At 74.7% G+C, this 40,968-nt stretch carries 33 protein-coding genes; 13 read left to right on the top strand and 20 right to left on the bottom strand.

Annotation, left to right across the window (positions count from 1 at the left end; translation table 11 throughout):
- Together BCD48_RS32995 and BCD48_RS32990 are read left to right on the top strand one after the other, a co-directional pair.
- The coding region (locus tag BCD48_RS32995) for a substrate-binding domain-containing protein (protein ID WP_083419568.1) at nucleotides 1-1,709 on the top strand (1,709 nt) is incomplete at its 5' end.
- A 20-nt stretch (nucleotides 1,710-1,729) separates the two neighbouring features.
- Nucleotides 1,730-2,221: a DUF5990 family protein gene (locus BCD48_RS32990; RefSeq protein WP_071052301.1), complete on the top strand. Its 492-nt coding sequence runs from the start codon at nucleotides 1,730-1,732 to the stop codon at nucleotides 2,219-2,221.
- Nucleotides 2,222-2,347: 126 nt separating this feature from the next.
- Here BCD48_RS32990 and BCD48_RS32985 read toward each other — a convergent pair whose 3' ends face one another.
- The 6 genes from BCD48_RS32985 to BCD48_RS32960 form a co-directional block, all read right to left on the bottom strand.
- Nucleotides 2,348-3,208 (bottom strand): class I SAM-dependent methyltransferase, encoded by an 861-nt coding sequence (locus BCD48_RS32985; RefSeq protein ID WP_071052300.1) that lies wholly within the window; start codon nucleotides 3,206-3,208, stop codon nucleotides 2,348-2,350.
- Nucleotides 3,209-3,447: 239 nt separating this feature from the next.
- Complete coding sequence (gene meaB / locus BCD48_RS32980) at nucleotides 3,448-4,488, bottom strand: methylmalonyl Co-A mutase-associated GTPase MeaB (protein ID WP_071052309.1); 1,041 nt, start codon at nucleotides 4,486-4,488, stop codon at nucleotides 3,448-3,450.
- Between the two features lie 25 nt (nucleotides 4,489-4,513).
- The gene (scpA, locus tag BCD48_RS32975; protein WP_071052299.1) at nucleotides 4,514-6,826 is read right to left on the bottom strand and encodes a methylmalonyl-CoA mutase; all 2,313 of its coding nucleotides are present in this window, start codon (nucleotides 6,824-6,826) and stop codon (nucleotides 4,514-4,516) included.
- Entirely contained in the window at nucleotides 6,826-8,760 is a 1,935-nt protein-coding gene (locus tag BCD48_RS32970; protein WP_071052298.1) for a methylmalonyl-CoA mutase subunit beta, read from the bottom strand. Before BCD48_RS32970 ends, scpA begins: the two co-directional genes overlap by 1 nt.
- Before the next feature lie 97 nt (nucleotides 8,761-8,857).
- Nucleotides 8,858-9,631 carry a class I SAM-dependent DNA methyltransferase gene (locus BCD48_RS32965; protein WP_071052308.1) on the bottom strand — a complete coding sequence of 258 codons (774 nt, stop codon included), beginning with the start codon at nucleotides 9,629-9,631 and terminating at the stop codon, nucleotides 8,858-8,860.
- 92 nt (nucleotides 9,632-9,723) lie between these two features.
- Nucleotides 9,724-11,247, bottom strand: a complete 1,524-nt coding sequence (locus tag BCD48_RS32960; protein ID WP_241842180.1) for a phytoene desaturase family protein — start codon at nucleotides 11,245-11,247, stop codon at nucleotides 9,724-9,726.
- Nucleotides 11,248-11,436: 189 nt separating this feature from the next.
- Here BCD48_RS32960 and BCD48_RS32955 point away from each other — a divergent pair, with 189 nt between their 5' ends.
- Both BCD48_RS32955 and BCD48_RS32950 read left to right on the top strand, forming a co-directional pair.
- Complete coding sequence (locus tag BCD48_RS32955; protein WP_071052297.1) at nucleotides 11,437-12,126, top strand: response regulator transcription factor; 690 nt, start codon at nucleotides 11,437-11,439, stop codon at nucleotides 12,124-12,126.
- Between the two features lie 111 nt (nucleotides 12,127-12,237).
- A complete protein-coding gene (locus BCD48_RS32950; protein ID WP_071052296.1) occupies nucleotides 12,238-12,660 on the top strand; it encodes a response regulator in 423 nt (140 codons plus the stop codon).
- A gap of 11 nt (nucleotides 12,661-12,671) precedes the next feature.
- Here BCD48_RS32950 and BCD48_RS51655 read toward each other — a convergent pair whose 3' ends face one another.
- From BCD48_RS51655 to BCD48_RS32925, 5 genes are all read right to left on the bottom strand, one after another.
- Nucleotides 12,672-14,942: a sensor histidine kinase gene (locus tag BCD48_RS51655; protein WP_071052295.1), complete on the bottom strand. Its 2,271-nt coding sequence runs from the start codon at nucleotides 14,940-14,942 to the stop codon at nucleotides 12,672-12,674.
- Nucleotides 14,943-14,949: 7 nt separating this feature from the next.
- Nucleotides 14,950-17,424 carry an ABC transporter permease gene (locus BCD48_RS32940; RefSeq protein ID WP_071052294.1) on the bottom strand — a complete coding sequence of 825 codons (2,475 nt, stop codon included), beginning with the start codon at nucleotides 17,422-17,424 and terminating at the stop codon, nucleotides 14,950-14,952.
- Nucleotides 17,425-17,430: 6 nt separating this feature from the next.
- On the bottom strand, nucleotides 17,431-19,935 hold the full coding sequence (locus BCD48_RS32935; protein WP_071052293.1) for an ABC transporter permease: 2,505 nt from the start codon (nucleotides 19,933-19,935) through the stop codon (nucleotides 17,431-17,433).
- A 7-nt stretch (nucleotides 19,936-19,942) separates the two neighbouring features.
- Entirely contained in the window at nucleotides 19,943-20,707 is a 765-nt protein-coding gene (locus BCD48_RS32930) for an ABC transporter ATP-binding protein (protein WP_083419565.1), read from the bottom strand.
- Between the two features lie 144 nt (nucleotides 20,708-20,851).
- Nucleotides 20,852-22,393: an adenylate/guanylate cyclase domain-containing protein gene (locus BCD48_RS32925; protein ID WP_241842179.1), complete on the bottom strand. Its 1,542-nt coding sequence runs from the start codon at nucleotides 22,391-22,393 to the stop codon at nucleotides 20,852-20,854.
- A gap of 337 nt (nucleotides 22,394-22,730) precedes the next feature.
- Here BCD48_RS32925 and BCD48_RS32920 point away from each other — a divergent pair, with 337 nt between their 5' ends.
- Together BCD48_RS32920 and BCD48_RS32915 are read left to right on the top strand one after the other, a co-directional pair.
- On the top strand, nucleotides 22,731-23,819 hold the full coding sequence (locus BCD48_RS32920) for a cyclic nucleotide-binding domain-containing protein (protein ID WP_071052291.1): 1,089 nt from the start codon (nucleotides 22,731-22,733) through the stop codon (nucleotides 23,817-23,819).
- Nucleotides 23,816-24,682, top strand: a complete 867-nt coding sequence (locus tag BCD48_RS32915; protein WP_071052290.1) for an MBL fold metallo-hydrolase — start codon at nucleotides 23,816-23,818, stop codon at nucleotides 24,680-24,682. Before BCD48_RS32920 ends, BCD48_RS32915 begins: the two co-directional genes overlap by 4 nt.
- A gap of 45 nt (nucleotides 24,683-24,727) precedes the next feature.
- On the opposite strand, the gene BCD48_RS32910 is transcribed toward BCD48_RS32915, so the two are convergent.
- The 5 genes from BCD48_RS32910 to BCD48_RS32890 form a co-directional block, all read right to left on the bottom strand.
- The gene (locus tag BCD48_RS32910; RefSeq protein ID WP_071052289.1) at nucleotides 24,728-25,399 is read right to left on the bottom strand and encodes an O-methyltransferase; all 672 of its coding nucleotides are present in this window, start codon (nucleotides 25,397-25,399) and stop codon (nucleotides 24,728-24,730) included.
- Between the two features lie 139 nt (nucleotides 25,400-25,538).
- On the bottom strand, nucleotides 25,539-25,742 hold the full coding sequence (locus BCD48_RS32905) for a hypothetical protein (RefSeq protein WP_071052288.1): 204 nt from the start codon (nucleotides 25,740-25,742) through the stop codon (nucleotides 25,539-25,541).
- Nucleotides 25,743-25,924: 182 nt separating this feature from the next.
- Nucleotides 25,925-26,686: a ferredoxin reductase gene (locus BCD48_RS32900; RefSeq protein ID WP_491677189.1), complete on the bottom strand. Its 762-nt coding sequence runs from the start codon at nucleotides 26,684-26,686 to the stop codon at nucleotides 25,925-25,927.
- Between the two features lie 12 nt (nucleotides 26,687-26,698).
- Nucleotides 26,699-27,295, bottom strand: coding sequence for a sulfite oxidase-like oxidoreductase (locus tag BCD48_RS32895; RefSeq protein WP_071052287.1), 597 nt, complete (start codon nucleotides 27,293-27,295; stop codon nucleotides 26,699-26,701).
- Between the two features lie 156 nt (nucleotides 27,296-27,451).
- Nucleotides 27,452-28,762, bottom strand: a complete 1,311-nt coding sequence (locus BCD48_RS32890; protein ID WP_071052286.1) for a sigma-54-dependent transcriptional regulator family protein — start codon at nucleotides 28,760-28,762, stop codon at nucleotides 27,452-27,454.
- Nucleotides 28,763-28,954: 192 nt separating this feature from the next.
- Here BCD48_RS32890 and adh point away from each other — a divergent pair, with 192 nt between their 5' ends.
- Together adh and BCD48_RS32880 are read left to right on the top strand one after the other, a co-directional pair.
- Nucleotides 28,955-30,478, top strand: coding sequence for an aldehyde dehydrogenase (gene adh / locus BCD48_RS32885; protein ID WP_071052285.1), 1,524 nt, complete (start codon nucleotides 28,955-28,957; stop codon nucleotides 30,476-30,478).
- Nucleotides 30,479-30,601: 123 nt separating this feature from the next.
- Nucleotides 30,602-31,117 carry a DUF779 domain-containing protein gene (locus BCD48_RS32880; RefSeq protein WP_071052284.1) on the top strand — a complete coding sequence of 172 codons (516 nt, stop codon included), beginning with the start codon at nucleotides 30,602-30,604 and terminating at the stop codon, nucleotides 31,115-31,117.
- Between the two features lie 24 nt (nucleotides 31,118-31,141).
- Here BCD48_RS32880 and BCD48_RS32875 read toward each other — a convergent pair whose 3' ends face one another.
- The 4 genes from BCD48_RS32875 to BCD48_RS52610 all read right to left on the bottom strand — a co-directional run bounded on the left by BCD48_RS32875 (nucleotide 31,142) and on the right by BCD48_RS52610 (nucleotide 35,470).
- Complete coding sequence (locus tag BCD48_RS32875; protein ID WP_071052283.1) at nucleotides 31,142-32,089, bottom strand: sulfite exporter TauE/SafE family protein; 948 nt, start codon at nucleotides 32,087-32,089, stop codon at nucleotides 31,142-31,144.
- Nucleotides 32,090-32,156: 67 nt separating this feature from the next.
- Nucleotides 32,157-33,326, bottom strand: a complete 1,170-nt coding sequence (locus tag BCD48_RS32870) for a lysylphosphatidylglycerol synthase transmembrane domain-containing protein (protein ID WP_083419563.1) — start codon at nucleotides 33,324-33,326, stop codon at nucleotides 32,157-32,159.
- Nucleotides 33,323-34,558: a glycosyltransferase family 4 protein gene (locus tag BCD48_RS32865; protein ID WP_071052304.1), complete on the bottom strand. Its 1,236-nt coding sequence runs from the start codon at nucleotides 34,556-34,558 to the stop codon at nucleotides 33,323-33,325. The genes BCD48_RS32870 and BCD48_RS32865 overlap by 4 nt, the downstream gene beginning before the upstream one ends.
- A gap of 270 nt (nucleotides 34,559-34,828) precedes the next feature.
- Nucleotides 34,829-35,470 carry a GntR family transcriptional regulator gene (locus tag BCD48_RS52610; protein WP_071052281.1) on the bottom strand — a complete coding sequence of 214 codons (642 nt, stop codon included), beginning with the start codon at nucleotides 35,468-35,470 and terminating at the stop codon, nucleotides 34,829-34,831.
- A gap of 583 nt (nucleotides 35,471-36,053) precedes the next feature.
- Here BCD48_RS52610 and BCD48_RS32855 point away from each other — a divergent pair.
- The 5 genes from BCD48_RS32855 to BCD48_RS32835 all read left to right on the top strand — a co-directional run.
- The gene (locus BCD48_RS32855) at nucleotides 36,054-38,405 is read left to right on the top strand and encodes a xanthine dehydrogenase family protein molybdopterin-binding subunit (RefSeq protein WP_071052280.1); all 2,352 of its coding nucleotides are present in this window, start codon (nucleotides 36,054-36,056) and stop codon (nucleotides 38,403-38,405) included.
- A 1-nt stretch (nucleotide 38,406) separates the two neighbouring features.
- On the top strand, nucleotides 38,407-39,210 hold the full coding sequence (locus tag BCD48_RS32850; protein WP_071052279.1) for an FAD binding domain-containing protein: 804 nt from the start codon (nucleotides 38,407-38,409) through the stop codon (nucleotides 39,208-39,210).
- Nucleotides 39,203-39,781 (top strand): (2Fe-2S)-binding protein, encoded by a 579-nt coding sequence (locus tag BCD48_RS32845; protein WP_157910594.1) that lies wholly within the window; start codon nucleotides 39,203-39,205, stop codon nucleotides 39,779-39,781. Before BCD48_RS32850 ends, BCD48_RS32845 begins: the two co-directional genes overlap by 8 nt.
- Nucleotides 39,782-39,940: 159 nt before the next feature.
- Nucleotides 39,941-40,423, top strand: a complete 483-nt coding sequence (locus BCD48_RS32840) for a VOC family protein (protein WP_312622716.1) — start codon at nucleotides 39,941-39,943, stop codon at nucleotides 40,421-40,423.
- A partial coding sequence (locus tag BCD48_RS32835; protein WP_198543490.1) for a gamma-glutamyltransferase occupies nucleotides 40,420-40,968 on the top strand: 549 nt, incomplete at its 3' end. The genes BCD48_RS32840 and BCD48_RS32835, both read left to right, overlap by 4 nt.

The raw sequence follows: 40,968 nt of genomic DNA, 5'->3' as shown, positions 1-40,968 counted from the left end.
TGCGGGCGCTGGTCCGCACGGTGCGCTCGGTGCCGGCGTCCGCCGAGTCGCTGTCGGCGGTGCTGCTCTACGGCGGCGTGGCGCGGATGCCGCTGGTCGACCGGCTGGTGCGGGCCGCGCTGCCCGGCGCGAGGCGCTTCGAGCACCGGCCGGCCGAGGACCTCGCGGTCGGGGCCGCGTTGCTGGCCGCCGGGCTCGCGGAGCAGGCGGAGCCGGTCGCCGGCGGCGCGACGGCGCTGATCGGCCCGTCGACGATGGAGCCGCCGGAGCTGTCGTCCTTCCCCGGGCTGTCGATGCCGCCGGCCGGCACGACCTACGTTGCGCCTGGGGCCGCCGCGGCGGCCGCCGGCGCCGGGTGGGACCCGGACTCGACGGCGCGCCTCACCGCCGCCTACGACGCCTACCCGGCGACCACCGCGAGCACCGCGAGCACCGCCACCGCCACCGCCGCGGGTGCGGGCGCGGGCGCGGCCGGCGCGGCGGCCTCCGGCGCCAGCCAGCAGGACCAGCAGGGCCTCGTCTCCTGGGGCACCGGGCCGGGCTCGGGGGCGCGCACTGTCGTGCACGGCGGGGCCAGCGGCGTAGGCGGGGCCGGTCGGCCCCCGGGCGGGCACGCCTCGCAACGGCCGGGGGGCCGGTCGCCACGCCGCTCGGGCGTGCTGGCCTCGCTGCGCACCAAGGGCGGAATCGCGGCCATCATCGCGGCGGTGCTGTTCATCGCCGGTGGTACCGCGCTCGGGCTCACGCTGACCAGCTCGGACAGCTCCGGCCCGACCATCACCGCGCAGCCGTCCAGCCAGCCGTCGTCGCAGCCGGCCACGGCGGCCGCGTCGACACCGCCGGTCGTGACCCGCAACCTGGTCCGGGTGGCCGACTCGAACGAGGTCGCGCCGATCAGTGAGCGCGCGTTCCAGGAGTTCCGCCAGACCGAGTCCAAGGTGACGGTCGCCTTCGACCCGCAGGTCACCGACACGACCCAGGCGTTCACCAAGCTGTGCAACGGCCAGGTCGCCATCGCCGGCACGTCCTACGAGCTGGACCCGAAGTTCGCGCCGAATCCAAGCTGTAAGGACGAGGTGGTCGGGTTCGAGATCGCGCACCACACCCTGCCGATCGTGGTGAACCCGGCCAACACCTGGCTGGGCTGCATGAACCTCGACCAGCTCAAGCAGATCTGGGGAGCCGGCTCGACCGTCACCCGCTGGAACCAGATCGACAAGTCGTACCCGGACGAGCCGATCAACTTCGTCGGCCCGAAGCCCGACAGTGTGCAGGCCCAGGTGTTCAACGCCAGCATCAGCGGCGAGAGCTCCAAGTCCCGGCCCTACACGACGACCGACCTGGCCGGCGTCGCGCAGGCCGTGCAGAACGACCGGGACGCCATCGGCTACCTCGACTTCCCGACGTACAACCAGCTGGGCTCCAAGCTGCGCGGTGTGCTCGTCAACGGCGGGGAGGGCTGCCAGCCGCCGAACGCCATCACCGCGGGCAGCGGCGCCTACGTGCCGCTGTGCAAGCCGCTGTTCGTCTACGCCCGCGTCGACGCGCTGAAGGACCCGGCCACCGTCGCCTACCTGCGCTACTACCTGGAGCACGCGCAGACCATCACGACCGAGACCGGCTACGTCGGGCGCTCCAACGCCACCACCAAGTCCAACATCGAACGCCTGGGCCAGCTATCCCAGGGAGTAGGCCCGGTAACCGCCTGAGGCGGGGGAAGGACGCGCCGGTGCTGATCCGCGTCGAGGGGTCGGACCTGCCGGGCCGGGCGTGCGCGGGCGCGCCCGGTTTCCCGGGGTACGCGGACATCCACGTCGCCGTCCAGCGGCGGGGCCGGCCCGCCGAGCTGCTCGGCCTCGTCCCGGGCGACGCCGCGGCGGCGGTGTGGACGCTCGAGTGCACCGCCACCGCCACCGCCACCGCCACCGCCACCGCCACGCCCGGCGGGATCGATCTCCGGGGGCAGCACATCCAGGGCCGGCCCGGCGAGCGCTTCATCTACCTGAGCTGGGGTGTGGTCGACCCGGCCGAGGGTGGCTTCACGATGTTCCGGCGGGCCAAGCTGTGGCTGAACGCGGTGCCCACCGAGATCCTCGCCGAGGCCGTCGCCTGGGGCCTGCTCGTCGGCCGCCTCGGCCTCACCGATCCGAAGGGGCATCCCCTCTGCGCCTCCGTGCGCCCACCGGTCATCACCTGGACGGCCGAGGCCCACGGGGGCTGACCGCGGCCGGTCGGCGGCGGTCATGCCGCCTCGGGGGCCGGGCGCGAACCTCGGCCGACCCCGCTGGACATCAACATCAACGTGCCCGGCCAGCCGGCCGTATGCGGAGCCCAGGCGCCCGGAGCGTCAGCGGCGGGGATCGGTGGCGACGATGACGGCCATGGACGGGGCCCACCAGTAGGTGCAGTCCGCGGGCGGGGTGAGGCCGTCGACGACGCGGACGCCGAACGCGCCGAAGTGGCGCAGCAGCGCGCGCTGGTGGCTGCGGGACACCGAGTCGATCTCGTTCGAGTAGTAGGTGAACGCGCCATCGTCGGCGAGGTGCTCGGCGGCGGCCGCGAAGAAGTGCTCGGCGAACGTCGCGCCGCGCAGGTAGTACTCGTCGACCTCGGCCTCGGTCAACGGGTACGTGTCGAACAGGATCCCGTCGTAGTGGCCGAGGCCGCCGATGACGTCCTGCCAGCGGCCCTCGACGATCTCCACACCGGGCCGCCCGGCGGCCCAGCTCCTGGCCGCGTCCGCGACCTGGGGGTTCGCCTCGATGATGGTGTGCCGCGCCGCGCCGGCGTCCCGCACATAGCCGGCGGAGATCGCCATGCCGAAGCCCACCTCCAGCACCGAGCCGCCCGGCCGGGCGACCGCGCGGGCGAGCGCTCGCATCAGCGGGCGCTCCCAGGCCTGCATCACCTCCTGGCCGGAGACGACCAGCTCGTCGTCGGTCAGCCGGGGCACGGCCACGTCGACGGCCGCGTCGATGAGTGGCCGGGCGCTGCCCGCGACCATGGCGCCCGACGTGGCGTCGAGCGCGGCGACGTCGGCGACGAACTCGTCGAGCGCGCGACGCAGCAACAGCTCCCGCGGCTCCGCCGACATCGACCCGAGTAGCCCGTCGGAGGCGGCGAAGGTGACGTCGAACTTGTCGGCATGCCGGCGGAGCAACAAGGACCTCCCGGGCAGTCGGAGCAAGGGCCGCGGGAACGCCCACATGGTCGCACGCTGTCAACCCCCGCGGGCGGATCGTAGGACCAGCCTAGGCCTCGGTCACCGATTTCAACCGAAAGGTCCGACCTGCCGGGCCGAAAGGCCCTTGGCTGGCAGTCAGTCGACATCGGCGACGGTCCGCACCGGGACCCAGCCCTCATGGCCGGACGCGTCACGGCACCACAGCCAGCCGCTTTCCAGGTCCTCGGCGAGGACGTCGGCGGCGCGGGCCTGTCCGCCGCGCCTCAGGCGACCGGGTCGGCGTCTGCCTCGGGACCAGCGGGACCGGCGGTGGGCTGGGCGTAGGCGGCGAGGATCGCGTCGGCGGCGAGGCTGGGCGTGAGCGTGCCGTCGCGGACGCGGCGTTCCAGGTCGGGCCCGAGCGCGCGGACGGCCGGGTGGGCGTGCAGGTCGGCGAGCAGCCGATCATGCACCATCGCCCACGTCCAGTCAACCTGCTGGCGGCGGCGTTTCGCCGCCAGCAGCCCGCCGGCGTCGAGCAGGTCCTGGTGGGCGACGACCTGGTCCCACACCTCGTCCAGGCCCTTGTTCTCGATCGCGGAACAGGTCAGGACCGGGGCGCGCCAGCCGTCGTCGGGGGCGCGCAGCATCCGCAGCGCGCCGGCGAGCTCGCGGGCCGCCCGCTGGGCGTCGATCTCGTGCGGCCCGTCGGCCTTGTTCACGGCGATGACGTCGGCGATCTCGAGGACGCCCTTCTTGATGCCCTGCAGCTGGTCGCCGGTGCGGGCGAGCGTCAGGAACAGGAAGGTGTCGACCATGTCGGCGACGGTCGTCTCCGACTGGCCGACGCCGACCGTCTCGACGAGCACGACGTCGTAGCCGGCGGCCTCCATGATGACGATCGCCTCGCGGGTGGCCTTCGCGACGCCGCCGAGCGTGCCCGCCGTCGGCGACGGCCGGATGAACGCGTTCGGGTCGGCGGACAGCGTCGCCATCCGCGTCTTGTCGCCGAGAATGCTGCCGCCGGTGCGGGTCGACGACGGGTCGACGGCGAGCACCGCGACCCGGTGGCCGGCGCCGGTCAGCGTCGTGCCGAGCGTGTCGATGAACGTCGACTTGCCCACGCCCGGCACGCCCGTGATCCCGACCCGGCGGGCCTTGCCCGTGTGCGGAAGCAGCTTCACCAGCAGCCGCTGCGCCGCCTCCCGGTGGTCGGCCCGGCTCGACTCGACCAGGGTGATCGCCCGCGCGACCATCGTCCGGTTGTTCGCGAGCACCCCGTCGGCGTAGGCGTCGACCTCGATGGGTGGGCGGGACGAGGGCACGCGGGCGAGGACCTCCGTCACCGCGTCAGGCCGCGCCGGCGGTGGGCTCGGCGCCGTCGGTGCCGTCGTTGGGGGCGCCGAGGTCGTGGCCGAGCTGGGCGGCGAGGATGCCGAGGACCTCGACGGCGGACTCGGCGACGCTCGTGCCCGGTGGGAAGATCGCCGCGGCGCCGGCGGCGCGCAGCGCGTCGTAGTCCTGCGGCGGGATGACGCCGCCGAAGGTCACCAGGATGTCGGCCCGGTCGAGCTTGGCCAGCTCCGCGCGCAGCTCCGGCGCCAGCGTCAGGTGGCCGGCGGCCAGCGACGACACGCCGACGATCTGCACGTCCGCCTCGACGGCCTGGCGGGCGACCTCGGCCGGCGTCTGGAACAGCGGGCCCACGTCCACGTCGAAGCCGAGGTCGGCGTAGCCGGAGGCGACGACCTTCTGGCCGCGGTCGTGGCCGTCCTGGCCCATCTTGGCGATCAGGATGCGGGGGCGGCGGCCCTCGGCCTGCTCGAACGCGGTGGCCAGCGCGCGCGCCCGGCTGATCTCGGGCGAAGGCCCGGCCTCGTCGCGGTACACGCCGGAAATCGTACGGATCTGCGCGGCGTGCCGCCCGTAGACCTTCTCCAACGCGTCGGAGATCTCCCCGACGGTCGCCTTCGCGCGGGCGGCGTCGACGCCGAGCTTGAGCAGGTTGCCGTCGAGGCCCACGGCCCGGGTGCCCGCCTGGGCCTCCTCGGCGGCGCGGGTGAGGGCGGCGAGGGCGGCCTCGACGGCGTGCGGGTCGCGGTCTGCCCGCAGCTGGCGCAGCTTGGCGAGCTGCTCGGTGCGCACCGCCGAGTTGTCGACCTTGAGGACCTCGATGTCCTCCCCGCCGGTGAGGCGGTACTTGTTGACGCCGACGAGCGGCTGGCGGCCGGAGTCGATGCGGGCCTGGGTGCGAGCCGCGACCTCCTCGATCCGCAGCTTCGGGATGCCGGCGTCGATCGCCGCCGCCATGCCGCCGCGCTCCTCGACCTCGGTGATGTGGCCCCAGGCCTTGCGGGCGAGGTCGTAGGTGAGCCGCTCGACGTAGTAGCTCCCGCCCCAGGGGTCGATGACCTGGGTGGTGCCGGACTCCTGCTGCAGGAACAGCTGGGTGTTGCGGGCGATCCGGGCGGAGAAGTCGGTCGGCAGCGCCAGCGCCTCGTCGAGGGCGTTGGTGTGCAGCGACTGGGTGTGGCCCTGGGTGGCGGCCATCGCCTCGATGCAGGTGCGGGCGACGTTGTTGAAGACGTCCTGGGCGGTCAGCGACCAGCCGGAGGTCTGCGAGTGCGTCCGCAGCGACAGCGACTTGGTGCTCTTCGGGCCGAACTCCTTCACCAGCCGCGCCCAGATCAGCCGCGCGGCCCGCATCTTGGCGACCTCCATGAAGAAGTTCATGCCGATCGCCCAGAAGAATGACAGCCGCGGCGCGAACGCGTCGATGTCGAGGCCCGCGGCAAGGCCCGCGCGGATGTACTCGACGCCGTCGGCGAGCGTGTAGGCGAGCTCCAGGTCCGCGCTAGCGCCCGCCTCCTGCATGTGGTAACCCGAGATGGAGATCGAGTTGAACTTCGGCATCTTCTGCGAGGAGTACGCAAAGATGTCCGAGATGATCTGCATCGACGGCTTCGGCGGGTAGATGTAGGTGTTGCGGACCATGAACTCCTTGAGGATGTCGTTCTGGATGGTCCCGGCCAGCTGCTCCGGGGCGACACCCTGCTCCTCGGCCGCGACGATGTAGAGCGACAGGATCGGCAGCACGGCGCCGTTCATCGTCATCGACACGCTCATCTTGTCCAGCGGGATGCCGTCGAACAGCTGGCGCATGTCGTAGATCGAGTCGATCGCCACGCCCGCCATGCCGACGTCGCCGGTCACCCGCGGGTGGTCGGAGTCGTAGCCCCGGTGGGTCGGCAGGTCGAAGGCGACCGAGAGGCCCTTCTGGCCCGCGGCCAGGTTGCGGCGGTAGAAGGCGTTCGAATCGGCGGCCGTCGAGAAGCCGGCGTACTGGCGGATCGTCCACGGCTGGGTGACGTACATCGGCGCGTACGGCCCGCGCAGGAACGGCGCGATCCCCGGGTAGGTGTCGAGGAAGTCGAGACCCGCCGTGTCAGCGGCGGTGTAGAGCGGCTTGACCTCGATGCCCTCCGGGGTGTCCCAGGCCAGCGCGTCGATGTTCTTGCCGGTCGCCGCCTCGACGGCGGCGCGCCACTGGCCTTCCTGATGCGCGAGAGCGGCGCTGTCCGGACCAGCCGCCGACGCCGCCGACGCGGCGGCGAGGCCGAGCTCGACGCCGGCGAAGTCGGGAATCAGGTCCTTGCTGTTCATCAGGCGACCTCGGCCTTCGCTAGAGCGGAGCGCAGGACGTCGACCGCGTCGCAGCCGGTGAAGACGTAGCCGCCGATCCCGGCCGCCTCATCCGACGCTGCCCGCTCCCCCGCCTTGCCTGCGAGCCAGATGTGGGTGGCGCCCGCGGCCTTGAGCGCGGCGGCGACGGGCGCGGCGCTGGCCGCGTACACCTTGTCCGACGCGCACAGGCAGGCGATCTTCGCGCCGGACGCGGTGAACGCCGCGGCGATCGCCACCGGGTCGTCGCCGGGGCCCGCGTTCGGGGTGTCGAACCCGCCGGCCTGGAACAGGTTCGCGGCGAACGTCGCGCGCGGGGTGAAGGCCGCGAGCGACCCGATCGTGGCGAGGAACGCCACCGGCCGGGCACCGCTCGCCGCCAGCTCGGCGTCCGCGCGGGCGCGCAGGTCCTCGTAGTCCTCATCGTAGTGCCGGACCGGCAGCCCGCCGGTCAGCGTCCGCACCGGTGCCGGGGCGCGCGCCGGCAACGTCTCGGCGACGTTCGGGAACTCGCTGACGCCCGTCAGCGGCGCGCGGCGCAGCGCGAGGTCCTCCCGGCGGCGCGCCCAGGTGGCGTCGATCCGCTCGCCGACGAGGCCGACGGCGAGCGCCGCCGCCATCCCGCCGGCCCGCTCGATCTCGGTGAAGAACGCCCAGGCCGCCTCGGCGAGCTCGGCCGTCAGCGTCTCGACGTACCAGGAACCGCCCGCCGGGTCGATCACCCGGGTCAGGCTCGACTCCTCCTGCAGCAGCACCTGGATGTTGCGGGCCAGCCGGCGGGACATGTCGTCCGGGAGGCCCAGGCGCCCGTCGAACGGCAGCACGGTGATCGCGTCGGCGCCGCCGACGCCGGCGGCGAACGCGGCGATCGTCGTGCGCAGCAGGTTCACGTACGGGTCGCGCCGGCTCATCATCGCCGACGACGTGACGGCGTGCTGGCGCTGCCCCCGGTCGGCCTCGGCGGCGCCGCAGACCTCGGCGACGCGGGCCCACAGCAGCCGGGCCGCGCGCAGCTTCGCGATCGTCGAGAACTGGCCCGCGGTCGCGGCATAGCGGAACTCCAGCTGGCCGAGCGCGCCGGCGACGTCGAAGCCGGCCGCTGCGCCGCTAGTGGCCAAGTGCGGGCCAGTGAGAGCCCGCAGGTAGGCAACCCCGGTGGCCAGCGACGCGCCGAGCTCCTGCGCGTCACTGCCGCCCGCGTCGTGGTACGGCGTCGCGTCGACGACGAACGTCCGGATCCCCGGATAGCTCGCGGCGACCCGCTCGGCGAGCCGCGACGCCTCGTCCAGGTGGGCTGTCACCGCCTCGCCGGCGAGGCCGGTGCGGGCCGCGTAGCCGAGCGGGTCGGCGCCGAGAGTCCCCGCCAGCACCGACGGCGCGACCCCACGGGCAGCCGCGAGCGCGAGCAGCACGTCGGCCGCGGCGGTCGTCGTCACTGCGTCGCCGCCGGTGTCGAGCACGACCGGCGCGAGGTCGAGGTAGACGTCGCGCAGCACGTCCGGCAGGGCCTCGACGGCGATGCCACCGGCCGGTGCGAGCCGCAGCCACAGCGACGTGACACCGCCCTCCAGGTCGGCGAGCACGGCCTCCGCGGTCGTCTTCGCGTCCGGGTGGGTGTGCGCGGCACGCACGTCCCAGCCCTCGACCGCGCCCTCGGCGCGTCGCCCGCGGACGAACGGAGCGAGGCCGGGCACGCCGACATCGACGGGCGCGCCGTCACCCGCTGTATAAAGCGGCTTGATCGCGAAACCGTCGTAGGTGGCGGTCGCGAGCAGCGACTCCGCGTCGGCCGGGACGGCCTGCTCACCGGCTATTCCCGACTTGCGCAGAACCGCGAGCACCAGCTTCTGCCAGGCTTCTCGCGACGCTTCCGGGAACAGCGCGGCGAGCTCCAACTCGGCCGTGGGAACGCTCATGACCGGATCGTAGAGTCCCTCGCCCCAGGGAGCCTGGAATGTACTCTCAGTCACACCCGCTTGCGAGAAACGACCTTCCCCGATCAGCGCCGCGGCGTCAGGCCGGCTTGTGCCAGACCGAGACGTGGGCGGTGCTGGCGTTGGTGAAGGGGGCCGCGGACCAGTCGGCGTGGCGGGACGTGAGGGTCAGTCCCGCCAGGGCGGCCATCAGGTCGAGCTCGGCGGGCCACGCATAGCGGAGGTTGACCGGGTACGTCTCGACACCCCGCCGGCTGATGACGATGTGGTTGCCACGGACCGTCTGGGAGTTGCGGTCGTGCACGGCGGCGACCAGTTTGGACTCGTCACCAACGATCGCCTCGACGTTGAACCGCGAGCCGTTCGTGTAGAGACCCTGGTCGGGGACGAAGGCGCGGATGACGAAGGCGCCGCCGGGCGCGAGGGCGCCGGCGACCGCGGCGAAGCACCTGACCTGCTCCGCCTGCGAGGGCAGCGCGAAGAACGTGTTGAAGACGACGTAAATGACCCGGAAACCGCCGAAGGGAACGGCGGCCTCCGCCAGGACCGCGGCGTCGCCGAAGTCGCCGATCGTGACCGGGATGTCCGCGCCGCCCGGTTTCGACCACAGGCGGGCCACCATCCGCTCGGACGCGTCGATGCCGGCCACCTTCACTCCGGCGGCGGCCAGCGGAAGGGCCGCACGTCCTGTGCCGATGCCCAGCTCCAGCGCCGGGCCGTCCCCGGCCAGCTCGGCGAGCATCCCGACAGCCGCGGGCATCGCCGGCTCCATGCTGTCGTACCAGTCGTCGTAGACGTCCGCGACCCGGTCCCCGTACTCGGCGGGATCCCATCCATCGGGCGATTCGACCATGCCGGGAAGCCTGCCAGCGGCCCCGGCCGCCCGCACCCCATTTTCTCCGGGGCCAGGGCCGCTTCTCCCGGATCAGGACCGCTTCTCCCGAGTCAGGACCGGGCCGCGGCGCGGCGCAGGGCGAGGCGGGCGGCGTGGTAGCCGGACATGCCGTGGGTGCCGGCGCCGGGCGGGGTGGACGCGGAACAGAGGTAGACGCCCGGCAGCGGGGTGGCCCAGGGGTGGCGGGACAGGACGGGGCGAGCGAACAGCTGGCGCAGGTCGGCGGTGCCGCCGCCGATGTCGCCGCCGATCTCGTTGGCGTTGTGCGCCTCCAGCGCCGCGGGGCCCATGACGTGCCGGGCAAGAATCCGATCGCGGAAGCCCGGGGCGAAGCGCTCGACCTGGGCCTCGATCGCGGCGGTCATGTCGACGGTCGAGCCGAGCGGGACGTGGCAGTACGCCCAGCCGGTGTGCCTGCCTGCCGGCGCCCGGGTCGGGTCGGCGACCGTGGCCTGGACGAACAGGACGAACGGGCGCTCCGGGTGCCGGCCGCGGGCGACGGCGCGCTCGGCGGCGGCGACCTCGGCGAGCGTGCCGCCCAGGTGCACCGTCCCGGCGCCTGCAAGGTCCCTGTCCCGCCACGGCACCGGCCCGTCGAGCGCCCAGTCGACCTTGAAGACGCCGGGGCCGTACCGGTACCGCGCCAGCGCGGCCCGGTAGCGCGCGGGCAGCTCGTCGCCCGCGATCCGCAGCACCTGCCGGGGGGTCAGGTCGAGCAGGACCGCCCGCGCCGGCGGCAGCGCGCGCAGGCTCGTCACCGGCTGTCCCGTGACGAGCTCGCCACCCAGCGCCCGCAGCCGGGCGACGAGCGCGTCGGCGAGCGACTGGGAGCCGCCGACGGCGACCGGCCAGCCGACCTGGTGGGCGCTCACCGCCAGCAGCAGGCCGTAGGCGGCGGTCATCGGCTGGCCCAGGTCGAGCATCGAGTGCGCCGCCAGCCCGCCGAGCAGCGCGCGCGCCGCGTCGCCGCGCAGCGCGGCCCGGGCGAGCGCGGTCGCCGGCCACACTCCGACCGCCCCGAACCGGGCCAGCGCGACCGGCGCCGCCGGTGGCAGGTCCAGCAGTGACAGCACCCCGTCGGTCAGCCGCGGCCCGGCCGCGACCAGCGGCCCGACGAGCCTGCGCCACCCGGCCGGGTCGGTGGCCTTTCCCCCGCCGGTCCCCCCCAGCGCGGCGGCCAGCGTGGTGGCCGTCGCGGCGACGTCGCGCCGCAGCAGCGCGGCCGCCCCGCCGTCGAGCGGGTGAGCGAGCGGCACCGGCGGGTGCGCCCACCGAACCGGCGGCGCGTCCGCCCCCGGGCCCGGCGCGTCCGCGCCGTAAGCACGCAGCGCCGGGGACACCGCCGCCAGCGCCAGGACCGTGGCGCAGACGTCGTGGCGGAAGCCGGAAAGGGTGAGCTCCTCGGTGCGCAGCCCACCACCCGGCTGCCCGGCGGCCTCCAGGACGAGCACCCGCCATCCGGCCTCGGCGAGGGTGACCGCGCCCGCCAGTCCGTTGGGCCCGGAACCGACCACGACGGCGTCGAAGCCGTCCGGCCGGGCCTGCGCCCGTGTTCCGCCACTCTGGGCCACCACACCCGTCACCTCCCCCGCTCCCGCGGCACACTCTCCCACGCTTCGGCCCGCTTCCCTCCCGATGCCCGGTGAGGACGGCCCGCGGGAAACCCGACCAGGTCGCCCCCGCCCCGCCCCGCCCCGAGGCCGGCCGCGTCACCGAGCGGACAGCGCGGCCGGAGCGTGATCGTCTTTCGGTAGTCTGCTGGTGTGTCCCTGCGCATCGTGCTGGCCGACGACTCCCTGATCGTGCGCGAGGGTGTGCGCGGCATGCTGGACAGCCAGCCCGGTCTCGAGGTCGTCGGAACCTGCGCGGACCTGGACTCCCTGCTGACCGCGGTGGCGGAGCTGGAGCCGGACGTGGTGGTGACCGACGTGCGGATGCCGCCGACGAGCACCGACGAGGGGATCCGCGCCGCCGCGCAGCTGCGGGCCAGCAATCCAGGGGTCGGCGTCGTCGTGCTGTCCCAGTACGCCGACCCCGAGTACGCCCTGAAACTCCTCGAGCACGGCAGCGGCGGACGGGCGTACCTGGTGAAGGACGCGGTCGGGGATCCGAAGCAGCTGGCCGGCGCGGTGCACGCCGTCGCGATCGGGAGCTCGGTGGTGGACCCCGTGGTCGTGGAGGCGCTGGTCGCCGCCAGGACCGCGCCCAGGGCCTCGCCGCTGGCGATGCTCACCGACCGGGAGCGCACCGTGCTCGCGCAGATCGCGCAGGGCAAGAGCAACGCCGCCGCCGGGGCGGCGCTGTACCTCAGCGAGCGCGCGGTCGAGAAGCACATCAACACCCTGTTCGCCAAGCTGGGCCTCGCCGCGGAACCGGACACGAACCGCCGGGTCAAGGCGGTACTGATCTATCTGGCCGAGCAGCGCGGCCCGAACGGGCAGGCCGCGCACTAGAAATCCCGCGCCGGATCCCGCACCGGATCCCGCACCAGGGGGTGCTGGCACCCGCCCTGGCCAGCGGCTGGCTTCCTTGTCCCTGGTCAGAGCGGCGCGGACGATGGTCGTATGTGGACATCCGACGCCGACCTCGCCCCGGCGGCCAGCGCCGGCGCCAGCGCCGCCAACCCCCTCTTCGGGGTGCTCGTCGTCGACGATCAGGCGCTGTTCCGCGATGTGGCTCGCTTCCTGGTCGAGGCCCTGCCCGGCTGGTCCGTGGTCGCTGAGGCGGCCTCCGGCGAGGAGGGCGTCGAGCTCGCCGGGCGACTCCGCCCGGCCCTCGTGCTGATGGATGTGCACCTCCCCGGCATCGACGGGGTCGAGGCGACCCGCAGGATCGTCGCCGGCGACCCGTCGGCCGTCGTGCTGCTGATGTCGTCCTACGGTGCCGAGGACCTCCCGCCCGGTGCCGCCACGTGCGGCGCTGTCGGCTACGTGCGCAAGGACGACCTGACCCCGGCCGCGCTGAGCGGCGCCGTCGCGGGCCGCTGATGCGCGGGCCGCTAGCGGCCACCGGCCGGCAGCGGCAGGCTGCCGCGCACGCGGGTGCCCCCGCCGGGCGAAGACTCGACCTCGACGGTCCCGCCGAAGGCGCCCACCCGGTCGCGCATGTTCTCGAACCCGTGGCCGGCGGTCGCGGCCGGGTCGAAGCCGGCGCCGTCGTCGGCGACCTCGAACCGGAGCGCGCCGTCCCCGGCGGTCACCGTGATCGTCACCTCCGCGTCGGCGCCGGCGTACTTGCCCGCGTTCTGCAGCGCCTCGAGGCAGCAGAAGTAGACCGCGGCCTCCAGGTCGGGCGGGTAACGGCCGGCGTCCGCCTCGACGAAGCAGTCCACCGCGCCCCGGCCCGCCGCCGCGCGCAGCGCCGGGGCGAGGCCGTGGTCGCGCAGCAGCGGCGGGTAGATCCCGTGCGCCAGCTCCCGCAGCGCCGCCGCCGCGGACCGGACGTCGGCGTGCAGGCCGGTCAGCAGCTGGCCGAGGGCCGCCGGGTTGGATTCGACGAGCTGCGCCGCGAGGCCGACCTTGACCGACAGCCCGACGAGGTGCTGCTGCGCGCCGTCGTGTAGGTCACGCTCCAGGCGGCGGCGGGCGGCGTCGGCGGCCGCCACGATGCGCGCCCGGGAGGCGACCAGCTCGGCGTTGCGCTCCCGCAGCTGCTCCAGCGACGCCTGCAGGGCGCTGTCCAGCGACAGGTTGTGCAGCGCGAGGCCCACCTGCCGGGCGAGCTCCACGAGCACCCGGTCCTCGGCTGGGGTGAACGGCGCCGCCCTGGCCGGCCGGCGCACCACCAGCAGCCCGAGCAGCTCGCCCAGGTGGGTGACCGGCGCCACCCGGACCTGGCCGCCGTCGAGCAGCCCGGGCAGCCACATCCCGATCCAGGCGTTCCCGCCGGTCCTGGCCCGGCTGACCACGGTCCGCTCGCGCGCGCCGAGCGTCAGCCGGGCCGCCGGCCGCTCGGGCAGGCTGACCATCCGGGCGAGCGTCCCCTCGCCGCCCGTCCAGATCTCGGCGCCCGCCGGCCCGAGCGTCGCGCGCAGCAGCTCGGTGAGCTGGAGGAACAGCTCGTCCATCGGCACGGCTCTGGTCATCCGGGTGCCGAAGGTGGCGAGCAGCCTGTCTGGCGGCACCTCGGCGCCGCGCACCGCCCGGTCCGCGAGGCCGGCGAGCCAGTACCGGACCGGCAGCGCCGAGGCCGCGCACACGACCGCCGCCAGCACCGAGAGGGTGAGGACCTCCCGCTCACCCTCGCCGGGCCGCCTGCCCAGGCCAAGCACGGCGCCCAGGTAGACCGTCGCCACGAAGACGGCGAGCCCGGCGACGGTGACGCCCTCGACGAAGGCGCGCGGGCCGAACCGCGCCAGCCGGGGATGGGTGCCGGCGGCCATGGCGAGCGGCACCGGCACCCAGGCGGCGAGCGCCCACGGCGCGGGGTCGTCCGGAATGTGGAGCAACAGACTGCCCGCGCCGACGACCACCGAGCCCGCGACGGCGAGGACGGCGCCCGCACCCGTCCACAGCAGCGCCCACCTGGTCCGGTCACCCGCCCCCCCGCCGGGCACGCCGCCTGGAGCGCCCGCAACGCTGATCAGCACCAGGTGGCAGGCCGCCACATACAGGGCGCAAAGTGCGGCCAGGCCCGCCAGCGCCGGGCCGTACGCCCCCGAGCCGGGCGCGGCGGCGACGGCGGTCGCCGCGGCCCCGGCGCACAGCAGTCCGGCGAACGCCAGCCGGCCGACGCCCCAGGGCGGGCCGACGGGCGGGACCACCAGGGCGAGCGCCCAGGCGACGACGGCGGCGGCCGCGAGCCGCGGCTCCAGCAGCGCCCCCGCCTCGACGACCGCCACGGCGGCGGCGACCCAGACGAGCCGGGGCGACCAGCCGGGCGGGACGGACCGCGCGGCGACGGCGGGCACTGCCCAGCTGGCGATGGAGACAAGGCCGACCACCCACACTGCCCCGTCGAGCGGCTGGCCACCGGCGCTGGGCGTGGCTCCCGCGCCGCGGACCAGGCCAGGGCCGACCGCCGCGACCGCAAACGCTCCCAGGACTACGACGAGGGGCAGCCAGGCGGGCGCCCGCCTGGGCAACCGCGCGACCACCGCCGTGGTGTCGGCGCCCTCGCCGCCCGCGGCCCGCGGTGCCGCTGGGCGGCCGGCGCCCGACGCCTCGCCGTGGCCGTAGCCGTGGCCGGGCGCCAGGTCGCGCCGGGTGGCACCGTCGGGCCCGGCGGCGCCGCCGTGGTCCGCGGAGTCGTCGAGGGCGGGCCTCATCATGGGTAGCTCACTCCGCTCGGAGGACGTCCGGTACGCGCAGACGGGCCGCGCGCCGGGCCGGGACGGTAGACAGCAAGCCCGCCGCCACGGCCACGGCCGGCGCGACGAGCGCCAGCGCCAGCGCCGCGACCGGCGGGGCGTAGATCAGCGGGGTACTCATCGCGACCGCCCGCCACAGGGCACGACCGAGCACGACGCCGACCGGCACGCCGGCCGCCAGGCCGACGCCCGCGATGACCGCGGCCTGGGTGAGCACGATCGCCCGCGCCTGCCAGCGGGTGGTCCCCAGCGCACGCAGTACCGCGACCTCGTGCCGGCGGCGGCGCACCCCGACGAACAGGGCATGACCGACCGCACCGACCGCGAGCACCCCCAGGAAGGCCCCCAGGAGCCGGGGCAGGACCGCGATGCCGCGGAATCGCTGCTGCTCGTCGACCGGGATGTCGTCGAGCAGGAGGATGAAGGCGTCATCGGCGCCGACGGCCGCGTTGAGCCGGTCGCGCACGGCGGAGGCGCTGGCGCCCGCCCGCACTTCGACCCGGATCTCGTGGAACTTGAAAAGACGGTCCGTGAACAGCGCACGGTAGCCGCCCGCGCTCACCCAGCCGCCCTCGTCGTAGGTGGTGTGCGGGTCCTGGGGAGCGAAGGCCAGCCCGGTCAGCCGCATCGGCGTGCCCGCTGCCGGGTCACGCCCGGCGACGGTGAGGACGTCGCCCACCGAGACGCCGGTACGGCTGGCGACGCCGGGCGCCAGGACGATCTCGCCCGGCGTGGCCGGCAGTCGGCCCGACAGCACCTGAATCGACGGCGGGTGCCCGGCCACGGGGTCGAGGCTGAACAACGTCACCGGCCGGCGCTCGACGGTCGCGACGTCGACCCGGGTGTCGTTGACCGCGAGCACGTCGGGGTCGGCGGCCGCGGCGCGCAGGAGGTCGTCGGCCGGCGCGACGTCGTGACCGCCGAAGCCCACGTAGCTCCCGACCGCGAAGACCTGCCCGAACCGGGCGGGGTTGGCCACCGCGTCGGCGACGCCGGCCTGGAAGGTCAGCGAGCCCAGCACGCCGAGGACGCCGACGACCGCGCCGACCAGCGCCGGCCGCACGGCGGCGCCGGCTCTTCCCGTTTCGAGCGCGAAACGCACGCCCGTCTGCACCGGGACCGGGAGGCCGAGTCGGTAGGCCAGGCGCGCGACCGCGGACCCGCGCGGCCGGGCCGGCCGGACGCCGCGCACGGACGCGGCGAACGCCGTCGTGGTTGCCGCCACCGCCACCAGCAGCAGCGTCACCCCAGCGACGGCGACGATCACCAGGAGATCGGTGTGGACGCCGGGATCGGGCTCGACCAGCGCCGCGGACCCGATTGGGAACAGCGGCGAGGCGGCGACCGCCGCGCCGGCCCCGGCGAGGACCCCGGCGGCCGAGGCCAGGACCGGCCCCGCGGCGGCCGCGACGGTGGCCTGCCGAGTGCTCAGGCCGAGCGTGCGCAGCACGTCGAGGTCGGCGGTCGCGCCTATCACGAACCGGATCACGGCCTGCCCGACCAGGACCAATGCGGCGAGGTAGGCCGCCAGCGCGAAGGCGGCCAGACCGACGGCTTCGAACGTCGTGGTCTCGCGGTAGCTGCGCTCGTCCGCGACGACGTTGAGGGTTTCGACGGGGTGGCGCGCCACCCGGTCGAGCGCCTGCTGGAACGCCGGTATCCCGGCGGCGCCGTCGCGCAGCCGGACCATGGCGTTCACGATGGCCGCGTCGCCGGTGGCGCCGACCAGGTTCTCCCGGTACGCCTCGGTGAACGCGAAGGTGGCCGCGATGCCGCCAGGACTGTCCTGGGGTTCCCGGAGCCACCAGCCGGACCGGACGACACCGACGATCGTGAGCCGCTGGCGCGGGCCCGAGTAGGAGATCGGCTCCTCGTTCAGCGCCGCTGCGTCGGTCTCTGCTGGCGTCGGCAGGAGCGCCGTCACCGTGTCCCCGACCGACAGCCCTGTCGTCTCGACGAAGTGTGGGCTGACGACCGCCTCATCCACCCGAGCCGGGTCGGGAAGCCGGCCGGCCAGCACCGCGGGGCGCTCGACCGTACGCATGCCCTCGTCGTCCATGGCGGGGGACGAGACCTCCACCTCCGGGTGGCCCTCGATGGCGAAGTTGCCGGTGAGCAGGAACGTGCCCAGCGCCTCCACGCCGGGCAGGCGCCGCACCGCGTCCCAGTTGAAGCGGGGCTCGTTCGGCGCCGCGGCCACCGTGGCCGGCGATGTGACGGCGAGGATCCGGTCGAGGGCCGAGGCGCCGCGGCGGGCACCCGCCGTGGCGGTCATCACGACGCCGGTGGCCAGCGTGACCAGCAGTGCGAGCGTGAGCAGCGACAGCCAGCGGCGCCGCAGGTCGAGCCGCAGCCACGCCCAGACCGGCCGCCAGACGCGCGCCGTGCCACCGCCAGCCCGGATAGGTCGGTCCAGGGCCGTCTGCGAGGTTGTACTTGTCACGGTCGCTCACTCGGCTCGCAGGACGTCCGGCACGCGCAGGCGGGCCGCGCGCCGGGCAGGGACAGAGGCCAGGGCGCCCGCGGTGACGATCACGGCCGGGACGACGAGTGCGAGCGCCAACACCGCGACCGGCGGCGCGTAGATCAGCGGCGTGCTCGTCGCGACCGCCCGCCACAGCGCGCGGCCGAGCAGCACGCCGACCGGCAGGCCGACGACCAGGCCGACGACCACGATGACGGCGGCCTGGGTCAGCACGATCGCCCGCGCCTGCCACCGGGTCGTGCCCAGGGCCCGTAGTACCGCGACCTCATGCCGGCGCCGCCGTACCCCGACGAACAGCGCGTGGCCGACCGCGCCCACGGCGAGCAGGCCCAGGAAGACCCCCAGGAAACGCGGCAGGTCGGCGATGCCTCGGAACCGGGCCTGCGCCTTGATCGGCGCCGCGTCGGACATCAGCTGGACGGCGTCGGAAGCGCCGATCGCCGCGTTGAGCCGGTCACGCACGGCGGCCGCGCGGCCTGGCCGCGTCTCGAGGTGCAGCTCGTGGTACTTGAAGTCCTTCTCGAACAGCGTGTGGTAACCGGCCGCGGTCACCCAGCCGCCCTGGTCGTAGTCGGTGTGCGAGTCCTGGGGGACGAACGCCAGACCGGTCACCCGCATCGGCGTGCCGGCCGCAGGGTCACGCCCGGCGACGGTGACGACGTCACCCACCGAGACGCCGGCCCGCTGGGCCGCTCCCGGCGCCAGCACGATCTCGCCCGCCGTGGTCGGCAGGTGGCCGGACAGCGGCGGGATCGACAGCGGGCGGTCGCCGAGGGGGTCGAGGCTGTACAGCGTCACCGACCGCCCCGCCGCCTGCGCCACGCCGACCAGGCTGTTGTTGACCGCCACCACGTCGGGATCGCTGGTCATGGTGCGCACGAACTCGGCGTAGTCGGCGCCCTGCACGTAATCCACGCTCTGGTCCCCTGTCCACGCGACGAGTTCGAAGGTCTGGCCGAACCGCGCGGGGTTGGCCGCCGCGTCGGCGACCCCGGCCTGGAAGGTCAGCGAGCCCAGCACCCCGAGCACACCGGCGACCGCGCCGACCAGCGCCGGGCGCACCGCCGCGCCCGCCCGTCCCGGCTCGAGCGCGAACCGCGTGCCCACCACCGCCGGGACCGGAAGGCCGAGACGGTAGGCCAGTCGCGCGGCGGCGGACCGGCGCGGCCGCGCCGCGCGGGTGCCGCTCACCAGCGCGGTGAACGCCGTCGTCGTCGCCACCACCGTGGCCAGCAGTACCGTCACCCCGGCCACCGCGCCGATCACGACGAGGTCAAGGTGGAAGCCCGGCGCTGGCTCGACCCAGGCCGCGGCGCCGATCGGGAACAGCGGCGAGACCGCCGCCGCCCCGCCAGCCCCGGCCAGCACGCCCGCGACGGTGGCCAGCACCGGCCCGGCGGCCGCGGCCATGGTCGCCTGCCGCGTCGTCAGGCCGAGCACGCGCATCACATCAAGATCCGCCGCCGCGCCGATCACGAACCGCACCACCGCCTGCCCGACCAGCACCGCGGCCGCCAGGAACGCCGCCAGGGCGAACGCCGCCAGCGCGAGCGCCTCGAACGAGGTGGTGGCGCGGTAGTCCGCGGTGAGCTTGCCGGCGTCGAAGGCGTCGACCGGTTGGCCCGCCAACTTGTTGATCTCGGTCTGGAAGGCCGGCACCCCGGCGGCGCCGTCGCGCAGCCGGACCATGGCGGCCACCATGGGCTCGGGGCTCGGGTCGGGGACGTCGTCCCAGTGAGCCCGCGTGAACGCGTAGGTCGACACGATGCCGCCCGGGTCATCCGGCGTGCCGTAGCAGAAGCACTTCCCGACGCCGACGATCGTGAGCTTCGGGCGCAGGTCTGAGTACGACAGCGCGGCCGGGTCCCGGGAGCCGGCATAGACCTCGAACGAGGCGCGGGTCGCGAACCGCACGGTCACCGAGTCCCCCACCGTCAGCCCGGTCGCCGCGACGAAACGTTCGTCGACGACGGCCTCGTCCACCCGGTCCGGGTTCGCGAGCCGGCCGTGCAGGGCCACCGGGCGTTCGACCGTCTGGAAGTACTCACGGTCCGCGGGCAGGGTGAGATCGACCTCAGGGTGACCTTCAATAATGACAGCAGGGCCGTCATACAGCCGGAACGCGCCCATCGCCGCCACGTCGGGCAGGCGCCGCGCCGCCTCCCAAGGGAAGCCCGGGAAGTTGGTCGTCGGCAGCAGGTCGCTGGGCAGGGTGACGGCCAGCAGCCGGTCGAGGGCCGAGCCGCCGCGGCGGGCGCCCGCCGCCGCGGCCATGACCGTGCCCGCGGCGAGCGCGACCAGCAGCGCCAGGATGACCAGCGACAGCCAGCGGCGCCGCAGGTCCAGCCGCAGCCACGCTCCAACCGGCTGCCACGCGCCGGCCGCCGGGCCGGAGCCCCCCTGTGGCCCCGGCCTCGGCGGCCGGCGCGTGGTAGCGGCCGCGATACCGGGCCGCGGTGTCGTGGTCATGGCGGCCCTACCCCGCGATCCGGCCGTCGCGCATCGGCACAACCCGCCGCGCGCCGGCCGCGACGTCGGCGGAGTGGGTGATCACGATGATCGTCTGGCCGTCGGCGTGCAGCCGGCGGAACAGTTCGAGGATCTCCAGCCCGCCCTCGCTGTCGAGCGCGCCGGTCGGCTCGTCCGCCAGCAGCAGCGTCGGGGAGTTGACGAGCGCCCGCGCGATCGCGAGCCGCTGGCGCTGGCCACCGGACAGCGTGGACGGCAGTTGGTCGGCCCGGTCGGCGAGGCCGAGCAGGTCAAGCAGGTCCCGGGCCCTGGACTCGGCGGCGCGCCGGCGCATCCCGCCGATCGACGCCGGCAGGACGATGTTCTGCAGCGCGGACACGCCGTCGATGAGGTTGAAGAACTGGAAGACGATGCCGACGTGGTGGCGCCGGAACCGGGCGAGCCAGTCGGCGTCGCGTTCGCTGATCCGGTCGCCGGCGACGTCGACCGTGCCGTCGTCGACGGTCTCCAGGCCCGCGATCACGTTCAGCAGGGTCGACTTGCCGCATCCGGACGGGCCGGTGACGGCGACGAAGTCGCCGGCCGCGACGTCCAGGTCGACGCCGCGCAGCGCCCGCACCGGCGCGAGATCCGCGTCGAAGGTGCGCCGGACGCCTCGCAGCCGCACGACCGGCGCCGCGTCCGTGCCGCCGGCCGTAACCGCCGCGGGATCCGTGGCGGTGCCCGCGGCGGGCTCCGGCCCGCCGCCGCCGAGCAGGTCTGTGGTCGTCACGTCAGTTCCTTCCCCCCAGCCGGCACGCGCCGGCGTTTCTCTCCCTGGCCGGCATGCGCGGCCGTTTCTCTGCCCGCCGACGACGCGCCGGCGGTTTCCGACGAGCCCGGCCCGCCCCCGCGGTACGGGAAACGGCCGCGCCGGTTACGCGTCGCGCACCGGGAAATCACCCCGGCCACGGCCGGGCCACCACCGGCGGCCGCGGCCGGAAACGCTCGCTCTCCCCCCGGCGGCCGGCCTGGCGGCGAGCCCGCCCGGTGCACTGGCTGCCCCCACTGGCAGGGAATCTGCCATGGGAGCGCCAACCGGCGTGGTGCATTCCACCAAGCGCGGGAAATCGGCCACGTCGGGGCCTGGAGAACTCGTTCTAGGGCGAGGCGGGTGCAGCTGGAATGGGCGTACCGGGGTGGTGCGGCCTTTGACCGTGCGCGCCGGCATCTCCCAGACGTCGAACTCCGCGTGGCCCCGCAGCGCGGCGGCGGTCGCGTCGCTGATCACCGTCGTCCCGGCGGGCCGGGCGAGGTCTTCCAACCGCTGGGCGAGGTTCACGGTGTCGCCGACCAGGGTGTATTCCAGCCGTTCCTCGCTGCCGAGCAGCGCCGCGGCCACCGGGCCGCTGCACACGCCGATGCCGAGCCCGAACGGTTCGAGGCCGTCCCCGGCCCAGGCCTGGTCGAGGCCGGCCTGCCGGGTGTGCATCGCGCCTGCCGCGCGGCAGGCCGCCAGTGCGTGGTCGGGACGGGCGAACGGGGCGCCGAACACGGCCATCACCGCGTCGCCGACGTACTGCATCACCGTCCCGCCGTGGCCGAGGATCGCCGCGTTCATCTCGCGGCGGTGGGCGTTGAGCTGGCCGGCCAGCACCGCCGGGTCGGTGTACTCCGCGATGGTCGAATAGCCGCGGACGTCCGACATGAGCACCGTGACCTCGAGCCGCTCGGTGCGCCCGGTGGCGGCGCCCGCGTCGGTGCGCAGCTTCTCGGCGAGCCCCGACGGGAGCAGCCGCGACAGCGTCTCCCCCTGCTCCTCGCGGCGCAGCAGCGCGGTGTGCAGCAGCCGCAGCCGGCGCAGCGCGCCGCGCCGCCCGGCGCTCGCGCCCTCGGCCAGCCGCAGGAAGATCTCCTCGATCTCGCCGTTCACCGCCTCCGGGGTGCGCCGGCGCGCCGCCGCGATCGCCTTCACCGGCCGGCCGGCGGCCATGTCGGCGAGCAGGTTCTCCTGCTCGGCCGTCAGCTCCCCGCGCCGGGCCACCGGCGAGAGCATCGCGGCGACGATCTGCGGGTCGAGCATCGAGCCCCCGGTCGCGACCTCCCGGATGGCCCTCGACAGCCGGTCCGAGTCGCCCACCTGGTCCTTGAGCAGGTACGCGAACCCGGCGGCACCGTCGGCCAGCAGGGCGATCGCGTACTCGGGGTCGTCGAACTGCGACAGCACCACCACCCCGGTGCCCGGGTGCCGGCGGCGGACCTCCTTGGCGCCGGCGATCCCCTCGTCCTGGAAGGTGGGCGGCATCCGGATGTCGGTCACGACGACCTGCGGGCGCAGCTCGAACGCCGCCCGGACCAGCTCGTCGCCATCGGCCGCGACCGCCACGACGCGCACGGCCGGGTCGGTGCCGAGCAGCGCACGAATACCTTCCCGCGCGATGAGGTTGTCATCGGCGAGCAGTACCGTGATCGGTTCCATGGCGACCATTCAGCCTTATCCGGCCCGGCACGCCAAGGAGATCAGCACGGCATTTCTGGCGTGCTAGCACCCGGCGGCCCGGGTGCCGGCCACACAGAAAGCCGGCGGCCGGCCGCCAGCCGCCGCGAATCCGCCCACGTCCCGCCCAGTTCGCCCTGGTCAGAGCGTCGCGCGTGGTCGGCCCGCGCCGGCAGCACCCGGCCCGCGGGGTGCTGCCACGCGCGGAACAAGCGGCTGACGCCCTCGGCGACGCATGGACCCGTCCGTAACGTCTGACCGCATCAACGGGACGGCGGGATTTCAGAAAAGGCCTGCCACACATTTTCATTCGGAGGGCATGATGGGAACACGGGTGGTCGAGTCGAGCGTGATGTCGTTGTCCTGGATTCCGTCGGAGGCTATCCGGGGATTCGGGAAGGTCCCCTTCTCGCTGGGGGTCAGCCACTATGACGAGCCGCTGCCGGCCCAGATCGACGACTTCGAGGCGCTGCGCGGCGCGGACCGGTTCCGGTTCGCCAACCGCCTCTCGGCGGCCGCGACGTTCGGGGACGACGGCGAGTTGCTGGCATTCCGTTACACGGGCGGCGCGGTGACCGGATCGACGACGGTCCGCCTCGGCGGGCTCGGCGCGACGTTCGCCGGTGTGGCCATGCCGGACATCCAGGCCGAGCCCGTCGTGGGCGACGGCTGGGTGCGGTTCACCCAGACGGGCGGCGGCCGCACGGCGCTCCCGCTGCCGCGCCAGACCGCGCGGCCGCCCTACTTCCGGCTGCAGAGCCCGGTCACCTGGTCGACGTTGTCGCTGACGCTGTTCGCCGACGGGCGGGCCGAGTACGACCTGGTCGGCGCGAGCACCTTCCCCCGGCACTGGGTCTACGACGCCGCCGGCCACCTGGTGCTCAAGTCGGGGATCACCGACTGGTCGAGCTGGACCTCGCAGCCCTCGTGGCGGCACACGCCGTGGGGCGACGAGGACTCGCCGGCGCTGGTGGTCGCCGCCGAGACGGCCCTCGAACGGGAGCTGTCCCACCACATCATGCGGGCCGGCAGGCGGCCCCAGGTCGACAACCTGGCGGCCGGCACCGAGCTGGTCCGGCAGGGCACGCCGGGCGACGCGCTGTTCCTGCTCCTCGACGGGGTGCTCGGTGTCGACGTCGACGGCACGCGGATCGCCGAGGTCGGCCCCGGCGCGATCGTCGGCGAGCGCTCGCTGCTGGAGGGCGGCCTGCGGACCGCCACGCTGACCGCGCTGACCGCGGTGCGCGTCGCCAGGGCCGGCAGGGACGCCGTCGACCTCGCGGCCCTCGCGCAGCTGGCCCGCGGGCACCGCCGCGAGGAGGGGGACGGCGCGCCGGGCGAGACCGGTCCACGGGGGGCGGTCTCGGCGGCGACCCCGGCGGCGCGCCGCGAATCGGTGACCGCGTGAACGTGCACCTGCTCGGGGTCCGCGGGTCGACGCCGGCACCCGGCGAGTCCTTCGCCCGCTACGGCGGCCACACCTCCTGCGTGGCGGTCACCGCGGCGGGCGAACCGGGGCCGACGCTGCTACTCGACGCGGGCACAGGGGCCCGCAACCTCGACGCGCTGCTCGGGCCGGCGCCGTTCCGGGGCACGGTCCTGCTGACCCACCTGCACTGGGACCACACGCAGGGACTGCCGTTCACCCGGTGCCTCGACCGGCCGGACGCGCGGGTCGACCTGCGGGTGCCGGCCCAGCGGGGCCGCGGCGCGGCCAGCCTGCTCGCCCGGTCGATGTCGCCGCCGAGCTTCCCGATCGGGATCTCCGGCCTGCGCGGGCAGTGGCACGCCCGGCTCGTGCGCCCGGGCCGGCTCACCGTGCCGCCGCGGTTCGCGGTCACGGCGGCCGAGGTCCCGCACAAGGGCGGCCGCACTTTCGGGTACCGGGTCAGCGCGGACGGGACAAGCCTTGCCTACCTGCCCGACCACGCGCTGGCGGGCCGGCCCACGGCGGCGGCGCTGGCGCTGGCGGCGGGCGTGGACCTGCTGCTGCACGACGCCTCGAACGGCTTCGGGGACCGGGCCGCGGCAGACGCCTACGGCCACTCGACGATCGATGACGCGATCCGCTTCGCGCGGGACTGCCGGGTACGGTCGCTGGTCCTGATCCACCACTCCCCCGGCCGGACCGACGCCGACCTCGACGCGCTCGCGGCCAGGCTCGCCGCCGACGGCTCCAACGGCGGCGACGGCCCGACGGTGAGCCTCGGCAGGGAGGGCGAGGTGATCTGGTGCGGCCAGCCGGCCGCGGCGCCCGTCCACGCCGGCTGACCGTGCGGGGATGGGGACGCCGCGGCCGCCGGCCCGACGGGCGGGCTACTCGCCCGTGACGAAGGCCAGGGTGAAGCCGTCGTAGCCCTTGGTGCCCACGGTCTGGACGGCGGTAGCGCTGACGCGCGGCTCGGCGGCGATCAGGTCGTGGACGCGGCGCGTCCCCACGACCGAGGCCGAGGTGTTGTCGGGATCCGCGACGGCGCCGCCGCGGACGACGTTGTCGATGATGATCAGGCTTCCGGGCCTGGCGAGCTTCAGCGCCCACTCGAAATAGCCAGGATTGTTCGGCTTGTCCGCGTCGATGAAGACCAGGTCGAACGGGTCACCACCCTCGGCGGCGAGCTTCGGCAGGGTTTCCAGCGCCGCCCCGACCCGCACGTCGACCACGTCCGAGAGGCCCGCGCGCTCGGCGTTGGCGCGGGCGACGGCCGCGTGTGCCGGGTCCACCTCGAGCGTGACGAGCCGGCCGCCGGCCGGCAGCGCCCGCGCCAGCCAGATCGTGCTGTAGCCGCCCAGCGTGCCGACCTCGAGGATCGAGCGTGCCCCGACGGTCCGCGCCAGCAGCTGCAGCAGCTTGCCCTGGCTCGCCGACACCTGGATCGCCGGGAGCCCGGCGGCGTCGCTCGCCCGCAGCGCCTCCGCCAGCACCGGGTCCGCCGGCACCAACAGCCCCTCGAAGTAGTCGTCGACGGCGTTCCACAGCTCCTGCGTCATCCGGCCCTGCCTTCCCGAGTCGCCTCGCCGGTCCCCGTCACGGCCCTCGCGTCCCACTCTCCCCCGGCGCCTCGGACATCTCCAGCGTGATTACCGCCGCCGTCCACCGCGTGGCCCGACGAGCCGCTGGATGCATCGCTCAGGGGCGTGCCCGGCGACGGCCGAAGGCCAGCCATGTCACGCCGCGCGCGATCACCGCGACGACAGCGGCGGCCACGACGTCCTGCCAGAGGCTTTCGCTGTCCTCGACGAACAGGATCGCGATCGTCTGCAACCCGATAAAGACGACGAGAAAGCACGCCGTCTCGGCGCGCCAGTTCTCGGATCGTCCGGTCTTTGCCATGTGGCCGCCCGTCCTCCCAGTTGACTGCCGGGGGCGTGCACAGTCCCGTTCGCGGCAAGGTGGCTGGAGCGTAGGCACGGCCGGGCCGGGCGATCGAGAAAGGACCGGTAAAGAACCTTCCAGGTAAGAAATCCGACGGCAGGCCCTCTCGCCAGCCCCGCCGGCCGGCGCCCCGGGCGACGTCAGCGGCCGGTAGGGCCAAAGCGTTCCGTGCGGACGCGGGCGGGGTCGTGTCCCTGGGCGACGAGGAGGTCGGCCACGGTCTCGACGAAGCCGGTGGGGCCGCAGACGTAACAGGTGGGGGCGAACTCGGCGGGCCAGCCGGCGGAGGCCAGGTCCGCGTCGGTGATCCGGTGGGGTGGCGTCCGCCAGCCTTCCGGGACGGACCGGCTGTAGACATAGGCGACGTCGAGGCCGCCGTCCTCGGGGCCGCGGCCGCGCAGCTCGGCCGCGTAGTACGTCTCGCCGGGGCCGCGCAGCGAGTAGACCAGCCGGAACGGGACCCGGCTACGCGCCGCGCGGCGAGCACGGATCATCGCCATCAGCGGGACGATCCCTGAGCCGCCGGCGACGAGCAGGACCGGGTCGGGCGGGCTGGCCGGGTCCCAGACGAACCAGCCACCGACCGGGCCGCGCAGCTCGACCGGGTCCCCCACCGCGAGGACCTCGGTCAGGTAGGGCGACACCTCACCGTCCGGCACCCGCTGGACGGTGACCTCCACCCGGTCGCCGTCGGCCGGGGCGGCGAGCGAGTAGGCGCGCGAGGCGCGGTAGCCGTCCTCGGAGGTCAGCCGGATGTCGACCCGCTGGCCGGCGAGGTGCCCCGGCCAGCCGGGCACGTCTAGGACGAGCGTGCGGGCGGTCGGCGTCTCGTCGACGACCTCGGCGAGCCGACCAACCCGCCAGGCCATCCGGGTCGCGACCCGGGTCGGGCCGACAGTCACAGGGCCTTCCCCTCAGTCGCCCTGGTAGCGCTGCTCGAGCCACGGATCGCCGCGGTCGTGGTAGCCCGCGGCCTCCCAGAAGCCCGGCGAGTCCTCGACCAGGAGCTGGATGCCGCGAACCCACTTCGCCGACTTCCAGAAGTACAGGTGCGGGACGAGGAGCCGGGCCGGGCCGCCGTGTTCCGGGTCCAGGTCCTCGCCATCGAACGTGTGGACGATCCACGCCTGGCCGTCGAGCAGGTCCTCCAGCGGCAGGTTCGTGGTGTAACCGCCGTAGGAGTGGATCATCGTGTAGTCGGCGGCCGTCTCGACGTCGGCGAACAGGACGTCGAGCGAGACGCCCTTCCATTCGGTACCCAGCTTCGACCAGCGGGTGACGCAGTGGATGTCGACCGTCGGCGTCTCCTGAGGCAGGGCCTGGAGCTCGTCCCAGGTCCACGCGTACTCCTCACCGGTCTCGGTCGTGATGGTGAACCGCCACCGGTCCAGCGGGACGCGCGGCGTCGGCCCGGCCGACAGGACCGGGAAGTCCTCTTCGAGGTACTGGCCGGGGGGCAGCGTCGGACTGGAACGACGCCGGCCCTGGAAGCCGGGCGAGATGATCCCCATACGCCTACAGGTACCACGGCACCGACGGCGCCAGGCGCGCAACCGCGCCCGAGAGGCCGACCGGCGATGTGATCCGACCCACGACCGCCCAGCCCACGGCTGAGGCGCGAGATCCGGCGGGCCGGGCCGGAGCTCACGAGGCGTCGTCCGCGCGTGTCAGCGGGCGGCGAGGTCGCGGTCGAGGATGGTCAGGCGGGCGACGGCGCGGTCGCGGTCGGGGCCGGGCGGGAGGAGGTGCCAGCAGGCCGCCCACAGGCCGACGTCGTCCTCGCCGGCCGGGCCCTCGGCCCACCGCAGCAGCAGAGCCGGGTCGCGGCGGCGCAGCAGCCCGGCGCGGACCTCGGCGCGCAGCCGGTCGCGCAGCACGGCGACGCCGGGCGACGTCGAACGAGGCAGCAGTTGGCCCCGCCAGCGGTCGAGCACGCCGGCGTGGTCCCCGGCCGCCAGGAGACGGCGCAGGTCGGCGACGTCGGTCTCCAGCGGGCCGGCGAGGCGGTAGGGCCTGGAGTCGACCAGGCCCGGCCCGATGACGCGGCGCAGCCGGGACATCTCGGCGCGCACGGTCACCGGGTCGAGCACGCGCTCGTCGACCGCCGCGGCCAGCTCGTCGGCCCTCAGCCCGTCCGGATGTTCGGCGAGCAGGAGGAGCAGCTCCGCGTGCCGCGGTGTCACCGCCATCCGACGCCCCGCGACGACGAGCGCGGGCGCGTCCGGGCAGACCACCTCGAGCCTCGTCCGACCGGCAGGGGCCCGGCCGGCCGGGCCGCCCGTGCCCCGAGGGTCGCCGTACCTGGGCTCGGCATCCGCGGCCCCGCGGTTCGGGTGCCTCAGGCGCTGGATGAGCAGCTCGCGCTCGGCGGCGGCGACCGTCGCGGAGATCAGCGCGAGCACGGCCGGCTCGGCCGCGCGGCTGTCGCCGGTGACGTCGACGGCGCCGATCAGCCGCCCGTCGACCGGGTCGTGGACCGGACTGGCCGAGCAGCTCCACGACCGCACCGTGCTCACCCAGTGCTCGGCCGCCGCCACCTGGGCACGTCCGTCGATCGCGAGCGCGAGCCCCGGCGCGTTCGTGCCGGCATGCGCCTCGTCCCAGCCCGCACCGGCCGTGAACCCCATGTCCTCGGCACGCCCGCGCACCGCGTGGTCACCCTCGACCCACAGCAGGGTGCCCTGGGCGTCGCTGACGGCGACGATCAGCTCCTCGGCGCCGGCCTCATCACCGAGCAGGCCGCGGATCAGCGGCAGCACACCGGCGAGCGGGTGCGCGGCACGCGCGGCGGCCAGCTCGTCGCCGGCGAGCCGGATGGGTGGGATGTTGCGCTCCGGGTCGACGCCGAACGAGCACGACCGGCGCCACGAGTCGACGACGGCACGCCGGACCGAGCGCCCGAGCGCCCGGACGGCGCCCGCGGGCAGGGCGTCGCCGGCGGCCAGCGACTCCCGCGCCCGCCGGGCGACACGCCCCATGTCTTCCGCCACGCCGACCCCGCCACCCAGAGCACTATGACGGAGGTCACACTACGCCGCGCACACCGGCGCGCCAGCGCCCTCTGGCACCGAGGTGTGCCCGCCGGCGGGCACACCTGCGGCAACGGGTTTGCAACGTTGCCGCGGCTAGCGTCCTCACCGTTCGATGATCTCCACCCAGGAGGGCGCGCGATGACCGTCTTTGCCCGTCCAGGCCAACCCGGATCCGCCGTCAGCTACGCGTCGCGGTACGACAATGTCATCGGTGGCGATTACACGCCGCCGGTCCGCGGCCAGTACTTCGAGAACCCGACCCCGGTCACGGGCGAGACCTTCTGCGAGGTCGCCCGCTCGACCGCCGAGGACGTCGAGCTCGCGCTGGACGCCGCGCACGCCGCCGCACCCGCCTGGGGCCGCACCTCGGTCGCCGAGCGCGCGCTCGTCCTGCACCGGATCGCCGACCGGATGGAGCAGAACCTCGAGCGGCTGGCGGTCGCGGAGACCTGGGACAACGGCAAGCCGGTCCGCGAGACGCTCGCCGCCGACATCCCGCTGGCGATCGACCACTTCCGTTATTTCGCGGGCGCGATCCGCGCGCAGGAGGGCACGCTGTCCGAGCTCGACGCGGACACCGTCGCCTATCACTTCCACGAGCCGCTCGGCGTCGTCGGGCAGATCATCCCGTGGAACTTCCCGATCCTGATGGCCGTCTGGAAGCTCGCGCCCGCCATCGCGGCCGGCAACGCCGTCGTCCTCAAGCCCGCCGAGCAGACACCCGCGTCCATCAACGTGCTCTGGGACCTGATCAAGGACCTGGTGCCACCGGGCGTCCTCAACATCGTGCAGGGCTTCGGCGTCGAGGCCGGCAAGCCGCTCGCCTCGTCGTCGCGGATCGCGAAGATCGCTTTCACCGGCGAGACGACCACCGGCCGGCTGATCATGCAGTACGCCAGCCAGAACCTCATCCCGGTCACCCTGGAACTCGGCGGCAAGAGCCCGAACATCTTCTTCGCCGACGTCGCCGCCGCCGACGACGACTTCCACGACAAGGCGCTCGAGGGCTTCACGATGTTCGCCCTCAACCAGGGTGAGGTGTGCACCTGCCCGAGCCGGGCGCTGATCCAGCGCTCGATGTACGACGACTTCCTCGACGCGGCCGCGATTCGGACCAAGGCCGTCCGTCAGGGCGACCCGCTGGACACCGACACCATGATCGGCGCACAGGCGAGCACCGACCAGCTGGAGAAGATCCTCTCCTACATCGACATCGGCAGGAAGGAGGGCGCCCGCGTGGTGCTCGGCGGCGAGCGCGCCGAGCTCGGCGGCGACCTGTCGGGCGGCTACTACATCCAGCCGACGATCTTCTCCGGCGACAACGGGATGCGGATCTTCCAGGAGGAGATCTTCGGCCCGGTCGTCGCCGTGACGGCGTTCGACGACTTCGCGGACGCCATCACGATCGCCAACGACACGCTCTACGGCCTGGGCGCCGGCGTGTGGACGCGCGACCAGAACACGGCCTACCGCGCCGGCCGGGAGATCAGGGCCGGACGCGTCTGGACGAACTGTTACCACCTTTACCCGGCACACGCCGCGTTCGGCGGATACAAGCAGTCCGGGATCGGCCGGGAGAACCACCGCGCGATGCTCGACCACTACCAGCAGACGAAGAACCTGCTCGTCTCCTACTCACCGAAGGCGATGGGCTTCTTCTAGTTCCGCCACCACCGGCACCCGGAGCCGGCCGGTGCGCAAGGACCCGGCCGGCTCCGGGCAATGACCGCGGGGCGGGGCCGACGGGGACCGGAACACGGAGCCGGCGAGGCATGGGAGGTCGCCATGGGTCAGGTACTGCGGGTGGACGCGACGCCGGCGGCGGCGGCGATGCTGCGGTCGCTGACCTCCGCGCACGGGCCACTGATGATCCACCAGTCGGGCGGGTGCTGCGACGGGTCGTCGCCGATGTGCTACCTCCTTGGGGAGTTCCTCGTCGGCGCCGACGACGTCCTGCTCGGCGTCCTCGACCTCGACGACCCCGCGTGCCTCGCCGACCCGGCTGCCTGGGGCGGCTCCACCGACCCGCCCGGCGTCGCCGCCGCCTCGGCGCCTTCCGGCACCACCGTGCCGGTTTACATCGGCGGCGCCCAGTTCGCGTACTGGGCGCACACCCGGCTGACGATCGACCTGGTACGCGGCCGCGGAGGCGGGTTCAGCCTCGAGGCGCCCGAGGGCTACCGCTTCCTGACCAGGTCCCGGCTGTTCACCGACGAGGAGGCCGAGGCCCTCGAGGCCAGCGGGCCACCTCAGCGCGGCCCGCTGGCGGAGCCTGAACCCGCGCGCCGGCCCCGCTCGTGATCCGGCCAGGGACGGCCGTCAGAGTCAGAAGCCGCGGACGAACAGGACGACCGCGACGACGACGCCGAGGGTGATGACGCCGGCGCGCAGGACCATGGCGGGCAGGAGGCGCGCGACCCGGGCGCCGAGCACGCCGCCGACGGCCGAGGCGACGACGAGGATGCCGGCGAAGGCCCAGGCGACCTGGGCGCTCGCGAGGAAGATCAGTACCCCGACGATGTTGACGATGAACGACAGCAGCGTCTTGAGCGCGTTCGTGCGCTGTAGGTCGTCGACCAGCAGGATCCCGAGCACGCCGAGCAGCAGCACGCCCAGACCGGCCCCGAAGTACGACCCGTAGGCGCCGGCAAGGAAGATCCCGACCCGCGTGGGCCAGGTGACCGGATGCGCGGCGGGCGCGCCCGCCGCCGACGTGGTGGCCTCGGCGGCGGCGGCCTCCACAGTGGCGGTGGTCTCCACAGTGGCGGTGGTCTCCACGGTGGCCGTCGCCGCGCCGGCCGTGGGGCCACCTGGCGGGGTGCTCGGAGCCGCCGCGTCGGCCGTGGCAGGCGCCCCTACCGTCGCCGGAACGGTGGTCCTGGCCGCACGGCGGCGGGCGACGACGCCGGCGAGCTTCGTCTGGCTGGCCAGCAGCGCGCACGAGAGCAGGACGAGGAACGGGACGGCCGCCTTGAACGCGCCCTTGGGCGTTACCAGCAGGATCACGGCGCCGACGGCGCCACCGAGGATCGCGGCCGGGCCGAGCGCACGCAGCCGCGCCGTCTGGCCGGCGAGCTCGCGCCGGTAGCCCAGCGCGCCGCCCGCATAGCCGGTGACCAGCCCGACCGATGAGGTGATGTTGGCGGTGACGGCCGGCACCCCGGCGGCCAGCAGCGCGGGGAAGGCGATCAGCGTACCGCCGCCCGCGATCGCGTTGACGCCACCGGCCAGCAGGCCGGCCCCGGCCGTCAGCAGCGCGTCGATCCCGTTCACGCCCCAGACCCTCCGGCCCCGCGCGCGGACCCGCCTTGTGCCCGGCTCACAAACTCGTCAGATCTCGTCAGATGACGCGGGTGCGGATGAGGACGCCGCAGACGGCCGCGGAGGGGGCCAGCGGGAGCCAGGCGGTGAGCAGGCGGTAGCCGAGGACGGCGGCGATCGCCGTCGCGGTGGGCACGCCGGCGCCGGTGAGCAGCGCGGTCAGGGCGGCGTCGAGCCCGCCGAAGCCACCGGGCGACGGGATGACGGCCGACAGCGCGCTCGCCACCAGGTAGACCACGATGATCTTCCCAGGGCCGAGCGGTGCGTGCAGCGCGGCCGCGATCGCGCACAGCGTCGCGGCGTGCAGCATCGGGATCGCGATCGAGCCTCCCCACAGCAGCACAGCCCGCCTGGTGCTGCCCGAGCCGGCCAGCAGGTCACGGTGCTCGACGAGCCGGCGTACCCCCAGGCCGACGGCCCGACGGACCTTGGGCACGCACGCCGCCACGAACGCCGCCGCCACGGTGGCGACCACGAAGTAGCGAGTACTCCCGCCGAACGCGAGGTGCGGCAGCGGGACCGCCCCGGCGAACAGGAGCACGACGAACATCAGGGCATGCGGGATCGCGCCGGCCGTCGCGTTCGCGGCGGTCGAGGCGACGGCTTCGGCCATCGTCAGGCCGCGCCGGAGCAGGTAACGGGTCTGCAGGGCGGCGACGCCCATGCCGGCGGGCACCAGCACGTTCGGCAGGATCGCGGCGATCTGGATGGCGAGCAGCTGGCCGAACGGGAGCTTGCGCGTCACCGCGCCCTTCATGCTCGCCGCCGCGGCGAAGTAGGTCGCGCACGCGGCCACCACCGCGACCAGCAGCCACTCGCCGTCGGCCCGCTTGCAGGCCAGGAAGGCCGCCCGCAGTTCCTCGTGGTGGGTCCCGAGCCACGTCGCGCCCACGGCGGGCGCGACGATGCTGAGCGCAGCCATGATCCGCCGAGACCGGCGGGACCTCGCCGCCGACGGCGAGCTCGCGGGCGTCGTCTCGGGCAGCTCCGTCCCGGACGGCGGGGTTTCCGGCAGCTGGACTTCTGACAGCTGGACTTCTGACAGCTGGACTTCCAGCAGCTGGACCTCCAGCAGCTGGACTTCTGAAGACGGGGATTCTGGAGGCTGGGTTTCGGGCGACGAGGACTCGAGCAGAATCGTCGCCGACGCAGGCGCCGGCGCGTCCTCTCGCTCAGCTGGTTCGCTCATCGCGCCGTCGCGCCGTCCGTGCGGCGCGGCGAGGACGGAGCGGTCGGCAGGGGAGCCGGGGATGGCCGGGTGGGCCCCGGTGCTGGGCCGCCCGCGAGGACGGAGGCATACGACGGGCCGGTCAGCAGCGCGGCGAGCCGGCCGCCGAGGTACTCCCAGGTCCAGGCCGACGTCATGAACTCGCGGCCGGCCGCGCCCATGCGGCGGGCGCGGTCCGGGTCGGCGAGCAGCTCGCCGACGGCGCGGGCGACCGCGGACACATCGGTACCGTCGACGACCAGCCCGGTCTCACCGGGGATCACGACCTCGGGTGCGCCCCCAGCGGCGCCGGTGATCACCGGCTTGCCCGCCGCGGCGGCTTCCAGCGACGACAGTCCGAGTCCCTCCAGGTCCAGTCCAAGCTTGGCGGGCCGCGACGGCATCGCGAACACATCCGCCGCGTCCAGGTACGCGGGCAGGTCCCCTTCGGGGACGGCGCCCGCGAAGACCACATTTTCCCTGACCCCGGCGCTCGCCGCCAGTCGTCGCAGCCGGCCCGCGTTGCGCCCCCGGCCGATGACGACCAGGAGCGTGTCCGGATGGTCACGCAACACCGACGGCAGCCCCCTGATCAAGACGTCCTGGCCCTTGCGCGGCACCAGGCGGGCGACAGAGGTCACAACAGGCCGGTCGCCCCAGCCATTCCGGCGGCGGATGTCCTCGCCGCCCGCGCCGGGCTGGAACCGTTCGACGTCGACGCCGCCGGTCAGCCGCTCGAAGCGGGTCCCGGCGGGCGCGACCTTGCGCAGGCGGCGCAGGGTCACGTCGGTCAGGTGGGTGACGACGTCCGCCCGCGAGGCGATCGCCCGTACCAGGGACCAGCCGTACGGAAGCTGCGACCATCCGTACTCATGCCCGTGCGTGGACGACACCACCCATTCCACGCCTGCTCGGCGCAGCGCGGGGGCGATCATCCCGCGGGGTGTGCCGGCCGGGAACCAGGCGGCGGTGCAGCCCTCGGCACGCGCGATCCGGCCGATGACGGGCCCCACCCCGGGCAGGCGCAGCCGGGCCGCCGGATGCCGGATGATCTCGAAGGGCGCGTCCGCGTCCAGTTTGGGCGCGTCGGGGTGCGGCGGCGCGACGACGAGGACCTTGTCCGCGGGCAGCGTCGCGGCAAAGGCGTAGGCGAAGGTCTGGATCCCGCCCAGCACCGGCGGGAACTTGTCCGCGACGATCAGAGTGCGATGCATCGACCGGTGCGTGGACATCGGCTGTCGGCCGCCTTTCGGGCGGACGACGCGACCTGTCCGCGTTGACTGGAGGACGGCTGGCGGACGGGCCCAGGTACCGCCAGGTCGGACATACCGGAAGATACCCCGTACCTCAAGTACCACCTTGTGGCATGTCTCGCGATGTACTGGTCGTGGTACTGGCCGTGCGGACGTGCGCCACCCGCCACCCGCCAGCCGGCCGCCGGCACGGCCGCTCGGCGGGTCTACCAGGCGGTTGACCAGACCGCGTCAGCTTACGGCGGCGGCCTGGACGGCGTGGCGCGCCTCCAGGTGGCGGCGCATGAGCAGCGACGCCATCTCGGCGTCCTCGGCGAGCACCGCCCGCACGATCGAGGCGTGCTCCTCCCAGGACAGGTCGGCCGGGCTGACCCAGCCGCCGGCCAGGTGGTGCGACTGGTTGCGCACCCAGCGGAGCACGTCGGCGAGGACCCGGGACCCGGAGCCGCGCGCGAGCACATCGTGGAACTCGCCGTTGAGTCGTTCGAGCGCCGCCCTGTCGCCGTCGGCGGCCGCGGCGGCACCGTCGGCCAGCAGCCGTTCGAGCGCGGCCACCGTCTCGGCGTCGTGGCGGGCGGCGGCGCGCCGCACGGCCATGAGCTCCAGGTTCACCCGGATCTCGTGGATGGTCGCCAGCTCGTGCACGGGCCGCTCGACGACGCGCACTCCACGGCGCGGCAGCGCCTCGACCAGCCCCTCCGACTCCAGCCGGCGAAACGCCTCACGGACCGGTAGCCGGGACACCCCTAGCAGCTCGGACGTGAACGTCTCGGTCAGCCGTGTGCCGGGCGGGAGCCTGCGGTCCAGAATTCGCCCGCGCAGCTCGTCGAGCACCGTGTCCCGCAGCGGACGGTGGCTCTCCCCGATCGACAACGTGTCCTCCCCACGACCGCCGAAGGCTGAGCGACGACGGCGAAGCCTCGCGCAGCCGGAGACGACTCCGTTGACGCGGCCGGCCAGCACCCGGTGCCGACCAGCCGGCCAGGCGAGTATGCCATTTGGATACAAGTACGTGGGCCAGCCCCGGCCGCCCACTCTCCTGGGCACGGCCAGGCAAGTGGGCGGGACGAGACCCGGCTTCCCCTGGCCCGCACCATCGTTGACACGTATCCGTAATCTTTCGCGGCTACGGTCAGGCCCGCGCCAGTCGCCCCCGCACGGTAGTCCGACGCGACCGTGACGGATACAGTATCCCGAACAATCACCCAAGGTGACACATCTCTGGCGGGGGCCGGCGGGACCTCCGCACAGCGGCCCCGCGTGCCGTCCCCAAGGACCTCCGCGGCGACGCGAGCGGCGGCGACGCAACGGGACGAGCGAAGGAGGCGGAACCGTGCCACCCGGACCCACGGGTCGCGCCGGACAGGGCCCAGAGACGGCGACCGGTGAGGCGGCGCCTGCCCACGCCGCCCGGGCCACTTTTGGAATCGGAGCACCGGACACCAGGGCGGACGCGGTGGCGAAGCTCACCGGCCGGTTCCGATACGCGACCGACCTGCGCGCACGCGACGTCCTTGGGCGCCGGGCGCCCTCTCGCCTCGGTGACCAGGCGCGACACGCCGGAGCCACCGCCGACAGCCCCGGCGAGAACGCCGCCGTGACGGCGCCGGCCGAGCTGTACGGCGTCACCGTCCGCTCCCCGGTCGCCAGAGCCGAGCTGCTCGGGGTCGACGCCGCGGCGGCGCTGGCGGTGCCCGGCGCCATGCGGGTGATCATCGCGGCCGACGTGCCCGGCGCCCGGCTGGTCGGGGTGAAGGTGCGCGACCAGCCGGTGTTCGCCGAGGGCGAGGTCCGCCACCACGGCGAGCCGATCGCGTTCGCGGTCGCGACCACTCCCTGGGCGGCGCGGCGGATGGCCGCGCTGGTGCGCCCGCTGCTGCGCCCGCTGCCGCCGCTCGTCGACCCCCTGGCCGCGCTCGCCCCAGGCGCGCCGGCCGTCGTGCCCGCGGGCCACCCGCACGCGGCGCCCGGCGGCGACGTCCACGGCGCGCACGCGGCCGACGGCGCCGTCAGCCCCAACGTCATCTTCCGGCGCCGGCTGCGCCACGGCGACGGCGCGCGCGGCCCGGTGGCCGTGCGCGCCCGCTGGCGGACCGGCCGGCAGGACCCCGCGTTCCTGGCGCCCGAGGCGGGGCTCGCCGTGCCGGACGGGCGCGGCGGCGTCCGGCTGTGGGTCGCGACCCAGGACCTGCACCACGACCGGGACCAGATCGCCGCCGCCTTGGGCGTCCCGCCCGAGGCGGTCCGGGTCGAGCTCGCCGGGGTCGGCGGCGCGTTCGGCGGCCGGGAGGACATGACCCTGCACATCCATCTCTGCCTGGCCGCGGTGCTCACCGGCGCGCCCGTCCGGGCCGTCTACGGGCGCGCCGAGTCGTTCCAGGCGCATCCGAGCCGACACCCAGCGATCATGGACTACGAGCTGACGGCACGCCCGGACGGCACGTTCGTCTCGCTGCGGGCCGGCATTGTGCTCGACGGCGGCCCGTACGCGAGCACGTCCACCCCGGTCGTCGGGATCGTGCACTTCTTCGCCGCCGGCCCGTACCAGGTCCCGAACGTGGACGTCACGACCACCGCTGTCCGGACGAACAATCCGGTCGCGGGCGCCATGCGCGGCTTCGGCGCGACCCAGGCCTCGTTCGGGATCGAGTCGACGGTCGACCTGCTGGCCCGCGAGCTGGGCGTCGACCCGGTAGATCTGCGCCGACGCAACCTGCTCGTGCCCGGGGAGCCGCTCGCGACGTCGGGGCAGCCGCTCGTCGGGACAGCCGGTCCCGCCGAGGTGTTGGCTGCCTGTCTCGCGACCCCGATGCCGGCGAGGCCGGTGGCGCCGGGGCGGCGCCGCGGGGTCGGGGTCGCGCTCGGGATCAAGAGCGCGGGGCTCGGCGACGGCCGGCCGGACAGCGCCGGGATCGTCCTGCGGGCCGACCGGGACGGTGTGACGATCGTCAGCGCGGCGCCGGAGGTCGGCCAGGGCATCGGCACCGCGCTGCGCCAGATCGTCCAGGAGCAGCTCGGCCCCGTCCCGCTGCGCGCCGAGGCTCCCAGCACCGACGCGCCCGTGAGCGGCGGCAGCAAGGCGAGCCGCCAGACCATGGCCTCCGGCGGCGCGGCCGCCGCGGCCGCGAGCAGGCTACTGGCGGAGCTCACGACCCGTGCCCACGCGCACGGCCTGCCCTGCTGGCCGGCCGCGGGCGGACCGGACGGCCGGTGGCCGGCGACTGGCCCGCTGACCGATCTGCTCGCCGCCGTGCTCGGCGACGAGACCGTGGAGGTCCGGGAGTCGTACACCCTGCCGGCGACCGAGCCGGTCAACCCGGCGACCGGCCGCGGCGACATCCACATCACGTTCCAGCTGACCGCGCACCGTGCCGTCGTCGACGTGGATCCCGAGCTCGGCACGGCCGAGCTCGTCCAGCTCGTGGGTGCCCAGGACGTCGGCCGGGCCGTGAACCCCACGCAGCTGGCCGGCCAGCTCGTCGGCGGCGCGGCACAGGGCGCCGGCCTCGCCCTCACCGAGGAGATACGCGTCGACGCCGACGGCGTCGCCACAGCCGCCGGGTTCGCCGACTATCTGGTCCCGACCGCGCTCGACGTTCCCGAGATCGTCCCGGTGGTCATCGAGCACCCCGACGACCGGCTGCCGCATGGGATCCGCGGTGTCGGCGAGGGCTCGCTCGCCTCGTCGCCGGCCGCGGTGGCGGCGGCGCTGCGCGCGGCGAGCGGCCGTCCAGTCGCGGCCGTGCCCGCCGCCCCGGCCGACCTGCTCGCCGAGCCCGTCGCCGTGCCGCACGCGGTGGGGGTCTGACGTGTATCTGCGTCCCGCCACGCTCACCGAGGCGTTGTCGGCGCGCGCCGAGCACCCGGGGGCCCTCGTCCTCGCCGGCGCCACGGCGGCCACACCGGCGCTGGCCACCGGCGGGCGGCCGCCGGCCGCGCTGCTCGACCTGGCCGGCGTCCGGGACGTTGCGGCGCTCGACGAGGCGGCCGGCCGGATCCGGCTCGGGCCGCTGGTCACCGCCGAACGCCTGGCCGCGCAACCGACGCTTGGCCCGGACCGCCTGCCACTGCGCGGCTTCGCGACACCGGCGGTGCGCGCGAGGGCGACGGCGCTGGGGAATCTCTTCCAGCGCCCGCACGACCTCGCGGCGCCGCTCGCGGCGCTCGCCGGCGAGGTGGAGGTCGCGCACGCGGACGGCGCGCGCCGGACGGTCGACGTCCCGGCGCTGGTCACCGTGCCGGGGAGGCTCGCCGAGGCCGCGGAGCTCGCCGTGGCGCTCACGGTCGCCGTGCCACACCGGTTCGCCTACGCGCGGGTGGCCGTGCGGCCCGCCGCCGCGCCGACGCTGGCGGCCGTCGCCGTCGCACTGCTCGACGACGGGCCCCGGGTCTACATCGTCACCGTGACGGCGCCGGTGCCGGCCCGCCGCGCGGCGGCCGAGCGCCTGCTGCTCGACGCGGGGGCGGGCGAGGAGTTCGCCGCGGCGGCCGCCGCCGGACTGCCGGCGGACGCACCCGCGGGCCAGGCGGACCCGGCGTACCTGGCCACCGCCGTACGCGCGCTGGCCCGCCGCTGCCACCGACGCTGCCATGGGAGGCCCGACCATGACTGACGCGATCATGACTGACGCGACCATGACCACCGCGACGACGGCCGTGGCGGAGCCCGGGGTCACCGTGCGCCTGGAGATCGACGGCACCGGCCACGCTCTCGAAGCGCCGCTGTGTGCCTCGCTGCTGGACGTGCTCGACGAGGCGGGCGCGCCGGTGCCCGCCGGCTGCCGGGCGGGAAACTGTGGCAGCTGCGTCGTGCTGCTCGACGCCTCACCGGTCCCGGCCTGCCTCGTGCCGGCCGGGCGGGCGGACGGAGCGGCGGTCGCGACCGCGCGCACCGCCGCCGACCCGGCGCTGGTCGCCCGGCTGGCGGCGGCTGGCGCCACCCAATGCGGGTACTGCTCTCCCGGCCTGGTCGTCGCGCTGTCCCACGCCCTGCGGGTGGCCCCGGCCGCGCTCGCCCACCCGGACGCCGTGCGTGAGCGGTTGGTCGGCCATCTGTGCCGTTGCACCGGGTACGCCGCGATCGTCTCCGCCGTCGTCGCGACGGCGGCCGCCATGGCGGACGCGGAGGCCGAGGCGGGCCGGCCGCCGCTCGCGGGCACCGACACCACCCTGGACCGGCCGTGACCACCCGACCGACCCGTCAGTTTGTATCCATTGGACATGCCCCGAGGCCGACCCAGCCGTACCCAAGCCACCGAGGCCCGGCCCACAAATGCCCGAAAACAGGCGTGAACTGGGGATTCGTCACAGACGCTTAACAAAGCCCATCACAATCGGTAACAAATGTACGGATACAGTATCCGTATGGTCAGCGCTCCTACCAGCACGAACGCATCGCGCGTCATATCGGTCCTCGGCCTTGATCACATCGTGCTGTATGTCGCCGATGTCTGGCGGTCGCTCGACTGGTACACCGGCAGGCTCGGACTCCGACCGCTGCGGGTGGACGAGTACCGCGCGGGCAAAGTCCCCTTCCCGTCGGTCGAGGTGCGACCGGGCGTCGTCATCGACCTCGACGGCCGCGCCGAGCGAACCGGCGAGAACCTCGCGCACTTCTGCCTCGAGGTCGAGCCCTTCGACGCGTACACGCTGGTCGAGTCCGGGGAGTTCGGGAAGATCGCCGGTCCCTTCCGGCGCTGGGGCGCGCGCGGCGAGGCTGACCTGGTCTACGTCACCGACCCGGATGGCAACGTCATCGAACTCCGTCACTACGGGCCCACTCAGGGGATCTCCTACGGCCCGAACCAGGCGATCAGGCCGTCATGACCATCGCCGCCGCGCCCACGACGCCTGTCGCGGTGTTCGGCGCCCGCGGCGTCGTGGGTGCCGGCGCCCGCACCGCGGCGGTCCTCGGCTGCCAGGCCCTGCTCGACGGCGGCACCGCCGTCGACGCCGCGGTGACCGCGGCGCTGGCCGAGACCGTCCTCATGCCGCCGAAATGCGGCCTCGCCGGCGACCTGGTGGCGCTCGCCTGGCTGCCCGGCTGGGACCGGCCACGTGCCCTGCTCGCGATCGGCCCGGCCGCGGCCGGGCTCGCGGGCCAGGCGACGACCGGCGGGCCCTCCGTCGGCGTCCCCGGCGCGCCCGCCGGATACGCGGCGCTTGCCGGTCTCGGCCGCCTCGGCCTCGAGCGACTGACCACTCCGGCCATCCAGCTCGCCGAGCGCGGGGTCGCCTGGTCGACGCTGTGCGCGGCGCTTGCCGCCGAGGCGGACGACCTGCTGCGGGCCCATGCCCCCGACGGCTGCCGCTACCGGCCGGCGGACGGGCCGCTCGCGCCGGGGACGCGGCTGCGGCTGCCGGGCCTCGCC

Source organism: Pseudofrankia coriaricola (assembly GCF_001854805.1).
GTDB lineage: Bacteria > Actinomycetota > Actinomycetes > Frankiales > Frankiaceae > Pseudofrankia.
The sequence above is the reverse complement of the archived record's forward strand: the minus strand, read 5'-3'. Positions and strand labels throughout refer to the sequence as shown.

Bases quoted from the DNA above. Each gene is read 5' to 3' on its own strand.
- BCD48_RS32910 (WP_071052289.1), bottom strand. From the start codon at position 25,399: ATGACGCAGGAGCTGTGGAACGCCGTCGACGACTACTTCGAGGGGCTG.
- BCD48_RS32985 (WP_071052300.1), bottom strand. From the start codon at position 3,208: ATGTGGGCGTTCCCGCGGCCCTTGCTCCGACTGCCCGGGAGGTCCTTG.
- BCD48_RS32925 (WP_241842179.1), bottom strand. From the start codon at position 22,393: ATGGAACCGATCACGGTACTGCTCGCCGATGACAACCTCATCGCGCGG.
- BCD48_RS32950 (WP_071052296.1), top strand. From the start codon at position 12,238: ATGTGGACATCCGACGCCGACCTCGCCCCGGCGGCCAGCGCCGGCGCC.
- BCD48_RS32880 (WP_071052284.1), top strand. From the start codon at position 30,602: ATGGGTCAGGTACTGCGGGTGGACGCGACGCCGGCGGCGGCGGCGATG.
- BCD48_RS32970 (WP_071052298.1), bottom strand. From the start codon at position 8,760: ATGAGCGTTCCCACGGCCGAGTTGGAGCTCGCCGCGCTGTTCCCGGAA.
- BCD48_RS32905 (WP_071052288.1), bottom strand. From the start codon at position 25,742: ATGGCAAAGACCGGACGATCCGAGAACTGGCGCGCCGAGACGGCGTGC.
- adh (WP_071052285.1), top strand. From the start codon at position 28,955: ATGACCGTCTTTGCCCGTCCAGGCCAACCCGGATCCGCCGTCAGCTAC.
- BCD48_RS32935 (WP_071052293.1), bottom strand. From the start codon at position 19,935: ATGACCACGACACCGCGGCCCGGTATCGCGGCCGCTACCACGCGCCGG.
- BCD48_RS32920 (WP_071052291.1), top strand. From the start codon at position 22,731: ATGATGGGAACACGGGTGGTCGAGTCGAGCGTGATGTCGTTGTCCTGG.
- scpA (WP_071052299.1), bottom strand. From the start codon at position 6,826: ATGAACAGCAAGGACCTGATTCCCGACTTCGCCGGCGTCGAGCTCGGC.
- BCD48_RS51655 (WP_071052295.1), bottom strand. From the start codon at position 14,942: ATGATGAGGCCCGCCCTCGACGACTCCGCGGACCACGGCGGCGCCGCC.
- BCD48_RS32965 (WP_071052308.1), bottom strand. From the start codon at position 9,631: ATGGTCGAATCGCCCGATGGATGGGATCCCGCCGAGTACGGGGACCGG.
- BCD48_RS32840 (WP_312622716.1), top strand. From the start codon at position 39,941: ATGTACGGATACAGTATCCGTATGGTCAGCGCTCCTACCAGCACGAAC.
- BCD48_RS32890 (WP_071052286.1), bottom strand. From the start codon at position 28,762: ATGGGGCGTGTCGCCCGGCGGGCGCGGGAGTCGCTGGCCGCCGGCGAC.
- BCD48_RS32870 (WP_083419563.1), bottom strand. From the start codon at position 33,326: ATGAGCGAACCAGCTGAGCGAGAGGACGCGCCGGCGCCTGCGTCGGCG.
- BCD48_RS32895 (WP_071052287.1), bottom strand. From the start codon at position 27,295: ATGGGGATCATCTCGCCCGGCTTCCAGGGCCGGCGTCGTTCCAGTCCG.
- BCD48_RS32865 (WP_071052304.1), bottom strand. From the start codon at position 34,558: ATGCATCGCACTCTGATCGTCGCGGACAAGTTCCCGCCGGTGCTGGGC.
- BCD48_RS32845 (WP_157910594.1), top strand. From the start codon at position 39,203: ATGACTGACGCGATCATGACTGACGCGACCATGACCACCGCGACGACG.